The organism is Cereibacter changlensis JA139, from assembly GCF_003034985.1.
Lineage (GTDB): Bacteria > Pseudomonadota > Alphaproteobacteria > Rhodobacterales > Rhodobacteraceae > Cereibacter > Cereibacter changlensis.
On sequence record NZ_PZKG01000013.1, the window covers coordinates 1 to 55,220 of the forward strand.

55 protein-coding genes (1 of these 55 running past the window's edge) are annotated in these 55,220 nt (G+C 68.2%); 28 read left to right on the top strand and 27 right to left on the bottom strand.

Going from position 1 to position 55,220, the window contains the following annotated elements:
- Positions 1-18 precede the first annotated feature (18 nt).
- Together C5F48_RS04690 and C5F48_RS04695 are read right to left on the bottom strand one after the other, a co-directional pair.
- On the bottom strand, positions 19-1,371 hold the full coding sequence (locus C5F48_RS04690) for an MATE family efflux transporter (protein ID WP_107662753.1): 1,353 nt from the start codon (positions 1,369-1,371) through the stop codon (positions 19-21).
- 591 nt (positions 1,372-1,962) lie between these two features.
- Positions 1,963-3,675: a bifunctional helix-turn-helix transcriptional regulator/alpha/beta hydrolase gene (locus C5F48_RS04695; protein ID WP_107662754.1), complete on the bottom strand. Its 1,713-nt coding sequence runs from the start codon at positions 3,673-3,675 to the stop codon at positions 1,963-1,965.
- A gap of 178 nt (positions 3,676-3,853) precedes the next feature.
- Here C5F48_RS04695 and C5F48_RS04700 point away from each other — a divergent pair, with 178 nt between their 5' ends.
- The 6 genes from C5F48_RS04700 to C5F48_RS04725 all read left to right on the top strand — a co-directional run bounded on the left by C5F48_RS04700 (position 3,854) and on the right by C5F48_RS04725 (position 7,946).
- The gene (locus C5F48_RS04700; RefSeq protein ID WP_107662755.1) at positions 3,854-4,513 is read left to right on the top strand and encodes a glutathione S-transferase family protein; all 660 of its coding nucleotides are present in this window, start codon (positions 3,854-3,856) and stop codon (positions 4,511-4,513) included.
- An 88-nt stretch (positions 4,514-4,601) separates the two neighbouring features.
- Positions 4,602-4,850 (top strand): hypothetical protein, encoded by a 249-nt coding sequence (locus C5F48_RS04705; protein WP_107662756.1) that lies wholly within the window; start codon positions 4,602-4,604, stop codon positions 4,848-4,850.
- 46 nt (positions 4,851-4,896) lie between these two features.
- On the top strand, positions 4,897-5,271 hold the full coding sequence (locus C5F48_RS04710) for a type II toxin-antitoxin system death-on-curing family toxin (RefSeq protein WP_107662757.1): 375 nt from the start codon (positions 4,897-4,899) through the stop codon (positions 5,269-5,271).
- 76 nt (positions 5,272-5,347) lie between these two features.
- Positions 5,348-7,303, top strand: coding sequence for a DNA topoisomerase IV subunit B (gene parE / locus C5F48_RS04715; protein ID WP_107662758.1), 1,956 nt, complete (start codon positions 5,348-5,350; stop codon positions 7,301-7,303).
- An 83-nt stretch (positions 7,304-7,386) separates the two neighbouring features.
- Positions 7,387-7,659 (top strand): BrnT family toxin, encoded by a 273-nt coding sequence (locus C5F48_RS04720; protein WP_107662759.1) that lies wholly within the window; start codon positions 7,387-7,389, stop codon positions 7,657-7,659.
- A complete protein-coding gene (locus C5F48_RS04725) occupies positions 7,635-7,946 on the top strand; it encodes a BrnA antitoxin family protein (protein WP_107662760.1) in 312 nt (103 codons plus the stop codon). The genes C5F48_RS04720 and C5F48_RS04725 overlap by 25 nt, the downstream gene beginning before the upstream one ends.
- 301 nt (positions 7,947-8,247) lie before the next feature.
- On the opposite strand, the gene C5F48_RS04730 is transcribed toward C5F48_RS04725, so the two are convergent.
- From C5F48_RS04730 to proS, 4 genes are all read right to left on the bottom strand, one after another.
- Positions 8,248-8,646 carry a c-type cytochrome gene (locus C5F48_RS04730; protein WP_107662761.1) on the bottom strand — a complete coding sequence of 133 codons (399 nt, stop codon included), beginning with the start codon at positions 8,644-8,646 and terminating at the stop codon, positions 8,248-8,250.
- Between the two features lie 151 nt (positions 8,647-8,797).
- The gene (locus C5F48_RS04735) at positions 8,798-9,475 is read right to left on the bottom strand and encodes an ABC transporter ATP-binding protein (protein WP_107662762.1); all 678 of its coding nucleotides are present in this window, start codon (positions 9,473-9,475) and stop codon (positions 8,798-8,800) included.
- A complete protein-coding gene (locus tag C5F48_RS04740) occupies positions 9,468-10,754 on the bottom strand; it encodes a lipoprotein-releasing ABC transporter permease subunit (protein WP_107662763.1) in 1,287 nt (428 codons plus the stop codon). The genes C5F48_RS04735 and C5F48_RS04740 overlap by 8 nt, the downstream gene beginning before the upstream one ends.
- Before the next feature lie 78 nt (positions 10,755-10,832).
- Positions 10,833-12,170, bottom strand: a complete 1,338-nt coding sequence (proS, locus tag C5F48_RS04745) for a proline--tRNA ligase (protein WP_107662764.1) — start codon at positions 12,168-12,170, stop codon at positions 10,833-10,835.
- A gap of 324 nt (positions 12,171-12,494) precedes the next feature.
- On the opposite strand from proS, the gene C5F48_RS04750 reads away from it, so the two are divergent.
- The 9 genes from C5F48_RS04750 to C5F48_RS04790 all read left to right on the top strand — a co-directional run bounded on the left by C5F48_RS04750 (position 12,495) and on the right by C5F48_RS04790 (position 21,359).
- Positions 12,495-13,574 carry an AI-2E family transporter gene (locus tag C5F48_RS04750; protein WP_107662765.1) on the top strand — a complete coding sequence of 360 codons (1,080 nt, stop codon included), beginning with the start codon at positions 12,495-12,497 and terminating at the stop codon, positions 13,572-13,574.
- On the top strand, positions 13,571-14,248 hold the full coding sequence (locus C5F48_RS04755; protein ID WP_107662766.1) for a P-loop NTPase family protein: 678 nt from the start codon (positions 13,571-13,573) through the stop codon (positions 14,246-14,248). The genes C5F48_RS04750 and C5F48_RS04755 overlap by 4 nt, the downstream gene beginning before the upstream one ends.
- A gap of 63 nt (positions 14,249-14,311) precedes the next feature.
- Positions 14,312-16,498: an RNA degradosome polyphosphate kinase gene (locus C5F48_RS04760; RefSeq protein WP_107662767.1), complete on the top strand. Its 2,187-nt coding sequence runs from the start codon at positions 14,312-14,314 to the stop codon at positions 16,496-16,498.
- Positions 16,499-16,563: 65 nt separating this feature from the next.
- Positions 16,564-18,120, top strand: coding sequence for a Ppx/GppA family phosphatase (locus C5F48_RS04765; RefSeq protein ID WP_107662768.1), 1,557 nt, complete (start codon positions 16,564-16,566; stop codon positions 18,118-18,120).
- Entirely contained in the window at positions 18,117-18,725 is a 609-nt protein-coding gene (locus tag C5F48_RS04770; protein ID WP_107662769.1) for a VOC family protein, read from the top strand. Before C5F48_RS04765 ends, C5F48_RS04770 begins: the two co-directional genes overlap by 4 nt.
- A complete protein-coding gene (locus C5F48_RS04775; protein ID WP_107662770.1) occupies positions 18,722-19,210 on the top strand; it encodes a GNAT family N-acetyltransferase in 489 nt (162 codons plus the stop codon). The genes C5F48_RS04770 and C5F48_RS04775 overlap by 4 nt, the downstream gene beginning before the upstream one ends.
- A gap of 32 nt (positions 19,211-19,242) precedes the next feature.
- Complete coding sequence (locus C5F48_RS04780) at positions 19,243-19,926, top strand: molecular chaperone DjiA (RefSeq protein WP_107662805.1); 684 nt, start codon at positions 19,243-19,245, stop codon at positions 19,924-19,926.
- Positions 19,923-20,933: an endonuclease/exonuclease/phosphatase family protein gene (locus C5F48_RS04785; RefSeq protein ID WP_107662771.1), complete on the top strand. Its 1,011-nt coding sequence runs from the start codon at positions 19,923-19,925 to the stop codon at positions 20,931-20,933. The genes C5F48_RS04780 and C5F48_RS04785 overlap by 4 nt, the downstream gene beginning before the upstream one ends.
- 36 nt (positions 20,934-20,969) lie before the next feature.
- A complete protein-coding gene (locus C5F48_RS04790; protein ID WP_107662772.1) occupies positions 20,970-21,359 on the top strand; it encodes an AAA+ family ATPase in 390 nt (129 codons plus the stop codon).
- A gap of 155 nt (positions 21,360-21,514) precedes the next feature.
- Here C5F48_RS04790 and scpA read toward each other — a convergent pair whose 3' ends face one another.
- Positions 21,515-23,644 carry a methylmalonyl-CoA mutase gene (gene scpA / locus C5F48_RS04795; protein ID WP_107662773.1) on the bottom strand — a complete coding sequence of 710 codons (2,130 nt, stop codon included), beginning with the start codon at positions 23,642-23,644 and terminating at the stop codon, positions 21,515-21,517.
- A 93-nt stretch (positions 23,645-23,737) separates the two neighbouring features.
- Between scpA and C5F48_RS04800 the strand changes: the two genes are divergently transcribed.
- The gene (locus tag C5F48_RS04800; RefSeq protein WP_107662774.1) at positions 23,738-24,175 is read left to right on the top strand and encodes a DUF4174 domain-containing protein; all 438 of its coding nucleotides are present in this window, start codon (positions 23,738-23,740) and stop codon (positions 24,173-24,175) included.
- Between the two features lies 1 nt (position 24,176).
- Here the strand turns inward: C5F48_RS04800 and C5F48_RS04805 are convergent, their stop codons facing one another.
- From C5F48_RS04805 to C5F48_RS04830, 6 genes are all read right to left on the bottom strand, one after another.
- Entirely contained in the window at positions 24,177-26,177 is a 2,001-nt protein-coding gene (locus C5F48_RS04805) for an acetyl-CoA carboxylase biotin carboxylase subunit (RefSeq protein ID WP_107662806.1), read from the bottom strand.
- 117 nt (positions 26,178-26,294) lie between these two features.
- Entirely contained in the window at positions 26,295-26,573 is a 279-nt protein-coding gene (locus C5F48_RS04810; protein ID WP_107662775.1) for a hypothetical protein, read from the bottom strand.
- Between the two features lie 328 nt (positions 26,574-26,901).
- On the bottom strand, positions 26,902-27,303 hold the full coding sequence (locus C5F48_RS04815; protein ID WP_107662776.1) for a hypothetical protein: 402 nt from the start codon (positions 27,301-27,303) through the stop codon (positions 26,902-26,904).
- An 81-nt stretch (positions 27,304-27,384) separates the two neighbouring features.
- Entirely contained in the window at positions 27,385-27,519 is a 135-nt protein-coding gene (locus C5F48_RS25980) for a hypothetical protein (protein WP_107662777.1), read from the bottom strand.
- A gap of 214 nt (positions 27,520-27,733) precedes the next feature.
- Positions 27,734-28,108 (bottom strand): DUF6497 family protein, encoded by a 375-nt coding sequence (locus C5F48_RS04825; RefSeq protein ID WP_107662778.1) that lies wholly within the window; start codon positions 28,106-28,108, stop codon positions 27,734-27,736.
- A gap of 84 nt (positions 28,109-28,192) precedes the next feature.
- A complete protein-coding gene (locus C5F48_RS04830; RefSeq protein WP_107662807.1) occupies positions 28,193-29,725 on the bottom strand; it encodes an acyl-CoA carboxylase subunit beta in 1,533 nt (510 codons plus the stop codon).
- Between the two features lie 131 nt (positions 29,726-29,856).
- Here C5F48_RS04830 and C5F48_RS04835 point away from each other — a divergent pair, with 131 nt between their 5' ends.
- The 3 genes from C5F48_RS04835 (at position 29,857) to C5F48_RS04845 (ending at position 32,937) form a co-directional block, all read left to right on the top strand.
- A complete protein-coding gene (locus tag C5F48_RS04835) occupies positions 29,857-30,207 on the top strand; it encodes a DMT family protein (protein ID WP_107662779.1) in 351 nt (116 codons plus the stop codon).
- 62 nt (positions 30,208-30,269) lie between these two features.
- A complete protein-coding gene (locus tag C5F48_RS04840; RefSeq protein ID WP_107662780.1) occupies positions 30,270-31,490 on the top strand; it encodes a multidrug effflux MFS transporter in 1,221 nt (406 codons plus the stop codon).
- A 49-nt stretch (positions 31,491-31,539) separates the two neighbouring features.
- Complete coding sequence (locus C5F48_RS04845; protein ID WP_107662781.1) at positions 31,540-32,937, top strand: helix-turn-helix domain-containing protein; 1,398 nt, start codon at positions 31,540-31,542, stop codon at positions 32,935-32,937.
- On the opposite strand, the gene C5F48_RS04850 is transcribed toward C5F48_RS04845, so the two are convergent.
- The 5 genes from C5F48_RS04850 to betI form a co-directional block, all read right to left on the bottom strand.
- Complete coding sequence (locus C5F48_RS04850; RefSeq protein WP_107662782.1) at positions 32,934-33,179, bottom strand: HP1242/YdcH family protein; 246 nt, start codon at positions 33,177-33,179, stop codon at positions 32,934-32,936. The genes C5F48_RS04845 and C5F48_RS04850 overlap by 4 nt on opposite strands.
- A gap of 74 nt (positions 33,180-33,253) precedes the next feature.
- Positions 33,254-33,910, bottom strand: a complete 657-nt coding sequence (locus C5F48_RS04855; protein WP_107662783.1) for a thermonuclease family protein — start codon at positions 33,908-33,910, stop codon at positions 33,254-33,256.
- 62 nt (positions 33,911-33,972) lie between these two features.
- The gene (gene betA / locus C5F48_RS04860; protein WP_107662784.1) at positions 33,973-35,619 is read right to left on the bottom strand and encodes a choline dehydrogenase; all 1,647 of its coding nucleotides are present in this window, start codon (positions 35,617-35,619) and stop codon (positions 33,973-33,975) included.
- A 9-nt stretch (positions 35,620-35,628) separates the two neighbouring features.
- Positions 35,629-37,080 carry a betaine-aldehyde dehydrogenase gene (gene betB / locus C5F48_RS04865; RefSeq protein ID WP_107662785.1) on the bottom strand — a complete coding sequence of 484 codons (1,452 nt, stop codon included), beginning with the start codon at positions 37,078-37,080 and terminating at the stop codon, positions 35,629-35,631.
- The gene (gene betI / locus C5F48_RS04870; RefSeq protein WP_107662786.1) at positions 37,077-37,661 is read right to left on the bottom strand and encodes a choline-binding transcriptional repressor BetI; all 585 of its coding nucleotides are present in this window, start codon (positions 37,659-37,661) and stop codon (positions 37,077-37,079) included. The genes betB and betI overlap by 4 nt, the downstream gene beginning before the upstream one ends.
- Positions 37,662-37,743: 82 nt before the next feature.
- On the opposite strand from betI, the gene choX reads away from it, so the two are divergent.
- From choX to choV, 3 genes are all read left to right on the top strand, one after another.
- Complete coding sequence (gene choX / locus C5F48_RS04875) at positions 37,744-38,670, top strand: choline ABC transporter substrate-binding protein (protein ID WP_107662787.1); 927 nt, start codon at positions 37,744-37,746, stop codon at positions 38,668-38,670.
- Positions 38,671-38,750: 80 nt separating this feature from the next.
- Entirely contained in the window at positions 38,751-39,587 is an 837-nt protein-coding gene (gene choW / locus C5F48_RS04880; protein WP_107662788.1) for a choline ABC transporter permease subunit, read from the top strand.
- Positions 39,584-40,612 carry a choline ABC transporter ATP-binding protein gene (gene choV, locus C5F48_RS04885; RefSeq protein WP_107662789.1) on the top strand — a complete coding sequence of 343 codons (1,029 nt, stop codon included), beginning with the start codon at positions 39,584-39,586 and terminating at the stop codon, positions 40,610-40,612. Before choW ends, choV begins: the two co-directional genes overlap by 4 nt.
- Positions 40,613-40,616: 4 nt before the next feature.
- Here choV and topA read toward each other — a convergent pair whose 3' ends face one another.
- Complete coding sequence (gene topA, locus C5F48_RS04890; RefSeq protein WP_107662790.1) at positions 40,617-43,304, bottom strand: type I DNA topoisomerase; 2,688 nt, start codon at positions 43,302-43,304, stop codon at positions 40,617-40,619.
- 112 nt (positions 43,305-43,416) lie between these two features.
- Positions 43,417-44,562: a DNA-processing protein DprA gene (dprA, locus tag C5F48_RS04895; protein WP_107662791.1), complete on the bottom strand. Its 1,146-nt coding sequence runs from the start codon at positions 44,560-44,562 to the stop codon at positions 43,417-43,419.
- A gap of 201 nt (positions 44,563-44,763) precedes the next feature.
- On the opposite strand from dprA, the gene C5F48_RS04900 reads away from it, so the two are divergent.
- The 4 genes from C5F48_RS04900 (at position 44,764) to C5F48_RS04915 (ending at position 48,031) form a co-directional block, all read left to right on the top strand.
- Entirely contained in the window at positions 44,764-46,041 is a 1,278-nt protein-coding gene (locus tag C5F48_RS04900; RefSeq protein WP_107662792.1) for a 4-aminobutyrate--2-oxoglutarate transaminase, read from the top strand.
- Positions 46,042-46,151: 110 nt separating this feature from the next.
- A complete protein-coding gene (locus C5F48_RS04905; protein WP_107662793.1) occupies positions 46,152-46,895 on the top strand; it encodes an energy-coupling factor ABC transporter ATP-binding protein in 744 nt (247 codons plus the stop codon).
- Complete coding sequence (locus C5F48_RS04910) at positions 46,870-47,463, top strand: CbiQ family ECF transporter T component (protein WP_107662794.1); 594 nt, start codon at positions 46,870-46,872, stop codon at positions 47,461-47,463. Before C5F48_RS04905 ends, C5F48_RS04910 begins: the two co-directional genes overlap by 26 nt.
- Before the next feature lie 25 nt (positions 47,464-47,488).
- Positions 47,489-48,031: a biotin transporter BioY gene (locus C5F48_RS04915; protein ID WP_107662795.1), complete on the top strand. Its 543-nt coding sequence runs from the start codon at positions 47,489-47,491 to the stop codon at positions 48,029-48,031.
- A 13-nt stretch (positions 48,032-48,044) separates the two neighbouring features.
- Here the strand turns inward: C5F48_RS04915 and C5F48_RS04920 are convergent, their stop codons facing one another.
- Entirely contained in the window at positions 48,045-48,806 is a 762-nt protein-coding gene (locus C5F48_RS04920; protein WP_107662796.1) for an HpcH/HpaI aldolase family protein, read from the bottom strand.
- A 60-nt stretch (positions 48,807-48,866) separates the two neighbouring features.
- Entirely contained in the window at positions 48,867-49,733 is an 867-nt protein-coding gene (gene metF, locus C5F48_RS04925; RefSeq protein ID WP_107662797.1) for a methylenetetrahydrofolate reductase [NAD(P)H], read from the bottom strand.
- A gap of 91 nt (positions 49,734-49,824) precedes the next feature.
- Between metF and C5F48_RS04930 the strand changes: the two genes are divergently transcribed.
- Positions 49,825-50,730, top strand: coding sequence for a LysR family transcriptional regulator (locus tag C5F48_RS04930; RefSeq protein ID WP_107662798.1), 906 nt, complete (start codon positions 49,825-49,827; stop codon positions 50,728-50,730).
- Positions 50,731-50,813: 83 nt separating this feature from the next.
- Here C5F48_RS04930 and map read toward each other — a convergent pair whose 3' ends face one another.
- Complete coding sequence (gene map, locus C5F48_RS04935) at positions 50,814-51,575, bottom strand: type I methionyl aminopeptidase (RefSeq protein WP_107662799.1); 762 nt, start codon at positions 51,573-51,575, stop codon at positions 50,814-50,816.
- 41 nt (positions 51,576-51,616) lie between these two features.
- Positions 51,617-52,921, bottom strand: a complete 1,305-nt coding sequence (locus C5F48_RS04940; protein WP_107662800.1) for a DUF2254 domain-containing protein — start codon at positions 52,919-52,921, stop codon at positions 51,617-51,619.
- 177 nt (positions 52,922-53,098) lie between these two features.
- Between C5F48_RS04940 and C5F48_RS04945 the strand changes: the two genes are divergently transcribed.
- Positions 53,099-53,884 carry an inositol monophosphatase family protein gene (locus tag C5F48_RS04945; protein WP_107662801.1) on the top strand — a complete coding sequence of 262 codons (786 nt, stop codon included), beginning with the start codon at positions 53,099-53,101 and terminating at the stop codon, positions 53,882-53,884.
- 53 nt (positions 53,885-53,937) lie between these two features.
- On the opposite strand, the gene C5F48_RS04950 is transcribed toward C5F48_RS04945, so the two are convergent.
- The 3 genes from C5F48_RS04950 to putA form a co-directional block, all read right to left on the bottom strand.
- Complete coding sequence (locus tag C5F48_RS04950; protein WP_107662802.1) at positions 53,938-54,294, bottom strand: GFA family protein; 357 nt, start codon at positions 54,292-54,294, stop codon at positions 53,938-53,940.
- Complete coding sequence (locus tag C5F48_RS04955; protein WP_107662803.1) at positions 54,291-55,037, bottom strand: rhomboid family intramembrane serine protease; 747 nt, start codon at positions 55,035-55,037, stop codon at positions 54,291-54,293. The genes C5F48_RS04950 and C5F48_RS04955 overlap by 4 nt, the downstream gene beginning before the upstream one ends.
- A 31-nt stretch (positions 55,038-55,068) precedes the next feature.
- The coding region annotated (putA, locus tag C5F48_RS04960) for a bifunctional proline dehydrogenase/L-glutamate gamma-semialdehyde dehydrogenase PutA (protein ID WP_107662804.1) crosses the window boundary (this coding region is incomplete at its 5' end): on the bottom strand, positions 55,069-55,220 show 152 of its 3,115 nt. The annotated region continues 2,963 nt past the right edge of the window.

The following is a 55,220-nucleotide window of genomic DNA, read 5'->3' on the forward strand; positions in this document are numbered from 1 at the left end:
TTGCGCAAGGTGAGGGGATCAGGGTTTCGGCGCGCGGCGCCAGAACCGGGTCATCAGCAGGACGGCGGCGACGGTGAGGCCGATGACGAGGCCCATCCAGAGGCCGGCCCCGCCGAGGCCCAGCGGAAAGGCGAGGATGTAGCTCGCCGGGATGCCGATCAGCCAGTAGCTTATGGTGGCGAGCAGCATCGGCACCCGCGTGTCGCGCAGGCCGCGCAGCAGGCCCAGCGCCATGACCTGCAGCGCGTCGGCGATCTGGAACAGCGCCGCCAGCGCCAGGAGCACCGAGCCGAAGGCGATGATCGCGGCGGAATCCGGGTTGGCGCGGTCGAGGAACAGCGCCACGATCGGCCCCGGCAGCGTCAGGAACAGCGCCACCATGCTCAGGCCGAAGCCGAGCGACAGGCCGATGGCCACTTTCGCCCCGTCACGCAGGCCCTTCGCGTCGCCCCTGCCCTGGGCGCGGCCGGCGCGGACCGTGGCGGCGTTCGACAGGCCGAGGTGGACCATGAAGGCCAGGGCCGCGATCTCCAGCGCGATGCCATGGGCGGCGAGCTCCACCGTGCCGATCCAGCCCATCATCAGCGCCGAGGCCTGGAAGATGCTGCCCTCGGCGAGGCCGGTGAGGCCGATCGGCCAGCCCAGCGCGAAGACCTGGCGCAGCGCCTGCCAGTCGGGCCGCCAGAAGCGCTGGAACAGGTGGAAGCGGCGCAGCGCCGGCAGGAGCGCGGCATAGGCGCCGAGCACCGCCAGCGTCAGCAGCTGCACCGCCACCGAGGCGATGGCCGCGCCGCGCACGCCGAGCTCCGGCGCGCCGGCATTGCCGAAGATCAGCAGCCAGTTCAGCGCGACATTCAGCCCGACCGCCGCCAGCGTGGCCCAGAGCACCACCTGGGCGCGCTCCAGCGCCGCGAGGTAGCTCTTCAGCACCATGACCAGCAGCGCCGGGATCATGCCGAGACCGGCGATGCGCAGGTAATCCTCGGCCAGCTGCGCCACCTCGGGGTCCTGCCCGGCGGCGCGCAGGATCGGGCCGGCGTGCCAGAACAGCGGGTAGCAGATCAGCCCGAAGCCGATCGAGAGCCAAAGCCCCATCCGGGTGTCGCGCCGCACCTGGGCCTCGTCGCCGCGGCCGAGCGCCTGTGCCACCATCGGCATCACCGCCTGGGCGAAGCCCGAGCCGAGGATGAAGACGATGAAGAACAGCGAGGCCCCCAGCACCACCGAGGCGAGCTCGGTGACGCCGTACCAGCCCAGCATCACCGTGTCGGCGACATGCAGCGACATCTGCGCCAGGTGGCTGCCGATCAGCGGCAGCCCCAGCGCCAGCGTCGCGCGGGCATGGCCGGTGAGGGTGAGGGGACGGGTCATGACGATCCCCTATCCTGTGCCGGCCCTCCCGGCAATATGCCGCGAAATCGGGCGGTTTCGAAAGCTCATCCCCGCGGCTTCCGGGCAAGGAGATCGACCGGCGCCGAGCGTCCGACAGGGGCGCGGCCCTCGGCGATCTCGGCGTCGCGGTTTCCGGTCCTGCGCCTGCAAAGGACTGCGTCATGGGGCTGCGCGCAGTCCCGTTCCTTCATTGCTCCAGCCGCTGCTCGACCAGGACATCCCGGCCTTCGGCCAGCGCTGGGGGCCTTGAGCTCTGCCAAGCCCAGGCGGCGGGTGCAGGGACAGTGGCCGGATGTGCAGGACTGCGGATCGCACGGGGCCGACCGCGAGGCTATAGCCGGGCCTGCGCAGCAAGCCCCGGCAGCCAAGCCTCGAAACTGCAAAGGCCTTGCAGCAATGGAAAAAGGGGCGACGGCCGTCCTTCGCGCCGTCGCCCCCCTTGGTACAAAGGTCTTGTTCACAAAGCTGAATTGGAAAAGGTCTTCGGCACAGGACCGTGGTAGCGCTCGGCGCGTTTCCGCGCATACCCCATCTGCGGTAGGTCGGGCCTCGAGGGGCGGTTAACTTCACTCAGCGGGGCAGAATTTCGCCCAGCCGGTCCAGCGCCTGCAACCAGCGCGAGACGAACAGCAACTGGCCGCTGTGCGACACCATCTCCACTTCAACCTCCGGAAAGTCCCGGGCGAGATCGCGAATCGTCGGCGCCGGCGCACCGGGGTCGGCGTCGCCCTGCAGCAGCAGGATCGGAACCCGGCAGGCGCGCAGCAGGCCCGACCAGTCCTTCTGCGCCCCGATCATGTCGCGAGCGAAGGCGTCATGCGCCGAGGCGCGCGCCCCGAGGCAGATCTCAGAGCCCTGCAGCAGCGCGTCGCGCAGCTCCGGATCGGCCAGCACGGCGAGATCGGCAGCGGAGCCGGCCAGCGCCTGGGTCAGCAGCGCCTGCTTGCCCCGCCGCCGGCCCAGCGCGAAGGCGGCCTGGATCAGGAAACCGAGCATCCGCGGGGCGGAGCGGGCGTTCACCGCGACGAAGCGCTGCCAGGGGCCCAGCCGGTCGCGCTGCGCCGGGCTGCGCAGCGGCAGTCGGGCGGCGCAGCCGAGGATGCCGGTCACCCGCCCCGGGTGCAGCAGCGCCAGATTGGCGGCAAAGCGCAGATCCGCCCCCAGCGCCAGCACCGCCACCCGCTCCAGCCCCAGATGGTCCAGCACCGCCGCGTAATCCAGCGTCACCGCGGTCAGCGGGTCGCTGCCGCGGGAGGGCGGGTCGCTGCGGCCGTAGCCGGCGCGGATCGGCGCGATGACCCGGATCCCGCGCGCCGCCGCCTCGCGCTCGGCGGCGGCCGGCCAGCGGCTGAAGCCGAATTCGGAGGGCATGTAGAGACAGGCGGCGCCTTGGGGATCGCCGAACTCGATCCAGTCCAGCCGCCGGCCGTCCGGCAGCACCAGCGTCCGTGGCGGCGCCGTCTCCGGCAGCGCGCCCAGCGCCGGCGGCTCCAGCGGGCCGAGCGGGGTCAGCGCGAGGTCCATCAGCCCCAGCACCACCCGCACCAGCTCGGCCTGGGAATGGGTCTCGGTCTTGGCGAGGATCGAGCGCATCTGGGTCCGCACCGTGTCGACCGAGCGGGCGCGAACCTCGGCGATGTCGCGGATCGGCAGGCCCAGCGTCACGCCGCGCACGATGTCCACCTCGGCCGCGGTCAGGCTGAAGGCCTGCTGCACGGTCTCGGCGAAACCCTCGGGCCAGACCAGCTCGGTCGACAGCACCAGCGCCAGCGGCCTGAGCTCGGCGCTGTCGGCCGGGCTGACCCGCAGGATCACAGGCCCGCCGGTCAGCGTCGAGCGCAGGCGCAGCGTGATCAGCCGCTCGGCCCGGCGCGAGGCCACCCGGCGGATCGCCGCGGTCAGCGCCGCCCCGTCGGCGGGGTCGAAGGGCAGCGCGCTCAGCGGCGCGCCCTCGGTGATGCGGAAGGCCAGCGCCGCCGCCCGGTTGCAGGCGGCGATCCGCAGCACCCCATCGCTGACGAAGGCGGCCAGCCGGGGAATGCCGTCGAGCAGCGCGCGGATCCCGGTCTCGGCCCGGGCCGCCGCCAGCCGGCCGAGGAACTGCGAGGCGCGGCGCAGATGCGCCTCGATCTGCGGATCGTCGAGGGAGCCATGCGGCAGCGCCGCGGCATGGCGTTGCCAGGCCTGGGCCAGCGCGCCGAGTCGGCTCGGGTCCAGCGCAACCTCGTAGAGCAGGCCGATGATCTCCGCCCGGCGCTCGCGGACGGGATCCTCCTCCGTCATGGTTTCCTCGCGCTCCCCCATGACCGGAATGCTACGTTACGTCACCTAAAATCCCAATGAAATAAACGCTCTACCGGAAGTTGCGCCTTCCTGTCGCAGCACCACCGCAAGAGAGGCGCAGCCCCCTTTTCCTTCCCCCGCGGCAGGTCTAGGGTCACGCTGTCCCACGGAGGTTCCCATGCTCACGATCTACGGCGTCTACCGCTCGCGCGCGTCGCGCCCGCTCTGGCTTCTGGCCGAACTCGGCCTGCCGTTCCGCCACGTCCCGGTGATCCAGGCCTACCGGCTCAGCGACGCCACCGGCCCCGACGCGCCGCTGAACACCGCCTCCCCCGAATTCCTCAAGGTGAACCCGCTGGGCCAGATCCCCTGCATGGACGCCGACGGGCTGGTGCTCACCGAGTCTCTGGCGATCACGCTCTACATCGCCCGCAACCACGGCGGCCTGTTCGGGCCGCAGACACCGGCGGAAGGCGCGCTGATGACGCAATGGGCGCTCTTCGCCGCCACCTCGCTGGAGGGACCGTCGCTGGAAATCCTGTTCATCCAGCAGGACGGCGGCGACGCCACCCGCGAGGGTCAGGCCGGTCTCGCCATCGCCGCGCAGAAGCTGCGCCGCCCGCTGAAGCGGCTGGAGGATCATCTCGCGGCGCATGACTACCTGATGGGCGACCGCTTCACCGTGGCCGACATCAACACCGCCGAATGCCTGCGCTACGCCCAAGGCCATGCGGCGCTGATGGAGGAGCACCCCAAGGTGAAGGCCTGGCTGGAACGCTGCCAGTCCCGCCCCGGCTTCCAGAGCATGATGCAGAAGCGGCTCGAAGAGCCTGCATGAGCCCTGCGCGCCCGCCCTCCCGGCGGGCGCAGCTTGCCTTTTGTGTATTTCAGTGTATATTCCACCGCACAATGCACAGGAGGTCCGCATGACCCGTCTTCTGACGCCGCATATCGCCACGATGACCGAATTGCGTGAACCGCATAAGGTGCTGGAACGCTCGGGCGGCAAGCCGGTGGCGATCCTCAAGAACTCGGCGCTGGTCGGCTACCTCGTTCCCGCCGATGCGGTCGCCAGCGAAGAGCCGCGTGCTGCCACCCGCGAAGAGGTGATGGAAAGCCTCGCGCGCCGCCGGGCGGTCAACCAGCCCGTCCTCGACTACCTCAAGGACAAGTGAGTTTCCCGTTTTGAGCCCGTTTTGAGCCCGTTTTGAGTCTGTGCAGATGTTCCAGGTGCTGACCCTCGATCTGGTCGAAGCGATTCACGATGCCGTTCTGAACCCCGGGGAACTCACCGGGCGCGCCGGCGGCGCCTCTCTCGAAGGGGCGCTCGCACGCGTGGACAACCGGCTGGCCTACGGTCTCGTGGTCGATGTCTTCGACCTCGCCGCCGCCTATGCCGTCGCCATCGCCCGCGGCCATTGCTTCAACGACGCCAACAAGCGCACCGCCCATCAGTCCATGGACGTCTGTCTTGACCTCAACGGTGTCCAGATCGCATGGCAGGCAGAGGATGTCGGCCCCGTCATCATCCGCGTGGCGCAGGGTCACATGGATGAATCCGCCCTCGCCGACTGGCTGCGTGCGAAATCCCGCTGACCCCAGATCTTGCGAACCCCTCGCTTGGGATGCTCTACTGCTACCCCAACAAGACTTAAAGAGAATCGAGCACCCAATGGCCAACGATCTCCTCTCCGGCCAGCCGGAAACCTATGACGCCTCCTCCATCGAGGTGCTGGAAGGGCTGGAGCCCGTCCGCAAACGCCCCGGCATGTATATCGGCGGCACGGACGAGCGCGCCCTGCACCACCTCGTCGCCGAGGTGCTCGACAACTCGATGGATGAGGCCGTCGCCGGTCACGCCACACGGATCGAGGTGGAGCTGCACGCCGATTACTCCATCACCATCCGCGACAACGGCCGCGGCATCCCGATCGACCCGCATCCGAAATTCCCCAACAAATCCGCGCTGGAGGTCATCCTCTGCACGCTGCACTCAGGCGGGAAATTCTCCGGCAAGGCCTACCAGACCTCCGGCGGCCTGCACGGCGTCGGCGCCTCGGTGGTCAACGCCCTCTCCGACACCATGCGGGTCGAGGTCGCCCGCAACCGCGAGCTCTACGCCCAGAGCTTCTCCCGCGGCATCCCGCAGGGCCCGGTCAAGATGATCGGCCCCGCTCCGAACCGCCGCGGCACCTCGGTCACCTTCCACCCCGATCCCGAGATCTTCGGCCACCTCCAGTTCAAGCCCGCCCGCCTGCTGAAGATGGTCCGCTCCAAGGCCTATCTCTTCTCCGGCGTCGAGATCCGCTGGAAATCCGCCATTGCCGACGGCGATACCCCGCAGGAGGCCGTGTTCCACTTCCCCGGCGGCCTCGCCGACTACCTCGCCGAACAGCTCAGCAGCGCCACCACCTATGCCGAGAAGCCCTTCGCCGGGAAGATCGGCTTCCAGGAGAAGTTCAACATCCCCGGCTCGGTCGAATGGGCGATCAACTGGACGCCTGCGCGCGACGGCTTCATCCAGTCCTACTGCAACACCGTCCCCACCCCCGAAGGCGGCACGCATGAAAGCGGCTTCTGGTCAGCCATCCTCAAGGGCATCCGCGCCTATGGCGAGCTGGTCAAGAACCGCAAGGCCGACCAGATCACCCGCGACGACATGCTCGCCGGCGGCTGCGCGCTGATCTCGGTCTTCATCCGCGAGCCGCAATTCGTCGGCCAGACCAAGGACCGCCTCGCCACCGAAGAGGCCGCGCGCCTGGTGGAAAACGCCGTGCGCGACCATTTCGACAACTGGCTCGCCGCCAACACGAAATCCGCCGGGGCCATCCTCGATTTCCTCGTGCTGCGCGCCGAGGAACGCCTGCGCCGCCGCCAGGAAAAGGAAACCGCCCGCAAGACCGCCACCAAGAAGCTGCGCCTGCCCGGCAAGCTGACCGACTGCACCTCGAAGACCCGCGAGGGCACCGAGCTCTTCATCGTCGAGGGCGACTCGGCCGGCGGTTCCGCCAAGGGCGCGCGCGACCGCGAGACCCAGGCCCTCCTGCCGCTGAAGGGCAAGATCCTCAACGTCCTCGGCGCCGCCTCGGCGAAACTGAACGACAATTCGGAAATCCGCGACATCTGCGAGGCGCTCGGCGTCTCGATGGGCACCCGCTTCAAGGTCGACGACCTGCGCTACGACAAGATCATCATCATGACCGACGCCGATGTCGACGGCGCCCATATCGCCTCGCTGCTGATGACCTTCTTCTACACCCAGATGCGCCCGATGATCGACAAGGGCCACCTCTACCTCGCCTGCCCGCCGCTCTACCGCCTGACCCAGGGCGCGCGGCGGATGTATGTGGCCGACGACGTGGAGAAGGAGCTGTGGCTCGCCAAGGGCCTCGGCGGCAAGGGCAAGATCGACGTGCAGCGCTTCAAGGGTCTGGGCGAGATGGACGCCAAGGACCTCAAGGACACCACGATGAACCCCCTCACCCGCAAGCTGATCCGGGTGAGCATCGACGAGGACGAACCGGGCGAGACCGGCGATCTGGTGGAGCGGCTGATGGGCAAGAAACCCGAGCTGCGCTTCCAGTACATCCAGGAGAACGCGCGCTTCGTGGAGGAGCTCGACGTCTGATCTCCCCCGGGGCTTAACCTCCCTGTAACCACCGCTGCGACAGGATGGGCGTCACGCTTGACGCCTTAATGTATGCATATTAAATGTGGGACTGGGACGAGGAGAAGCGCCGCAGCAACCTCGCCAAGCATGGCGTGGATTTCGCGGCTATCGAAGATTTCGAATGGTCTTCGGCGCTGATCCGAACCGACGCGCGGCGCGACTACAGTGAACTCCGCGAGGCGGCTCTCGGGCTGATCGGACCGAGAGTGCACTTCGTCGCCTTCACGCGCCGAAGCGGGCGCATTCGGATTATCTGCCTGCGCAAGGCGAATGGCCGGGAGGAAAAGCTATGGATCGCAGAACGAGGAAGCTAGCGCCGATCTCCCCCGAGGAAGACGCCGCGATCACCGCCGCCGCCGAGTCGGACCCGGACACCTGGATCTGGACCGAAGAGGATTTCGCCCGCGCCCGCCCGGTCACCGATTTTCCCGAACTGGTGGAGATCCTGCGCCGCCACGGCCGCCCGGTGCTGCCCGAGGAAGAGCGCAAGCAGCGCGTCACCATGTATCTCGACCGCGACGTGCTTGCCCGGCTGAAGGCCGGCGGCAAAGGCTGGCAGACCCGCGCCAATGCCAAGCTGCGCGAGGCGCTGGGGCTCTGACGGCCCCAAGAGGCCCGCCGCAGGAGACGGGTGGGTGAAACTCCACCCTACGCCTCACTGACGGCGTCCTGCCGAGTGGCAGCACGCATGGTGGGGTGAAACCCGCCCTACGCGTCACTCAAGACATCCGTCCCCTTGGCGCCTCCATCGGCGCGGCATCCACCACGCCTCGTAGGGTGAGGTTCCACCCCACCCCTCCCCAACGCCCATAAGGGGCGAATTCATTGCGCAAGCCCCGTAGGGTGCGCATTCATTGCGCACCCTTGTAGGGTGGGGTTCCACCCCGCCCCCACCCGGCGCTTCACTTCTCCTGCAACCCCCGCACATATTGCTCCAACTGCACCAACCGGATCGGCGTCGGCGTCAATATCCCGTCGCCGCTGTCGAAGGGCACCAGATCGCCTTCCAGAAGCGGCCCGAACTCCGGCATCACCCGGCCCTGCGGCTTCGCATAGCCCCAGATCTGCGCCATGATCTCGGTGCCCGGGTAATGGCCGTTGTTCTTCGCCGACAGCGTCGTCAGGTCCGCCGGCTTCTGGTCGAGCATCGCCGCCATGTCGCCGTCGCCCTTGCCGCCGAGCCCGTGGCAACCGGCGCAGAGCGCATCGAAATCGGATTTCCCCGTCGGGGTCTCGGGCGGAACGCAGGCCGCAAGCGTCGCGGCGGCGAGGGCAAGGATGAGGCGGGATGGCAGGCGCATGATGTCCTCCTGAGGCTCGGCCCAGCACAACAGAAGCCGGGCGCCCGCTCCATGACGCAGATCATGGCGGGGCAAATGGTTTAAAATTCGTTAAGCGAAATCGGCTTTTCCCGTGAAATCAGGCATTTGCCGCCCGTTTCACGCGTGAAAATCACACGACCCGCCCCGCCTCCAGCCGCACCACCCGGTCCATCCGCGCCGCCAGCTCCAGATTATGCGTGGCGATCAGCGCCGAAAGCCCGGTCTCGCGCACCAGATCCATCAACACGCCGAAGACCTGATCCGAGGTGCCGGGATCGAGGTTCCCGGTGGGCTCATCCGCCAGCAACAGCCGCGGGCCGTTCGCCATGGCCCGGCAGAAGGCCACCCGCTGCTGCTCGCCCCCCGACAGCGCCGCCGGCCGATGCCCCGCCCGCGCCGCGATCCCGACCCGTTCCAAGAGCTCCCCGGCCCGCGCCGCCGCCGCCGCCCGCGGCACCCCGTTCGCCAGCTGCGGCAACACGATGTTCTCCAGCGCCGAGAACTCGGGCAGGAGGTGGTGGAACTGGTAGATGAACCCCACATCCGCCCGCCGCGCCTCGGTCCGGGCCCGGTCCGACAGGCCCGCCATGTCTTCCCCGCCGATCTCCACCACTCCCTCGTCGGCGGTATCGAGCAGCCCCGCGATATGCAGCAGCGTCGACTTCCCCGCCCCCGAGGGCGCGACCAGCGCCACCACCTCGCCCCGCGCGACCGAGATCGTCGCCCCGCGCAGCACCGTCACCTCGCCGGGCTTGCCCTTGTTGTAGGCCTTGCGGAGCCCCTCCAGCCGCAGCATCGTCTCACTCATAGCGCAGCGCCTCCACCGGGTTCATCCGCGCCGCCCGCCGCGCCGGAAACAGCGTGACGATGAAGGACAGGCCCAGCGACAGCGAGACCGCCGAGAGCACGTCCACCGGCTGCAGCTTGGCCGGCAGGGCATAGATGCCGCGGATCGACGGATCCCAGACCCCGCCCCCGGCGACGTAGTTCACGAGGGAAAAGATCGGGTCGATGTAGATCGCGAAGAGACAGCCGAGAAGCACCCCCATCGCCGTGCCGATCAGCCCGGTCGAGGCGCCGCAGATGAAGAACACCCGCAGGATCGAGCCCTCGGTCAGCCCCATCGTCCGCAGGATGCCGATGTCGCGGCCCTTGTTCTTCACCAGCATGATCAGCCCCGAGATGATGTTCATCGCCGCGATCAGCACGAGGATCGACAGGATGATGAACATCACGTTGTCCTCGATATCCAGCGCCCTGAGGAAGCTCCCCGCCGAATCCCGCCAGGTCCAGAGCATCGACCCCTCGCCCGCCGCCTGCATCAGGGGCAGCGCCAGCGCGTCGACCTCTTCGGGCTCGGTCACCATCACCTCGATCTCGTCGGCGACGCCCTCGCGGTTGAAATAGCTCTGCGCCTCGGCGAAGGGCAGGTAGATCCGTGTCCGGTCGATGTCGTAGCGCCCGGCGGTGAAGACATAGACCACCTCATAGGCCGAGACCCGCGGCGAGGTGCCGAAGGCGGTCTTCACCCCGTTGGGCGAGATCAGCCGGATCCGGTCGCCGACCGTCACCCCCAGCTCGCGCGCGATGCCGGAGCCGATGGCGATGCCCTCGTCGTAGCGCCCGATATCGCCGAAGGCGTCGGCGCCGATCCCGACCCGGGGGATCGACTTCAGATCCTCGGCCCGCATGCCGAAGACCTCGGCGCCGAGGTTGGTCTCGCCCGCCGTCACCATCACTTGCCCCTTCACGAGGGGGGCGGCGCGGGTGACACCCGGCACCGCCGCCACCCGCTCGGACACGGCGTCATAATCCTCGAAGCCGCGGATCATCTGCCCGGTCTCGGTGACGCGCCCCGCCGAATAGACGGTGACATGGGCATTGGCGCCGAGGATCGTGTCGACGAATTCGGCGCGGAAGCCGGCGCGGACGGCCAGCGTGGCGATCAGCGCGAAGACGGCGAGGGTGATGCCGATCAGGCTGATCCAGGTCATCACCGACACGCCGCCCTCGGCGCGCCGGGCGCGCAGGTAGCGCCAGGCGATCATCCACTCGAATCCGGCGAAAGGCGCGGTGCGCTTGGCCATGGGTCGCTCCTGTTGAAGACCGGGACCCAAGATCCTTCAGAAGGATCTTGGGAAAAATCTTCTGAAGATTTTTCCGGCTCAGATCCCGGCGTAGATCTGGACCAGCCGCTCGATCGCGTCGCCGGCAGACATCTCCTCGCTGACGCCGGTGCGGCGCGAGGTCAGTTCCACCTTGCCATTGGCGATGCCGCGCGGGCCGACGGTGATGCGCCAGGGCAGGCCGATCAGGTCCATCGTGGCGAATTTCGCCCCGGCCCGCTCGTCGCGGTCGTCGTAGAGCGGGTCGAGGCCCTTGGCCTTGAGATCGCGGTAGAGCCCCTCGCAGGCCAGATCGGTCGAGCTGTCGCCCTGCTTGAGGTTGACGATGCCGACGCCGAACGGGGTGACGCCCTCGGGCCAGATGATGCCCTTGTCGTCATGGCTGGCCTCGATGATCGCGCCAAGCAGGCGCGAGACGCCGATGCCATGCGAGCCCATGTGGACCGGCACGCGGCTGCCGTCGGGGGTGACGACGGTCGCGCCCATCGGCTCGGAATATTTGGTGCCGAAGTAGAAGATCTGCCCGACCTCGATGCCGCGCGCCGACTTGCGGCGCTCTTCCGGGATCGCGTCGAACAGGGCCGCGTCATGGGTCTCGTCGGTGCGGGCGTAGAGCGAGGTGAACTCCTCCATCACCGCCTGGCACTGCGCCTTGTCGTCATAGTCGATCTCGCGCTGGCCCAGACGGATGTCGGTCACGGCGCTGTCGTAGAACACTTCGGATTCGCCGGTCGCGGCCAGCACGAGGAATTCATGCGTGTCATCGCCGCCGATCGGGCCCGAATCCGCGCGCATCGGGATCGCCTGCAGGCCCATGCGCTCGTAGGTGCGCAGGTAGCTCACCAGATGGCGGTTGTAGGCGTGCAGCGCGTCTTCCTTGGTCAGGTCGAAGTTGTAGCCGTCCTTCATCAGGAACTCGCGACCGCGCATCACGCCGAAGCGCGGGCGCATCTCGTCGCGGAACTTCCACTGGATGTGGTAGAGCGTCAGCGGCAGGTCCTTGTAGCTGCCCACATGGCTGCGGAAGATGTCGGTGATCATCTCCTCGTTGGTGGGCCCGTAGAGCATCTCGCGCTCCTGCCGGTCCTTGATGCGCAGCATCTCCTGACCGTAATCGTCGTAGCGCCCGCTCTCGCGCCAGAGATCGGCCGGCTGCAGCGTCGGCATCAGCAGCGGGATGTGCCCGGCGCGGGCCTGTTCCTCATGCACGATCTGCTCGATCCGGCGCAGCACCTTGAAGCCGAGCGGCAGCCAGGAATAGATGCCCGCCGCCTGCTGCTTGATCATCCCGGCGCGCAGCATGTAGCGGTGCGACACGATCTGCGCCTCGGCGGGGTTCTCTTTCAGGACGGGCAGGAAGTAACGGCTGAGACGCATGAGGAAGCCCCTGTGAACTGGCGTGGTTGGGAAGGGGTTTAGGCGAGCGGCGAAGGGCAGGCAAGCGCTGCCGGCGCCGAGGGGCCCGGGGATCGGCGGGCGGGAGCCTGCCGGGGCCGGGGGGAGGCGATCTTTCTGCGAAAGATCCGGCCGGCGTTTTCGCAGAAAACGCGCCCTGCGGATTTTCGCAGAAAATCCGTGGCCCCCGCGCCGTGTGTCCCGGACGGGGCCCCCGGTCGGGCGAAAACCGGCGGGCGGGGTGCTGCGCCCTTGCATGGGGCGGGGGCTTGGGCCATCTGTCACAAGCAACAACGGGGTGTCGCGATGGTCCTTTCGGTCAATCACCAAGCCAGGTACTGGGGCCTCGCCGCAGTGCTGTTCCTCCTCGTGCTCTGGCTCCTCGGCGACACGATCCTGCCCTTCCTCGTCGGCGGGGCCATCGCCTATTTCCTCGACCCGCTGGCCGACCGGCTGCAGCGCGCCGGGCTGAGCCGGGTGATGGCGACCACGGTGATCTCGGTCGCCATGCTGCTGGTCGCGGTGCTGCTGGTGCTCGCGGTGATCCCGACGCTGATCTCGCAGCTCACCGCACTGATCGACCAGGCGCCCGAGATCTTCCGCCAGCTGCAGAGCTTCCTCACCGAGCGCTTCCCCGACCTGAACGACGAGACGAGCACGATCCGCCAGACGCTGCTCTCGATCGGCGACACGATCAAGGAGCGCGGCGGCGAACTGGCCAACACCCTGCTGCTCTCGGCCTACAGCGTGATCAACGCCATCGTCTTCATGGTGGTGGTGCCGGTGGTGGCCTTCTACCTGCTGCTCGACTGGGACAAGATGGTGGCCAAGGTCGACAGCTGGCTGCCGCGCGACCATGCGCCGACCCTGCGCCAGCTGGCGCGCGACATCGACCGGGTGCTGGCGGGCTTCGTGCGCGGCCAGATCTCGGTCTGTCTGGCGCTCGGCACCTTCTACTCGGTGGCGCTGATGGCGGCGGGGCTGCAGTTCGGGCTGATCGTCGGGGCCATCGCTGGGGCGATCACCTTCATTCCCTACGTCGGCGCGCTGATCGGCGGGGCGTTGGCGCTGGGGCTCGCGCTCTTCCAGTTCTGGGGCGACTGGTTCTCGATCGGGCTGATCGCCGGGATCTTCGCGCTGGGGCAGTTCCTCGAGGGCAATGTCATCACCCCGCGGCTGGTCGGCGGCTCGGTCGGGCTGCATCCGTTGTGGCTTCTGTTCGCGCTCTCGGCCTTCGGCACGCTCTTCGGCTTCGTCGGCATGCTGGTGGCGGTGCCGGTGGCGGCGGCGATCGGGGTGCTGATGCGCTTCGGCCTGTCGCAATACACCGGCAGCCGGCTTTATCGCGGCAAGGAGAGCATCGTCCTTCTCGAGGAAGATCGGTGAAGGGACAGCTTGCCTTCGACCTGCCGGTGCGGCCCGCGCTGCGGCGCGAGGATTTCTTCGTCTCGCCCGCCAACGCGCTGGCGCTGGCCGCGCTGGACGGCTGGCGCGACTGGCCGCGTGGCAAGATGGTGCTGGTCGGCCCGACCGGCGCCGGCAAGACCCATCTGGTGCATGTCTGGGCGGCGATGACCACGGCCGAGATCATCCCCGCGGCCGAGCTCGCCGCCGCGGCGATTCCGGCGCTGGCCGCCGCCGGGGCGGTGGCGGTGGAGGATGCCGACGCCCTGCCCGACCGCGCGGCGGAGGAGGCGCTGTTCCATCTGCACAACCTGCTGGCGGCGCAGGGAGGCGTGCTCCTGATGACCGCGGACAGCCCGCCGCGCGACTGGCGGCTGGGGCTGCCGGATCTCGCCAGCCGGGTGCAGGCGGCGGCGGTGACCCGGCTGGAGCCGCCGGACGACGCGCTTCTGTCGGCGGTGCTGATCAAGCTCTTCGCAGACCGGCAGATCGCGGTGCAACCGGCGCTGATCCCCTATCTGGTGCAGCGGATGGACCGGTCCTTCGAAGCGGCGCGCGGGCTGGTGACGGCGCTCGATGCGCGGTCGCTGGCCGAGGGGCGCCCCGTGACCCGCGCGCTGGCGGCGGCGGTTCTGGACAGGCTGGAAACCGGATGATCTGATGTCACAAAAGCTTCACGCTGCACACCGATAAGCAGGCGAAAATTCGAAAGCAGGCGGATGACACAGGCAGATTTTCTCAAGGCGCCCTTCATGACCCCCGTGAAGCTGAGCGAGGCCGAGACCACCGGGCCACGCAGATTCTTCAATCGGGAACTCAGCTGGCTGGCCTTCAACTGGCGGGTGCTGGACGAGGCGTCGAACACCAAGGTGCCTCTGCTGGAGCGGCTGCGCTTCCTGTCGATCTCGGCCACCAATCTCGACGAATTCTACACCGTCCGCGTCGCCGGGCTGCGGGCGCTGGCGCGCAGCGGCAACCCGACCCATTCCGAGGATGGCCGCAGCCCCGCCGACCAGCTGGTGCTGATCAACGCCGATGCGCGGCGGCTGATGCAGACCCAGCAGAGCGTGTGGAACAAGCTCAAGCGCGAGATGGAGGCCGAGGGCATCTCGATCCTGACGCGCTCCAAGCTGACGGCGCGCGATCTGAAGCATCTGGAGGATCACTTCCTCAACAAGGTCTTCCCGGTGCTGTCGCCGCTGGCGATCGACCCGGCGCATCCCTTTCCCTTCATCCCCAACACCGGCTTCTGTCTGGGGCTGGAGCTGGAGCGCGGTTCGGACCGGCGCAGCCTGCAGGCGCTGCTGCCGATCCCGCAGCAGATCGCCCGCTTCGTGGCCCTGCCGGCTAAGCCGGGCGAGCACCGTTTCCTGCCACTGGAAGAGCTGCTTCTCCTGCATCTGAACATGCTGTTCCCCGGCTATACCGACCGCGGCCATTGCGCCTTCCGGGTGCTGCGCGACAGCGATCTGGAGGTGGAGGACGAGGCCGAGGATCTGGTGCGCGAGTTCGAGACCGCGCTGAAGCGCCGCCGCCGCGGCGAGGTGATCCGCATGAAGATCTCGGCCGGCGCGCCGCATGACCTGCATGCGCTCATCATGGAAGAGCTGGGCGTCACCCCCGACGAGGTGGTGGAGGTGCGCGGGCTGCTGGGGGTCGCGGATCTGAAGGAGCTGGTGATCTCGTCGCGGCCCGACCTGCTGTGGCCCGCCTTCACCCCCCGCGTGCCGGAGCGGGTGACGGATCACGAGGGCGACATGTTCGCGGCGATCCGGCAGAAGGACATGCTGCTGCATCACCCCTATGAGACCTTCGACATGGTGATCCGCTTCCTGCAGCAGGCGGCGACCGACCCGGACGTGCTGGCGATCAAGCAGACGCTCTACCGCACGTCGCATGACAGCCCGATCGTCTCGGCGCTCTGCGAAGCGGCGGAGGCGGGGAAATCGGTGACGGCGCTGGTGGAGCTGAAGGCCCGCTTCGACGAGGCCGCCAACATCCGCCAGTCGCGCCGGCTGGAGCGGGCGGGGGCGCATGTCGTCTACGGCTTCATCCATTACAAGACCCATGCCAAGATCTCGACGGTCGTGCGGCGCGAGGGCGACAACCTCGTGACCTACACCCATTACGGGACCGGCAACTACCACCCGATCACGGCGCGGATCTACACGGATCTCTCGTTCTTCACCTGCGACGCGGCGCTGGGGCGCGATGCGACCAAGGTGTTCAACTACCTCTCCGGCTACGTCCAGCCCGAGGGGCTGGAGAACCTCGCCATCTCGCCGATCAGCCTGCGCCCGCGGCTGCACGAGCTGATCGCCGCCGAGGCGGCGCATGCCAAGGCTGGGCGGCCGGCGGAGATCTGGCTGAAGGTGAACTCGATCATCGACCCCGAGCTGATCGACGCGCTCTATGCCGCCAGTCAGGCCGGGGTGAAGATCAGCCTGATCATCCGCGGCATCTGCGGGCTGCGACCCGGGGTGCAGGGCCTGTCGGAAAACATTCGGGTGAAATCCATCGTCGGCCGCTTCCTCGAACACAGCCGGATCGTCTGTTTCGGCAATGGCTATGGGCTGCCCTCGAAGAAGGCGCGGGTGTTCTTCTCCTCCGCCGACTGGATGGGCCGCAACCTGAACCGCCGGGTCGAGACGCTGGTCGAGGCGCACAACCCGACGGTGAAATCGCAGATCGTCGGGCAGATCATGGCCGCCAACCTCGCCGACGAGGCGCAGAGCTGGGTGCTGCAGCCGGATGGGCGCTATCTGCGCCACCTGCCGGGAGAGGATGGCGCGCTGTTCAACTGCCACCGGTTCTTCATGGAAAACCCGTCACTTTCGGGCCGTGGCACCGCCGGGGCGAAGGACGTGCCGCGGCTCGCCGCGCATCGGGATGACGCCCCGGCGTGAGCTTCGGGATTGACCGGAGCCTCATGCCGGTTACTTATCCGCGCAAGCCGATGGAGAATCCGTGCATGACCGACGTCGACCCCGCCCTCGCCGACGCCGCCCCTGATGACTTCGGCCCCTTCGGCCGCCCGCTGTTCGAAGACCCCTCGGCCCGCGCCCTGTCGCGGGTCGGCGTGGTCGATGTGGGGTCGAACTCGGTGCGGATGGTGGTGTTCGACGGCGCGGCGCGCAGCCCGGCCTATTTCTTCAACGAGAAAATCATGTGCGGTCTGGGACAGGGTCTGGCCGAGACCAACCGGCTGAACCCGCGCGGGCGCGAGCGGGCGCTGGTGGCGCTGAAGCGTTTCGCCCTGCTGGCCAAGGGGATGGAGGTCTCGCCGATGACCGTCGTCGCCACCGCGGCGGTGCGCGAGGCCGAGGACGGGCCGGAGTTCCAGGAAGAGGTGCTGCGCGAGACCGGGTTGAAGCTCTTCGTCATCGATGGCGACGAGGAGGCCCGGCTTTCGGCGCAGGGCGTGCTGCTGGGCTGGCCCGACGCGCGCGGCATCGTCTGCGACATCGGCGGCAACTCGATGGAGCTCGCCCGGATCGGCGGCGGCAAGGTCGGGGTGCGCGCCACCTCGCCGCTGGGCCCGTTCCGGCTGCAGCAGGTCTCCTCCGACCCTGCGGTGCGGCAGAAGCACATCGTCAACGTGTTGCGCGGGCTGAAGGACATCATCCGGCCCGACGGCGACCGGATCTACCTCGTCGGCGGATCGTGGCGGGTGATCGGCCGGCTCGACATGGAGCGGCGCGGCTATCCGCTGACCGTGCTGCACGAATACCGCATGCAGCCGAAGTCGCTGATGGAGACGCTGGACTGGATCGCCTCCAGCGACCTGACCGCGCTGCGCGTCCGCACCGGCACCTCGACCGACCGGATGGAGCTGGTGCCGCTGGCCTGCGAGGTGCTGCGTGAGTTGATGCGCATCTTCAAGCCGAAGGAGATCGACGTCTCGGCCTATGGCATCCGCGAGGGGCTGCTCTATGAGCAGATGCCGGCCAAGCTGCGCGCCCGCGACCCGCTGATCGAGGCGGCGCGGGTGGCCGAGGCGACCTCGGCCCGGATCCCCGGCTTCGGCAAGAAGCTCTACACCTTCCTCTCGCCGCTGTTCAAGAACGCCCCGCCCGAGCGGCAGCGGTTGATCAAGGCGGCCTGCCTGCTGCATGACACGACATGGCGGGCGCATCCCGATTACCGCGCCGAGGTCTGTTTCGACAACGCCACCCGGGCCAACCTCGGCGGGCTGGACCATCCGGGGCGGGTGTTCCTCGGGCTGGCGCTCTTGCACCGCTACAAGAACTCGCGTTCCGGGTCGCGGCTGGAGCCGCTGTTCCGCCTGCTCAGCGACCAGGAGATCCAGCATGCCGAGGTGCTGGGCAAGGCGATGCGCTTCGGCGCGATGTTCTCGGTCGCCGACCCGACCGCCGCCGGCTCGTTGCGCTGGCTGCCGAAGCTGAAGGTGCTGGAGCTGACCCTGACCGAGGATGGCGCCTCGCTTTATGGCGAGGTGGCCGAGGCGCGGTTCAAGTCGCTGGCCTCGGCGCTGCACGGCCGGCCGGAAGTTATCCTGCCGCGATGATCCGGCTCGACCACCTCGCCGTCGCCGCCGAAACCCTCGACGAGGGCGTCGCCGCCGTCGAGGCCGCGCTCGGCGTGACGCTGGCGGGGGGCGGGCGGCATGGCCATATGGGAACGCACAACCGGCTCTTGGGGCTGGGCGACCTCTATCTCGAGGTGATCGCCGTCGATCCTGCGGCCCCTGCCCCGGCTTGGCCGCGCTGGTTCGACCTCGATCATTTCTCCGGCCCGCCGCGGCTCGCCAACTGGGTGGCCCGTTGCGACGATCTCGACGCCGAGATCGCCGCCAGCCCCGCGGGCGTCGGCGCGCCGGTGGCGCTGTCGCGCGGCGACCTGCGCTGGCGGATGGCGGTGCCCGCCGATGGCCGCCTGCCCTTCGGCGGCGGCTTCCCGGCGCTGATCCAGTGGGACGGGCCGCATCCCGCCGACCGCCTGCCCGACTCCGGCCTGCGGCTGACCCGGCTGGAGATCGCCCATCCCGAGGCCGGGGCGCTGAGGCAAGCGCTGGACGGACGCATCGACGAGCCGCGGCTGGTGATCGTGCCGGGCGCATTCGCGATGCAGGCCAGCTTCGACGGCCCGCAGGGGACGCGGCTGCTGCGATGATCCGCCCCGCCACAAACCGCGATGCCGCCGCCATCCTGGCGATCTGGAACCCGATGATCCGCGACACGCTGGTAACCTTCAATGCGGCCGAGAAGACCGAGGCCGAGCTCTGCGCGCTGATCGCCGAACGCAACGCGGCCGGGCACCGCTTCCTCGTGGCGGAGGAGGCGGGGGAGATCCTCGGCTTCGCCAGCTACAGCCAGTTCCGCGGCGGCATCGGCTATCGCCGGACCATGGAGCACACCATCCTCCTCGGCCCCGCCGCCCGGGGTCGGGGCATCGGCCGGGCGCTGATGACGGCGGTGGAGGACCATGCCCGCGCCGCAGGGGCGCATTCGATCTTCGCCGGGGTCAGCGGCGGCAACCCCGAGGGCCGGGCCTTCCATGCGGCGATGGGCTACCGCGAGGTGGCGGTGCTGCCCGAGGTCGGCTTCAAGTTCGGCCGGATCCATGACCTCGTGCTGATGCAGAAAATCCTCTCCTGACAGCGCCGCGCGCGCGGGATATGCTGGCGCCCATGTCGATCTGGACCCGCATCACCGAAGCCCTTGCTGCCCTCGCCGCCGGCGAAGGGCTCTCCGCCGTGCTCGACCGGCTGCGCAGCCCGCCGGAACGCTCTGTGGCCTTCACCATCGCGGTGATCGCGCTGGGGGCCAAGATCGCCAAGGCCGATGGCGAGGTGACCCGCGGCGAGGTCACGGCCTTCCGCCAGGTCTTCGCCATCCCCGAGGGCGAGGAGGAGAACGCCGGCCGCGTCTTCAACCTCGCCCGGCAGGACGTGGCCGGATTCGACGCCTATGCCCGCAAGATCAAGGCGATGTTCCGCGACGACGACCGCATCCTGATCGACCTGATGGAGGGGCTGTTCCACATCTCGATGGCGGATGGCGACTACCACCCGCAGGAGGAGGCCTTCCTGACCGAGGTGGCCCGGATCTTCGGGCTCAGCGACCGCTGCTTCCGCGCGCTGCGCGCCCGTTTCGTGACCGACGCGCCGCGCGACCCCTATGACGTGCTGGGCGTCGAGCCCGACGCGCCGATGGCCGAGATCCGCGCGGCCTGGAAACGCGCGGTGCGCGACAGCCACCCCGACCGGATGATCGCCCGCGGCGTGCCGGAAGAGGCGGTGGCGCTGGCCGGCCGGCGGATGATCGACATCAACCGGGCCTGGGAAGAGATCAGCGCGAAACAGGCGGCATGACCCGGCTGCGCATCGCCAGCTACAATGTCGAATGGTTCAACGCCCTGTTCGACAACCGGGACCGGCTTTGCGCCGACAACGAGCCTTCCGCCCGCTACCGGATCACCCGGCGCGAGCAGGCCGAGGCTCTGGGAATCGTCTTCACCGCGCTGGACGCCGATGCGGTGATGGTGATCGAGGCGCCCGATCACGGCAGCCGCCGCAGCACGGTGAAGGCGCTGGAGAGCTTCGCCAAGACCTTCGGGCTGCGCGCCTCCAAGGCGATCCACGGCTTCACCAGCGGCACCGAGCAGGAGATCGCCCTGCTCTACGATCCCACGCGGATCACGGCGCGGCACGACCCGCAGGAGGATCCGAAGGCGCCGCGCTTCGACCGGGTCTTCCCCTTCGACATCGACGTCGATGCCAAGCCGGAGCCGATCCGCTTCTCCAAGCCGCCGCTGGAGCTGGCGCTGACCGCCGACGGCAGGCCGCTTCGGATGATCGGCGTGCATGCCAAGTCGAAGGCACCGCACCGGACGCGCAACCCGGCCGAGTTCAGCCGGATCTCGATCGACAACCGCCGCAAGCAGCTGGCGCAATGCGTCTGGATCCGCCGGCGGGTGGTCGGGCATCTGGAACGCGGCGACAGCCTGATCGTGCTGGGCGATTTCAACGACGGGCCGGGGCTCGACGAATACGAGAAGCTCTTCGGCCAGTCCGGCATCGAGATCGTGCTGGGGCCGGAGGCCGAGCCGCCGCTGCAACTGACCGACCCGCATGCGCGGATGGCGCTGGGGCAGCGCGTCGGCGTCAGCCCGACCACCGCCCGCTTCTGGCTCGCGCCACAGGAGCGCTATTTCGAGGCGCTGCTCGACTTCATCATGGTCTCGCCCGACCTCGCCGCCGCGGGGCCGTCCTGGCGGATCTGGCACCCGTTCAATGACCCCGGCTGCTTCAAGGTCCCCGAGCTGCGCGACGCGCTGCTGGCGGCCTCCGACCATTTCCCGGTGACGCTGGATCTCTGATCTTTATTTCCGCCGATCCGCGCCTATATGCGGAGGATGAAGCAGCTGATCGCCCCTCTCGCCCTGTGTCTCTCGCTGACCGCGGTCCAGGCGCAGGAGCCGCTGCCCGAGGCGCCGCCGGTGCCCGAGGCCTCCGGCGATGTCGAGGATGGCTTCAGCCTGCTCGGCGAGGGCGCGCGGCTTTTGTTCCGCGGCCTGATGGACGAGGCCGAGCCGATGATGGACGACATGGGCCAGGCCCTGAAGGAGATGCAGCCCGCCGCGCGCGAGCTGCTGGCGATGATCGGCGACCTGCGGCATTACGAGGCCCCGGAGCGGCTGCCGAACGGCGACATCCTGATCCGCCGCAAGGCCGACGCGCCGCCGCTGGAGCCGCTGCCTGAAAAGGCGGAGCCGGAAGCGCCGAGCGGCGAGATCGAGCTGTAGCGCGATCCTTCTGCGAAGGATCGTATTCCTCCCGGAGTGACGACGCGGATGATCCTTCGCAGAAGGATCGTTCCCGCATCCTGATCCTTCTGCGAAGGATCAGGCCCAGAACCCCGCCGTCAGGCGCCGATCCTTCGCAGAAGGAACGCCCCGGCTCAGCCCCGCGCCTGGCGGATCAGCGTCAGGATGTCCTTCGCCGCCGCCGGGATGTTCGTCCCCGGCCCGAAGATCGCCTTCACCCCGGCCTTGTAGAGATAGTCGTAATCCTGCTGCGGGATCACCCCGCCACAGATCACGAGGATATCCCCCGCCCCATTGGCCTTCAGCGCCTCGATCAGCTTCGGCGCCAGCGTCTTGTGCCCCGCCGCCAGCGACGAGATGCCGATGACATGCACGTCGTTGTCGATTGCGTCCTGCGCCGCTTCCTCGGGGGTCTGGAACAGCGTGCCCACATCGACGTCGAAGCCGATGTCGGCGAAGGCCGTGGCGATCACCTTGGCGCCGCGGTCGTGGCCGTCCTGGCCCATCTTCACCACCAGCATGCGCGGGCGGCGGCCCTCCTCCTCGGCGAAGGCCTCGACATCCTTCTGGATCGCGGCGAAGCCCGCGTCGCCCTCGTAGGCCGCGCCATAGACGCCGGAGAGGGTTTTCACTTCCGCGCGGTGGCGGCCGAAGATCTTTTCCATGGCCATGCTGATCTCTCCGACGGTGGCGCGGGCGCGCGAGGCGGTGACGGCGGCTTCGAGGAGGTTGCCGCCTTCGGCGGCGCGGCGGGTAAGCTCGGCCAGCGCCGCGTCGCAGGCGGCCTGGTCGCGGCTGGCGCGGATGCGGGCGAGGCCCGCCACCTGCGCCTCGCGCACCTTGTCATTGTCGATGTCGAGGATCTCGATCGGGTCTTCCTTGGCGAGCCGATACTTGTTGACCCCGACGATCACATCCTGGCCCCGGTCGATGGCCGCCTGCCGGCGGGCGGCGCTTTCCTCGATGCGGAGCTTGGGCATGCCCGAGGCCACGGCCTTGGTCATGCCGCCCATCGCCTCGACCTCCTCGATCAGCGCCCAGGCCTTCTCTGCCAGCTCCGCCGTCAGGCTCTCGACATAGTAGCTGCCCGCCAGCGGATCGACGACATGGGTGATGCCGGTCTCTTCCTGCAGGATCAGCTGGGTGTTGCGGGCGATGCGGGCGCTGAATTCGGTCGGCAGGGCGATGGCCTCGTCGAGCGCGTTGGTGTGTAGCGACTGCGTGCCGCCGAGCGCCGCCGCCATCGCCTCGTAGGCGGTGCGGATCACGTTGTTGTAGGGGTCCTGCTCCTGCAGGCTGACCCCGGAGGTCTGACAATGGGTGCGCAGCATCAGGCTCTCGGTCTTCTGCGCGCCGAATTCGGTCATGATCCGGTGCCAGAGCAGCCGAGCCGCGCGCAGCTTCGCCGCCTCCATGAAGAAGTTCATGCCGATGGCGAAGAAGAACGACAGCCGCCCGGCGAAGGCGTCGACATCCATGCCGCGGGCAATGGCGGTGCGGACATATTCGCGGCCGTCGGCCAGGGTGAAGGCCAGCTCCTGCACCAGGTTCGCGCCGGCCTCCTGCATGTGATAGCCGGAGATCGAGATCGAGTTGAACTTCGGCATCTCGGCCGAGGTGTATTCGATGATGTCCGCGATGATCCGCATCGAGGGTTCGGGCGGATAGACATAGGTGTTGCGGACCATGAACTCCTTGAGGATGTCGTTCTGGATGGTGCCCGACAGCAGGCGCCGGTCCACGCCCTGTTCTTCGCCCGTGACGATGAAACTGGCGAGGATCGGGATGACCGCGCCGTTCATCGTCATGGAAACGCTGACCTTTTCCAGCGGGATGCCGTCGAACAGCACCTTCATGTCCTCGACCGAGTCGATGGCGACACCCGCCTTGCCGACGTCGCCCACCACGCGCGGATGGTCGCTGTCGTAGCCGCGATGCGTCGCCAGGTCGAAGGCGACCGAGACGCCCTGCTGGCCCGCGGCCAATGCGCGGCGGTAGAAGGCGTTCGACTCCTCGGCGGTGGAGAAGCCGGCGTATTGCCGGATCGTCCAGGGGCGGCCCGCATACATCGTCGCCCGCACCCCCCGGGTGAAGGGCGCGAGGCCGGGGACGCTGCCCATATGCGCCAGCCCCGCGGTATCGTCGGCGGTGTAGAGCGGCTTGACCGGGATGCCCTCCAGCGTGTTCCAGGTCAGCGCCTCGGGGCTGCGGCCCTTCAGCTCCTTCTCCGCGAGCTTGCGCCAGCCGTCCAGATCGTCGGTCATATCCTCGTCCTCTTGAACCGCCCCGATAACAACCGGGATACATGCTTTGGTTTCCGGCCTCCGGCCCCTATATGCAGACAAGACGGAGGACGTATGAAACCCCTTTATATTCTAGCCCTTGCAGCCTTCCTGCCCTTGGCCGCCCCGGCGCAGGAGCCGATCACCTCGGGGCCGGTCGACGCGGCGGGGCTCAGCCTCGACGACTTCCTCTGGAAGAAGCGCCCGCTGGTCATCTTCGCCGACTCGCCGGCCGACCCGTCCTTCGACGCGCAGATGCGCAACCTGGCCGAGAATTTCGGCGATCTGGAGCAGCGCGACGTGATCGTCATCACCGACACCGATCCCGCCAACCCCAGCGAGATCCGCAAGGCGCTGCGCCCCCGCGGCTTCTCGCTGGTGATCCTCGACAAGGACGGCCGGGTCACGCTGCGCAAGCCCCTGCCCTGGTCGGTGCGCGAGATCAGCCGCGCCATCGACAAGTTCCCGATCCGCCGGGAAGAGATGCTGCAGCGCAGGCCGGCGGGGCGGTAGCTCATTCGAACTCCATGATGACTTCGTCGACCCGCAGGCTGGCGCCGGGGCTGGCGGAGATCTTCTTCACCACGCCGCGGCGCTCGGCCTTGAGGATGTTCTCCATCTTCATCGCCTCGACCGTCGCCAGCGGCTGCCCCTCCTGCACCTCGTCGCCCTCGGCCACGTTGATCTTCACCACCAGACCCGGCATCGGGCACAGCAGATAACGCGAGGTGTCGGGCGCCAGTTTCTCCGGCATCAGCAGCGCCAGTTCGGCCTGACGGGGGGTGCGGACATGCACCTTGAGGTCGGCTCCGCGCAGCCGCAGGTGGAAGCCCGAGGGGATCTTGCCGACCTTCATCACCAGAGGCGCGCCGTTGACGCTGACCCGCGCCAGGGGTTGCCCCGGCGTCCAGTCGGAGGCGACGCGCAGCGCCTCGCCATCGGCGAAGCAGACGGTGGAGCCCTCGCGGTCGGCGGCGATGGTGACGGGGAAGGACTGGCCCTGCAACGTCACCACCCAGTCGACGCCCACCTTGCGCTCGTGGTTGTCCATCGTGCCGGTGATCCGGGTGCGGCGGATCTCGGCGACGCGGTTCATTGCGGCGGCGGCGGCGGCGGCGCGGCGCAGCGTGGGCTCGTCCAGCGTCGCGCCCTGGAAGCCATCGGGATATTCCTCGGCGATGAAGGCGGTGGTGATGTCGCCGCTGACGAAGCGGGGATGGTCCATCACGGCGGCGACGAAGGGCAGGTTGTGGCCGATACCCTCCACCTCGAAGGTGTCGAGCGCCAGCCGCATCTCCTCGATGGCCCCTGCCCGGGTCGGCGCCCAGGTGCAGAGCTTGGCGATCATCGGGTCATAATACATGCTGATCTCGCCGCCCTCGAAGACGCCGGTATCGTTGCGCACCACGGCCGTCGTCGTGGCGCTCTCCACCGGGGGGCGGTAACGGGTCAGACGGCCGATGGAGGGCAGGAAGTTGCGGTAGGGGTCTTCGGCGTAGAGGCGGCTCTCCATCGCCCAGCCGTTGATCCTGAGGTCGGACTGCGCGAAGGGCAGCGCCTCGCCGGCAGCGACGCGGATCATCTGCTCGACGAGGTCGATGCCGGTGATCAGCTCGGTCACCGGATGCTCGACCTGCAGCCGCGTGTTCATCTCGAGGAAGTAGAAGTTGCGGTTGCCGTCGACGATGAACTCCACCGTCCCGGCGCTTGTGTAGCCGACGGCGCGGGCCAGGGCGCAGGCCTGTTCGCCCATCGCGCGGCGCGTCGCCTCGTCGAGGAAGGGCGACGGAGCCTCCTCGATGACCTTCTGGTTGCGGCGCTGGATCGAGCATTCGCGCTCGTGCAGGTAGACGCAGTTGCCGTGCTTGTCGGCCAGCACCTGGATCTCGATATGGCGCGGCTGGGTCACGAATTTCTCGATGAAGATGCGGTCGTCACCGAAGCTGCTCGCCGCCTCGTTCTTGGAGGATTCGAAGCCCTCTTTCACCTCGCTCTCGCTCCAGGCGATGCGCATGCCCTTGCCGCCGCCGCCGGCGCTCGCCTTGATCATCACCGGATAGCCGATCTCGCCCGAGATCTTCACCGCCTCGTCGCCATCGGCGATCAGCCCCATGTAGCCGGGCACGGTGGAGACGCCCGCCTCCTGCGCCAGCTTCTTCGAGGTGATCTTGTCGCCCATCGCCTCGATCGCCGGGGACGGCGGGCCGACGAAGACGACGCCCGCCGCTTCCAGCGCGGCGGCGAAGTTCATGTTCTCGCTGAGAAAGCCGTAGCCCGGATGCACCGCCTCGGCGCCGGACTGGCGCACGGCCTCCATGATCTTGTCGATCACGATATAGGACTGGTTCGCCGGCGAGGGGCCGATGTGGATCGCCTCGTCGGCCATCTTGACGTGCAGCGCGTTGCGGTCGGCATCGGAATAGACGGCGACCGTGGCGATGCCCATCTTGCGGGCGGTCTTGATGACGCGGCAGGCGATTTCGCCCCGGTTCGCGATCAGGATCTTCTTGAACATCATCGTCCCTTCGTCAGCGGCGCCCACATGGCGCGAAAATGAAAAGGACCACCCGGGCGCTCTGCCCGGATGGTCCTCGGAAACCTGTCTGCGCCGCGCGGAGCGGCGTTGGTCAGCTCAGCGGCAGGGCGGCAGGCCCTGGATGCCGCAGGACACGCCACCGGCAACCGCGCCGATGAGAGCGCCCTTGGTCTTGCTGCCGCCCGTGGCGTCGGCGATGACCGCACCGGCGACAGCGCCGCCAAGCGTGCGCACAGCGGCGCTTTCCTGGTAGTTGCCGGAGGGCGCGCCGTAGCCGCCGCCATAGCCGCCACCGTAGCCATAGCCCTGCTGCTCGGCGCAGCCGGCAAGGGCGCCGGCGACGACCGCCATGATGATAAAGGGTTTGCGAAGCATGCTGCTCGATCTCCGTTCAGGATTGTTATCGCGCCAGACAATATCGCAAATCGCTTGGGGGAAAAGCGGATTCCGCGACCCGCCACCGGGGCCGCCGCAAGATCGGCGGGAGTGCGCGCAGCCGTCCGAAGGCCCGGCCCGACCTCTGCAAGGTCGGGCCGGCAGTCGAGGGAAGGGTCGCAATCACTGAAAGCGGCGGCGGGAAGTTGATCCGCCGCGCCACCGCAAGGATGGGCCGCAGCCGCCGGCAAGGCAAAGCGAAAGCCGCGCGCCGCAGAGCGATGCGCGAAGATCTGCCCGATGCACGGAGACGGCTGCGGAAACATGCCTAGTCGTCTCCCTCGTCGTCATCGTCCCAATCGTCGTCGGAAACCGGCGGCGCGTCGGGAGCGAAGATCTCGGGGAAGGCAGCCTCGGCCCGCTTGCGGTCGACGCGCAGCAGCGCCTCGTAGCTTTCGGGATCGAAGGGGTCCTCGGCGGCCACCACCTCGCGGCCGAACAGCCAGGAGATCCGCCCGGCGTCGAGATTGCCGCGCTCGAACGGCTCTTCGCCGAAATGGTGCCAGAGGGCTGCGAGAAAGCCCGCGTCAGCGGCGCGGTCCATCGCCTTGCGGTCGCGGTAACGCTCGCGCTTGATGATCTTGGTCGGACCCGCCTTGCTGGCGCGCCGGATCACATATTGGAAATCGGTGCCGGTGAGACGGCCAGGGAAGCCGCGGTGCTTGATCATCGCACGCCCTCCCCGGAACGGAGGGCGGCAACCGGGGCGGGCCGGACCCTGAGGGTCGCAGCAGCCCGCCCCAGAAGATAATTACTTGTACTTGCCCGTGTAGACCGGCTCGGTCGTGACGGCCGGCTGGTCAACGTAGACAACTTCTTCTTTTTTCGCGCAAGCGGCAACAAAAGCCACCATGCACAGTGCGAATACGACAGTGCTCTTCGACATCCTCTACTCCATTTTTCATTGAGGGCACCCGCAAACGAACATTCGTCAGCGCGGGCTCTCTGCGAGGTCAAGACCGCTTGGGTTCGGTCTCGGATGATCGTATCTGATCCTCCAGGCATTTGACACAGGGATGTCGCCAAGATCACCACCTGTGACTCAGAAACATCAGCCCCTTCAGGGCGCGCGGCGTGGACCGCAAGATTTTGTGGTTCCATCAAAATGGCTCCCATATGCAGATGCCATCGCGGATCGTGAAGGCTTCGAAATACTGTGTGGCCTCGGGGGCCGGCTCGCCGAACGGAAGGGGTACATCCGCCATCGAAATCACCACTTGAGCAGGCATCGGACCCTGTTCGGCGATGCGCGGCAGGGCATAGCTTTCGCAGAGCGCCTGGATGTCGGCGGAGGCGGTCTCGAAGCCGATCGAGCCGCCCGCCCCGATCTCCGGCGCGACGAAGCGGAAGCGCACCGTCAGCCCGGCCGGGCCCGGCTCGTTCCAGATCACCTCCTGCAGGGTGAGCGGCTGGCCCGAGGGTGCCGCCACCGATTCGCCTGCCGCGGCGGAAGGGTCGGGATCGGGCTGCGTCACGCACGGGGCCCTGCCCGGTGCGCGAGGGCCGGCAGGCCCATGAATGCTGGGGGTCGTGACATCTCTGTTTCCCTGAAAGTTGCGTTACAGGGGAATGTTATCGTGTTTCTTCCACGGGTTCGTCAGTTTCTTGGTGCGCAGGCTGGCAAAAGCGCGCGCCACGCGGCGACGGGTGGACTGCGGCATGATCACCTCGTCGATGAAACCCTTTTCCGCCGCCACGAAGGGGTTGGCGAAACGGTCCTCGTATTCCTTGGTCCGCTGGGCGATCTTGTCCTTGTCGGCCAGTTCGGCGCGGTAGAGGATCTCGGTCGCGCCCTTGGCCCCCATCACCGCGATCTGCGCCGTGGGCCAGGCATAGTTGAAGTCGCCGCGCAGATGTTTCGACGCCATCACGTCATAGGCCCCGCCATAGGCCTTGCGGGTGATGACCGTGACCTTCGGCACCGTCGCCTCGCCATAGGCGAAAAGCAGTTTCGCGCCGTGCTTGATGACGCCGCCATATTCCTGCCCGGTGCCCGGCAGGAAGCCCGGCACGTCGACCAGCGTCAGGATCGGGATCTCGAAAGCGTCGCAGAAGCGCACGAAACGCGCGGCCTTGCGGCTGCTGTCGATGTCGAGACAGCCGGCCAGCACCATCGGCTGGTTCGCCACCACGCCGACCGACTGACCCTCGATCCGGATGAAGCCGGTGATGATGTTGGCGGCGAAATCCTTCTGGATCTCGAAGAAATCCGCCTCGTCGGCGATCTTCCGGATCAGCTCGTGCATGTCATAGGGCTGGTTCGGATTGTCCGGCACCAGCGTGTCAAGGCTCGGCTCCACCCGGCTCACGTCGTCGAAGAACGGCCGGGTCGGCGCGCGGTCGCGGTTCGACAGCGGCAGGAAATCGAACAGCCGGCGCGTCTCGGCCAGCGCCTCGACGTCGTTATCGAAGGCGCCGTCGGCGACCGAGGACTTCTTGGTATGGGTCGCGGCCCCGCCCAGCTCCTCCGCCGTCACCACCTCGTTGGTCACGGTCTTCACCACATCGGGGCCGGTGACGAACATGTAGGAAGTGTCCTTCACCATGAAGATGAAGTCGGTCATCGCCGGGGAATAGACCGCCCCGCCGGCGCAGGGCCCCATGATCAGGCTGATCTGCGGCACCACGCCCGAGGCCATGATGTTGCGCTGGAACACCTCGGCATAGCCGGCCAGCGAGGCCACGCCCTCCTGGATGCGCGCGCCGCCGGAATCGTTCATCCCGATCACAGGCGCGCCATTCTGCAGCGCCATGTCCATGATCTTGCAGATCTTCTGCGCATGGGTCTCGGACAGCGAGCCGCCGAAGACGGTGAAGTCCTGGCTGAAGACATAGACCATGCGGCCGTTGATCGTGCCCCAGCCGGTCACCACGCCGTCGCCGGCGGGGCGGTCCTCGTCCATGCCGAAGTCGGTGCAGCGGTGGCGCACGAACATGTCGAATTCCTCGAACGAGCCCTCGTCGAGCAGCAGCTCGATCCGCTCGCGCGCCGTCAGCTTGCCCTTGGCATGCTGCGCCGCGACCCGGCGGGCACCGCCGCCCGCGCGGGCCAGATCGCGCCGATCCTCAAGCTGCCGAAGAATGTCCGTCATGGCCTTGCCCCCCGAAATTTGCCGCACCATAGTGACGCCGGCCGCGGTCAGAAAGCAATTTTCAGTAAATTTGCAAACTCTCCGCAGCCAACCATCCGCAAATTGCAAATCCGCTAACCCGCGAGCCCTCCATGCCCAGCCTGCCCGTCCCCCTCCTCACCATCGGCCTCCTGCTCGCCTCGAACATCTTCATGACCTTCGCCTGGTACGGGCATCTGAAGTTCAAGGCGGCCCCGCTCTATGCGGTGATCCTGATCAGCTGGGGCATCGCCTTCTTCGAATACCTGCTGCAGGTGCCGGCCAACCGGATCGGCCACAGCCATTTCTCCGCGGCCGAGCTGAAGACCATCCAGGAGGTGATCACCCTCCTCGTCTTCGCCGTCTTCTCGGTGTTCTTCCTGAAGGAACCGCTGAGCTGGAACCACCTCGTCGGCTTCGCCTTCATCGCCTGCGGCGCCTTCTTCATCTTCCACAAATGGTAGCGCACAACCGCCTGTGCATTCCTGCGATGGACTTGGCGCCCACCCCGGACTAGCTCAGCCTGATGTCGGATCTTCCAGCCCCCCGTTTCCTGCACCGCGCCTCGCCGCCGCATATCATGACGCTGGTGCTGCTGACCGGCCTCGCCGCGCTGAGCATGAACATCTTCCTGCCCTCGCTGCCCGGCATGGCCGCCTGGTTCGGGGTGGAGTACGGGCTGATGCAGCTCTCGGTCTCGCTCTATCTCGGGCTGAGCGCGGTGCTGCAGGTGATGATCGGCCCGATCTCCGACCGCTATGGCCGGCGCAACGTCATCCTCGGCTCGCTGGCGCTGTTCCTCTTGGCCACCATCGGCACGCTGACCGCGCCGAACGCCACCGTCTTCCTCATGTTCCGCATGGCCCAGGCCGTCATCGCCTCCGGCATGGTGCTGAGCCGGGCCGTGGTGCGCGACATGGTCCCCGACGCGCAGGCCGCCTCGATGATCGGCTATGTCACCATGGGCATGTCGCTGGTGCCGATGATCGGCCCGGTGGTCGGGGGCATGCTGGACGAGATCTGGGGCTGGCAGGCGAATTTCACGCTGCTGCTGATCCTCGGCGTCGTGGTGACAGCGCTGGTCTGGGCCGACCTCGGCGAGACGGCGGCGATGCAGCCGGTCAGCTTCGGCGACCAGCTGAGGCAGTACCCCGAGCTGCTCACCTCGCCGCGCTTCTGGGGCTACGTGCTCTGCGCCGCCTTCGTCTCGGGCTGCTTCTTCGCCTATCTCGGCGGCGCGCCCTTCGTCGGGACCGAGGTCTTCGGCCTCTCCTCCTCCGAGGTTGGCCTCTATTTTGCCTTCCCCGCCGTGGGCTACGCCTTCGGCAGCTTCCTGTCGGGCCGGTTCTCGGTGCGGATCGGCATGAACCGGATGGTGCTCTGGGGGGTAATCGTCACCACCGGCGGGCTGCTGTTGCTGTTGCTGCTCACCTTGGCCGGGCTGCATCACCCGGCGATCTTCTTCGGCATGACCACCTTCGTCGGCATCGGCAACGGCATGTCGCTGCCCAATGCCAATGCCGGGATGCTGTCGATCCGGCCGCATCTCGCCGGCACCGCCTCGGGCCTCGGCGGGGCGATCATGATCGGCGGCGGCGCGGCGCTGGCCGCGGCGGCGGGGGCGATGCTGAGGCCGGGCAGCGACGAGATGCCGTTGATCCTGCTGATGCTCGGCTCGGCCTTCGCGGCGGTGCTGTCCATCCTCGGGGTGATCCGCCGCAGCCGCAGGCTCGGCCTCGCCGGTTGACAGCCGGCTTTGCAACCGTCTAGCTGACTTTGCAAAGAGGGGGCCGCCGGTGACCGCGCAGAAACTCTATGCCGGGGCCAAGCTGCGCGAGCTGCGCACCCGGCTCGGCCTGACCCAGAAGGTCTTCGCCGAGAAGCTCGGGGCCTCGCTGCCCTATCTGAACCAGATGGAAAACAACCACCGCCCGGTCTCGGCCACCGTGGTGCTGGCGCTGGCGCAGGAGTTCGGGCTGGACGTGACGGTGCTGACCACCGGCGAGGCCGAGCGCATGGTCACCGACATGCGCGAGGCGCTGGCCGACCCGGTCTTCGCCGCGGGCGCACCGCCGCTGGCCGACCTGCGGCTGGCGGCCTCCAACGCCCCGGCGCTGGCCCGGGCCTTCCTCGACCTGCATCGCGCCTATCGCCAGAGCCATGAGCGGCTCGCCTCGCTCGACGAGGTGCTGGGCCGCGACGACACGGTGCTGCGCCCCTCGCCCTGGGAGGAGGTGCGCGACTTCTTTCACTATTGCGACAATTACCTCGACGCCATCGACCGGGCCGCCGAACATTACTCTGCTCCCGGAGGCATCCGGAAAGACGTGGTTCTCATCGCCTCCGAAACCTTGGCCAAGGCCGGCGTCAGCTTGCAACTATCCGACATGACGACCATCCGCCGCTTCGACCCCGGGCAGAGGGCGCTGGAGCTGTCGGCCCGGGCCAACGGGGCGACGCAGCGTTTCCAGCTGCTGCATCAGGTGGCGCTGCTGACCCAGAACGACCTTCTGGAGGCGACGCTCGATCTCGCCCGGTTCCAAAGCGCCGAGGCGCGCGACATCGCCAAGATCGGGCTGGCCAACTATTTCGCTGGGGCGGCGCTGCTGCCCTACCGCCCGTTCCAGCAGGCGGCGCTGGAGACGCGGCACGATCTGGAGCGGCTGGCCGACATCTTCGGCGCCTCGATCGAGCAGGTGGCGCACAGGCTCTCCACGCTGCAGCGGCCCGGGGCCAAGGGCGTGCCCTTCTTCTTCGTGCGGGTCGATCAGGCGGGCACCATCACCAAGCGCCACTCCGCCACGCGCTTCCAGTTCGCGCGCTATGGCGGCGCCTGCCCCTTGTGGAACGTGCATCGCGCCTTCGAGACGCCCGGGCATTTCCTGCGCCAACTGGCGCAGACCCCGGACGGGGTGCGCTATCTGCTGCTGGCGCGCGACGTGTCGAAATCGGGCGGGTCGTTCCATGCGCCGGTCCGGCGCTTCGCCATCGGCCTCGGCTGCGAGGTGCAGCATGCGGGGGCGCTGGTCTATGCCGACGGGCTGGATCTGAAGGGCCAGTTCGAGCCCATCGGCATCTCCTGCCGGATCTGTGACCGGCAGGAGTGTCATCAGCGGTCGGTGCCGCCGATCGAGAGGCAGCTGCGGGTCGATCCCGACCGGCGCGGCCTGTTGCCCTACGAGATCGTGGGCTAGGGTTCGGAGACGATCAGCCGGCTGCGGATCTCGTCCTTCAAATGCACGCGCTGCTTTCTCAGCTGTTCCTCCTGCAGCGTGTCCATCGGATCCATCCGCGTCTCGGCCCGGTGAACCTGCTTGTTCACCGCGTAATACTCTTCCACGAGCCGGGCGAAATGCGGATCCGAGATCCTGAGGTCGCGTATCCGCTCCGCCTCTGCCGGGAAATCCTCGGCAAGCTCGTGTGGCGTGTGGGTCATGCGGTTCTCCCTCTTCGTTGCCGTTGAGGGAAGCCTAGGCGGCGGCCGTGAAGGAAACCTTGACGCCGATCAAGTCAGTTGCGGATCGGGCGGAAGCCGGCGGCGCGGGCCTCGGCCTCGGTGCAGAACCAGCCCTCCTCCGGGCCGCTGATCCTTGTCCTCGCATAGTCACGGCTGCCCGGCAGGTGGTAGATCCGGCCGTTCTTCGACACATTGCCCTTGATGGCGCAGCCGGAGGTCGGCGCGGCGGCCGAAGGCGCGTCGGCGCCGCGACGATGCGCCTCGGGCGTCACCATCTCGCCCGACCAGAGCCCGAGCCGGCTCCGCTGCGCCTCGCCCTCCTGATCGACGTAGCGCCCGGAATACCTGCGATAGGCAAGCGCGGCGCCGCTGCGCACCAGCGCGGCGTTGATGTCCTCGCCATCCGCGCGGCAGACGGCGAGCAGCCGGCCGTAGCGGTCCTCCTCCGCGCCCTCGCAGACCACCCGCCGGCCTTCGACCCGGGCGGCAAGCTCGGCCGTGGCCCAGCTGCCGCAATCCCAGCGCGCGCCCTCGGCGCCGCAGGACTGGTCGCGCTCCGGCGCGTCGATGCCGAAGAGCCGCACCCTCTGCCCCGCGACATGCAGCGTGTCGCCGTCGATCACCCGCACCTCCCCGGTGACCGAGGCGGCGAGGGATGGCAGGGCTGCGAGGCCCAGCATCAGAACAAGGAGCGAACGAAAGATTAACATCCGGCCGATGTCCCGGCTTTTCAGCCGGAGATCAAGCCAAATCTTAACACGAGGTTAACGGATCAGCGCTGGCTGACCCGCCAACCCGAGGCGATCACCGGCTCCAGGTTCAGGGGCGCCAGCGGCGTCTTGCCCAGCACGTGATCCGCCGCCTTCTCGCCCACCATGATTGACGGGCCGTTCAGGTTGCCATTGGTCACGCGCGGGAAGATCGAGCTGTCGGCGACCCGCAGCCCCTCGACGCCGATCACCCGGCACTCCGGATCGACCACCGCGCCGGGATCGTCGCGCCGCCCCATCCGCGCCGTCCCGCAGGGGTGATAGGCGCTTTCGGCATGGTCGCGGATGAAGCTGTCCAGTTCGTCATCGGTCTCGAAGCCCGGCCCCGGCTGGATCTCGTGCTTCACATGCGGCTTGAACGCCTCCTGCCCGAAGATCTCGCGCGTGAGGCGGATGCAGCGGCGGAAGTCGTCCCAATCGTCGGGATGCGACATGTAGTTGAAACGGATGACCGGCGCCGCCTCGGGATCGGCGGAGCGCAGCGTGACCGCCCCGCGCGACTTCGACCGCATCGGCCCGACATGGGCCTGGAAACCATGCCCGCCCGCCGCCGCCTTGCCGTCGTAGCGCACGGCGATCGGCAGGAAGTGATACTGGATGTCGGGGTAATCGACACCGGGCTTCGAGCGGATGAAGGCGCAGGCCTCGAACTGGTTCGAGGCGCCGAGCCCCCGCCCGGTAAACAGCCACTGCGCCCCGACCATCGCCTTGCCGCGCAGGTTCCAGTGCCGGAACAGCGTGATCGGCTGCAGGCTGGCATATTGCATGTAGATCTCGAGGTGATCCTGCAGGTTGGCCCCCACCCCCGGACGATCCGCGATCACCGGGATGCCATGCTCGGCCAGATGCGCGCCGGGGCCGATGCCCGAAAGCATCAAGAGCTTCGGCGTGTTGATCGACGAGGCGGCGAGGATCACCTCGCGCCCGGCCCGGATCACCTCGCGCTGGCCGTTGCGCGACACCTCGACGCCCACGGCGCGGCCATTCTCGACCACCACCCGCAGCGCCAGCGCGCGGGTGAGCTTCACGCCGAACTTCTTCATCGCCGGGCGCAGATAGGCATTGGCCGCCGACCAGCGCCGCCCCTTCCAGATCGTCGCCTCCATCGGGCCGAAGCCCTCCTGTTGCGCGCCGTTGTAGTCATCCGTCACCGGATAGCCCGCCTGCCGCCCCGCCTCGATGAAGGCGTTGAACAGCGGGTTCGAGCGCGGGCCGCGCGTGACGTGCAGCGGCCCGTCATGGCCGCGCCAGTCCACATCGCCCGGCACCTGCCAGTTCTCCATCCGCTTGAAATAGGGCAGCACATCGGCAAAGCCCCAGCCCTGCGCGCCCTGCTCGGCCCAATGGTCGAAGTCATGCGCATGGCCGCGCACATAGACCATGCCGTTGATCGAGGAGGACCCGCCGATCACCTTGCCGCGCGGCGTGGCCAGCACCCGATTGCCCAGATTGGGCTCGGGCTCCGTTTTCAGCCCCCAGTCGTAGACCGGCATGTTCATCGGATAGGACAGGGCGGCGGGCATCTGGATGAACGGGCCGGCGTCGCTGCCGCCATGCTCGATCACCAGCACGGATTTCCCGGCCTCGCCCAGACGGTAAGCCATGGCGCATCCGGCGGACCCGGCGCCCACGATCACATAATCGGTCATCACTATACCTCAGTAGGGCGCATCGACCGGGCCCATTCCCACATAGACCGACTTCACCTGCGTGTAGTGCTCGATGGCGGCCTTGCCGTTCTCGCGGCCCACGCCCGACATCTTCGAGCCGCCGAAGGGGCTCTCGACCGGGGTGAGGTTGTAGGCGTTGATCCAGCAGGTCCCGGCCTGCAGCTGCGCCACGACCCGGTGGCCGCGCGCCAGATCGGCGGTGAACACCCCCGCCGCCAGACCGAAGTCGGTGCCATTTGCCCGCGCGATCACCTCTTCCTCGGTGTCGAAGTCGAGCACCGCCATCACCGGGCCGAAGACCTCCTCGCAGGCCAGCGTCATCCCGTCGGTCACATCGGCGAAGACGGTGGGCTGCACATAGCAGCCGGGGCTGACCGAGGCCTCGCCGCCGCAGACCAGCCGCGCGCCTTCGGCCTTGGCCTTGCCGATATAGCCCAGCACCTTGTCGAGCTGCGCCTGCGACACCAGCGGACCCATCTGCGTCTCGGGGTCGAGCGGGTCGCCCATGCGGATCGCCTCCGACCGTTCGGCCAGCCGCTTCAGGAAACGGTCCTTCAGCCCGCGCTGCACGAAGACCCGCGTGCCGTTGGAACAGACCTGCCCCGCCGAGTAGAAGTTGCCCAGCATGGCCGCGCCCACGGCGCTTTCCAGATCGGCATCGTCGAAGATCACCAGCGGCGACTTGCCGCCAAGCTCCATCGTCACATGCCGCACGCCCTCCGCCGCCGCCGCATAGACCTTGCGCCCGGTCGGCACCGAGCCGGTGAGCGAGACCTTGGCGACCCGCGGATCGGTGACGAGCGCGCCGCCCACGGCGCCACGGCCCTGCACCACGTTGAAGAGGCCCGCGGGCAGCCCGGCCTCGATCAGGATCTCGGCCAGCTTCAAGGCGCCCAGCGGCGTCACCTCGGAGGGCTTGAACACCATCGCGTTGCCCAGGGCGAGCGCGGGGGCCGCCTTCCAGCAGGCGATCTGGCTGGGGTAGTTCCAGGCGCCGATGCCGACGCAGACGCCCAGCGGCTCGCGCAGCGTGTAGACGAAATCCTGCCCCAGCGGGATCGTCTCGCCGGTGACCGAGGGGGCGAGCCCCGCGAAGAACTCCAGCGCGTCGGCGCCCGAGGGCCAGTCGGCCACGGTGGTTTCCTGCAAGGGCTTGCCGGTATCGAGTGTCTCGAGAAGGCTCAGCGCCTCGTTGCGGTCGCGGATCATGTCGGCGGCGCGGCGCAGGATGCGCGAGCGCTCCACCGGGCGCATCCGGCCCCATTCGGCTTGCGCGCGCGCAGCCGAGGCAAGCGCCGCCTCGATGACGGCGGGGGTCGCTTCGTGCAGCCGCGCGATCACCTCGCCGGTCGCGGGGAAGATCACCTCGATCTCGGCGCCCGCGGCATCCTCAAGGTAACGGCCATCGACGAAATGGCTGGCTTCGGGTTGCGCTTTCATTGACGGTTGCCTTTCAGTTCTGCATCGAGATAGGCGAGCAGCATCGACACTGCCGCCGCGCCGTCGGGAGGGCCGGCCTTGAGCACTTCGCGCAGGTAGACCCCGTCGATCATCGCGCCCAACCCGTCGGCCAGCGCATCCGCCTCGCGGCCCACCAGCGGGCGCAGGCAGATGAGCAGGTTCGACCTGAGCCGCCGCTGATAGATCGCCAGCAGCCGCCGCGCCTCGGGCACGGTCTGCGCCAGCACGTAGAAATTCAGCCACGCCCCCACCACCTCCCGGCGGAAGTTGGTCGGCGAGAACGAGGCCCGCAGGATCGCCACCAGCCGCGCCTCCGGCCCCTCGGCCGACAAGAGCGCGCCGCGCACTTCGGCCCCGTAGAGCGACAGGACATGGCGCATCGCGGCGAGGAACATCGCCTCCTTGCCGCCGAAGTAGTGATGCGCCAAAGCCGAGGACATGCCGGCCCGCTTGGCGATCTGGCTCACGGTCACGTCCAGACTGCCGGTGCGGCCGATCTCCACAATCGTCGCTTTGACAAGCGCCGCCTTTCTAATAGGCTCCATCCCAAGTTTCGGCATCGGCCCACCCAATAATCCTTGCCAAGCCGAGCTATCGTGAAGTTTATTGACTCGTCAATCAACAAAAAACGGGGAGACCTACATGACGTCCTTCAGATCGGCGCTGCTCGCTTCGGCAGCCGCCTTCGCCCTTGCAACCCCTGCTCTGGCGCAATCCGACTGCACCGCGGTCAGCTTTTCCGATGTCGGCTGGACCGATATCACCGTGACCACCTCGGCGACCAAGCAGGTGCTCGAAGCGCTCGGCTACGAGGTCGAGGTCGACATCCTCGGCGTGCCGGTGACCTATGCCTCGATGGACAAGGGCGATATCGACGTCTTCCTCGGCAACTGGATGCCCGCGCAGGAAGGGGCGATCAAACCCTACCTCGACTCCGGCACGATCGAGACGCTGACCACCAACCTGACCGGCACGAAATACACCCTCGCCGTTCCGGGCTATCTCTACGACAAGGGCGTCAAGTCCTACGCCGACCTCGCCAAGTTCAAGGATGACCTCGACGGCAAGGTCTACGGCATCGAGGCCGGCAACGAGGGCAACGGCTATCTGATCAGCCTGACCGAGCCGGGCGGGCCGCTGGAAGGCTTCCAGATCGTCGAAAGTTCGGAACAGGGCATGCTGGCGCAGGTGGCGCGGATCTACCCGACCGAGAAGGGCGTGGCCTTCCTCGGCTGGGAGCCCCATCCGATGAACGCCAATTTCGATCTGAAATACCTCACCGGCGGCGAGGATTTCTTCGGTTCCGAAGGCGTGGTGAACACCGTCGTGCGCAAGGGCTTCGCCGAGGCCTGCCCGAACGTCGCCAAGATGCTGGGCCAGCAGACCTTCACCCTGCCGATGGAAAACGAGATCATGGGCAAGATCCTCGACGACGGCCAGGAAGCCGACGAAGCCGTGCTGGAATGGCTGAAGGCCAATCCCGCCACCATCGAGCCCTGGCTGGCCGGGGTGACCACCGTCGACGGCAAGGAAGGCCTGCCGGTCGTGAAAGAGGCGCTGGGTCTCTGATCCGCCCCCTGCCCCGCGGTCGCTGACCGCGGGGCCACCGGGACAACCCGGACCCAATTTCCACATCATCAGGGGGCCGCATGATCGACTGGCTGACCGATTACAAGATACCCGTCGGCCGATGGTCGAAGCTGGCGTTCGACTGGCTGAACGCGCATGGCGGACCCGTCTTCGAATTCATCCGCAGCACGATGCAGACGGTGATCGACGCCTGTCTCGTGGTGATGGAGGGCGCGCATCCGCTCATCATCATCGCCGTGCTCACCGCGCTGACCTGGTATCTGCAACGCAACTGGCGGGTCTGCCTGCTGGTGGTGGTCGGCTTCGCCTTCATCCTCAACCAGGGCTACTGGGAAGAGACGATGCAGAGCATGACGCTGATCCTGATGTCCTGCATCACCTGCATGGCCATCGGCGTGCCGATCGGCATCCTCGCGGCGCACAGCCCCAAGCTGCAACGCGGCATCAGCCCGCTCCTCGACCTGATGCAGACGCTGCCCACCTTCGTCTACCTGATCCCCGCCATCGTCTTCTTCGGTCTCGGCATGGTGCCCGGCCTGATCGCCACGGTGATCTTCGTGCTGCCCGCGCCGATCCGCCTGACCTGGCTCGGCGTCGCCTCCACCCCGCCCGCGCTGATGGAGGCCGCGGAAGCCTTCGGCGCCACTCCGAGCCAGCGGCTCTGGAAGGTGGAATTGCCCTATGCCCTGCCGCAGATCATGGCCGGGCTCACCCAATCCATCATGCTGTCGCTGTCGATGGTCGTGATCGCGGCTCTGGTCGGCGCCAACGGGCTCGGCGTGCCGGTGGTGCGGGCGCTGAACTCGGTCAACACCTCGCTCGGCTTCGAATCGGGCTTCATCATCGTCGTCGTGGCGATCATTCTGGACCGCATGCTGAGGGTGACGCGCAAATGACGGCTGTCGAATTCGACAAGGTTTCCATCGTCTTCGGCGATCACCCCGAACGCGCCCTGCCCTTGATGGACAAGGGCCAGAGCCGGTCCGAGATCCAGGCCGCCACGGGTCAGGTGCTGGGCGTGCACGACTGCTCGCTGACCGTGGCCGAGGGCGAGATCCTCGTGCTGATGGGTCTCTCCGGCTCCGGAAAATCCACCCTCCTGCGCGGCGTCAACGGGCTGAACCCGGTGGTGCGCGGCGAGGTGCGGGTGAATGACGGCGACAAGATGGTCTCGGTCACCCATGCCGGCAAGGACGACCTGCGCAGCCTGCGGCTCAGCCGCATCGCCATGGTGTTCCAGGCCTTCGGCCTGCTGCCCTGGCGCACGGTGCGCGACAACGTCGGCCTCGGGCTGGAGATGGCGGGCCTGAAGCCCGCGCAGCGCCGCGCCCGGGTGGACGAGCAGTTGAAGCTGGTGAACCTCAGCCAATGGGCCGACCGCAAGGTGGGCGAGCTCTCGGGCGGGATGCAGCAGCGCGTCGGCCTCGCCCGCGCCTTCGTCACCAATGCGCCGATCCTCCTGATGGACGAGCCCTTCTCGGCGCTCGACCCGCTGATCCGGGCCAGGCTGCAGGACGAGCTCCTGGAGCTGCAATCCTCGCTGAAGCGCACCATCATCTTCGTCAGCCACGATCTCGACGAGGCCTTCAAGATCGGCAACCGGATCGCGCTGATGGAGGGCGGGCGGATCGTCCAATGCGGCACCGCGCGCGAGATCATCGCCAATCCGGTGTCGGATTACGTGGCCGATTTCGTCGCCCACATGAACCCGCTCGGGGTGCTGACGGCGCGCGACGTGATGCTGGCGGGGCCGTCTTCCGGGCTGCACAGCGTCGCCTGCACCACGCCGGTGCGGCAGGTGATGGAGATGCTGCGCGACGGCGCGTCGGAGATCGCCGTGACCGACGAGACCGGGGTCTGCGGCACGATCCGCTCCGAGGCGGTGATGGCGCGGCTCATCGACCCGCGCGGCACGGTCTGAGCCCTCAGGCCGCGTCGGGCTCCGACGCGGTCTTCTTGGCGGCGGGCTTCTTCGCCGCCGGCTTCTTGGCGGCAGGCTTCTTCGCCGCCGCCTCGCCCGCCTTGGCCGCGGGTTTCTTGGCGGCGGTCTTCTTCGCCGCCGTGCCGTCCGCAGCCTTGGCCGCCGGCTTCTTCGCCGCCGGTTTGGCCGCCGCCTTCTTGGCCGGGGCCTTCTTCTTGCCCGACTTGCCGGCCTTCTCGGCCACCAGCGCCAGCGCCTCGTCCAGCGTCACCGCCTCGGGCGCCAGATCCTTGGGCAGCGTCGCGTTCACCTTGCCCCATTTGACATAAGGCCCGTAGCGCCCCGGCATGACCTGCACGAGCCCGCCATCCGGATGCTCGCCCAGCTCCTTGATCGGCGTGGCGGGGGCAGCGGCACCCCTACCGCGCGTCGCCTTCTGCGCCAGCACCTCCATCGCGCGGTTCATGCCGATGGTGAAAACCTCCTCGGCATCCGCGAGGTTGGCGTAGGTGCTGTTGTGCTTGACGTAGGGCCCGTAGCGCCCCAGCGCCGCCTCGATCATCGCCCCGTCCTCGGGATGCGGGCCGATCTGGCGCGGCAGGTTCAGAAGCATCAGCGCCCGTTCCAGATCGATGCTGTCCGGCGCCCAACCCTTCGGCAGGCTGGACCGCGGCGGCTTGGGCTCCGCCTCCGAGGCCTCGCCGCGCTGGACATAGGGCCCGAAGCGTCCCGAACGCAGGCTGATCGGCAGGCCGTTCTCGTCATTGCCGAGCACCTTGCCATCGGGCGAGATCCCCGACTCCTCGCCGCCGACCGAGATCGGCCTCGTGTAGCGGCATTCCGGATAGTTGCCGCAGCCGATGAAGGCCCCGCCCGACCGCGCCGTCTTCAGATGCAGCCGCCCGGTGCCGCAGACCTGACAAACCCGCGGGTCGGACCCGTCGGCGCGCAGGGGATAGAGATGCGGCGCGAGGAACTCATCGATCCGGGTCAGCACCTCGCCGATGCGCAGGTCGGCTGTCTCGGCCACGGCGGCAGAGAAGTCGCGCCAGAACCGGGCCAGCACGTCCTTGTAGTTCCGCTCGCCCGCCGAAACGTCGTCGAGCTCGCCTTCCAGATCGGCGGTGAAATCGTATTCCACGTATTTGCGGAAGTAGTTGGTGAGGAAGGCCGTCACCAGCCGGCCCTTGTCCTCGGGGAACAGCCGGTTCTTGTCCTTGCGGACATATTCCCGGTCGACGATGGTCGTCAGGATGCTGGCATAGGTCGAAGGCCGGCCGATCCCCAGCTCTTCCATCCGCTTGACCAGCGTCGCCTCGGTGTAGCGCGGCGGCGGCTGGGTGAAATGCTGCTCCGGCGTCACCGACTTCTTCTCGGCGGCCTCGCCCTGCATGATCTGCGGCAGACGACCCTCGTCATCGCCCTCCTCGTCGCGGCCCTCCTCGTAGATCCTGAGGAAGCCGTCGAACAGCACCACCTGCCCGGTGGCGCGCAGCACCACCTGGCCGTCGCTGCTGCCGACATCCACCGTCGTCCGCTCCAGCCGCGCTGCCGCCATCTGGCTGGCGATGGTGCGCTTCCAGATCAGCTCGTAGAGCTTGCGCTGGTCAGCCTCGGTCAGTCGCAGGCTGTCGGGCGCCGCCGACATGTCGGTGGGCCGGATGCACTCGTGGGCTTCCTGCGCATTCTTGGCCTTGTTCTTGTACATGCGCGGGCTGTCCGGCACGTAATTCGCACCGAAGCGCCGCTTGATCTCGTCGCGCGCCGCCATCACCGCCTCGGGCGCCATGTCGATGCCGTCGGTCCGCATATAGGTGATGTAGCCCGCCTCGTAGAGCCGCTGCGCCGCGTTCATGCATTGCTTGGCGCCCATGCCGAACTTGCGGCTGGCCTCCTGCTGCAGGGTCGAGGTCATGAAGGGGGCCGAGGGGTTGCGGGCGGCGGGCTTGGCCTCCACCGACTGCACGCTCAGGCTGCGCGAGGTGACGGCATGCACCGCAAGCTCCGCCGCCTCGGCGGTCGGGATGTCGAACTTGTCGAGCTTCTTGCCGCCGAGCACCGTCAGCCGCGCCTCGAACTCCTGCCCGCGCGGGGTGGCGAGCACGGCGCCGACGGTCCAGAATTCCTTGGCGCGGAAGGCCTCGATCTCCATCTCGCGCTCGACGATCAGCCTGAGGCAGACCGACTGCACCCGCCCGGCGGATTTCGCGCCGGGCAGCTTGCGCCAGAGCACCGGCGACAGGGTGAAGCCCACCAGATAGTCCAGCGCCCGCCGCGCCAGATAAGCGTCGACCAGCGCCGCATCGACCTCGCGCGGCGATTTCATCGCCTGCGTCACCGCTTCCTTGGTGATGGCGTTGAAGGTGACGCGGCTGACGGTCACGCCCTTCTTGATGCTGGAGGCCAGCGCCTCCTTGAGGTGCCAGGAAATCGCCTCGCCCTCGCGATCGGGGTCGGTGGCGAGGATCAGCTCATTGTCGGTCTTCAGCGCGTCGGTGATGGCGCGAATGTGTTTCTTGCTGTCGCTCGCGACCTCCCATTTCATAGCGAAGTCATGCTCGGTATCGACCGATCCGTCTTTCGGCGGCAGGTCGCGGACATGGCCGTAGGAGGCGAGAACCGTGTAGTCGGAGCCCAGATACTTGTTGATTGTCTTGGCCTTGGCCGGGGACTCGACGACGACGACTGCCATGAAAACCTCTTCTGCGACCAAGCCCTGCGATAGCGCGGCAAGATGTGGGGGATTGGTCGCGATTGTCAATGGACCCGCGGTCGCGCCGGATTGCCGCCCCGTGGGGCTGCCGTCAGTCGAGCCGCGACAGCAGCCCGCCCGCTTGCCGCTGGATCCGCCCCTCCAGCTCCAGCGCCAGAAGCTCCGGCGCGACATGCGCGGCGGGCAGCGCCAGATCGCGGATCAGCTGGTCCTCGGCCAGGGGGCTCGGCCCCAGCCGGTCGAGGATCCGGCCATGCAGCAGCGCCACCTCGCGCAGCGGTCGCCGCTCCGGCACCGGGCCGGGCAAGGGCGGCGGGGCGGGCGGCAGCGGCGGCGCCACCGGCAACACCGCGTCGGGATTCGCCTTGCCGATCGCCTCGATCACGTCGGCGGCGTGGCGGATCAGCGTGGCGCCGTCGCGCAACAGCATGTTGCAGCCCGCCGCCCGCGCATCGAACGGATGGCCCGGCACGGCGAAGACCTCGCGCCCCTGATCCAGCGCATCCTTGGCGGTGATCAGGCTGCCCGAACGCGCCGCCGCCTCCACCACGATCACCGCGCGGGCCAGCCCCGAGATGATCCGGTTGCGCAGCGGGAAATGCCGCGCCTGCGGCTCCAGCCCCATCGGCTGCTCCGAGATCCGGCAGCCGCGCGCCGCGACCTCGGCGGCGAGGCCGGCATTCTCCGCCGGGTAGATCATCTCGACCCCGCCGGCCTGCACCGCCACCGTGCCGCCGGCCAGCGCCGCCCGATGCGCCTCGGCGTCGATGCCGCGGGCGAGGCCCGAGACCACGACATAGCCCGCCTCCGCCAGCTGCTCCGCCAGCCGCCGCGCCATGCGCAACCCGAGGCTGGAGGCGTTGCGCGCCCCCACCAGCGCCACCATCGGCCGCGCCAGCAGCCCGACATCGCCCTGCGCCCAGAGCACCGGCGGCGCGTCGGGCAGGTCCATTAGCGCCGGCGGATAGGCCGGCCCGCCATGGCGCAGCAGCCGCGCCCCGGCCAGGCGGCCCCGCGACAGCTCGTCGCGCGCCACCTCCTCCGGACAGGGGGCATAGCGCTCCACCCCCGCCGCCCGGGCGATTTCCGGCAGGACGGCCAGCGCCGCCTCGGCCGAACCGTGATCCAGGAGCAGCCGGTGGAAGGTCACCGCCCCCACCCGCCGCGACCGGATCAGCCGCAGCCAGGCGACCGGGTCGGGCGCGGCCGGGGACGGATCATCGGGAGCAGCAGCCATCGCACCTCGCCTCTCTGACGAGTCGCAGCATGGCCAGCGCAGGGTTAATCCCGGGTGAATCCGTTCGCGCCAACCGGCCGATGCCCGCTTTTCTCCGGCAGGCGACGGCCTTGTGAGAGGGATCACGATTGAACTTGCAGCAAAACAAGAGCAAAGAAGGCCAAACCTGCGCCCGGAGCGGCGCATCCAACGGAGCCTGACATGCTGAATGCCGATGTAAGCCGCCGCCGTGATGACGCGATCTCGCGCGGGGTGGGGATGCAGACCCAGATCTACGCCGACCGGGCGCTGAATTCCGAGATCTGGGATATCGAGGGCAACCGCTACATCGATTTCGCCGCCGGCATCGCCGTGGTCAACACCGGCCACTGCCACCCCAAGGTGATGGCCGCCGTGGCCGAGCAGATGGGCCGCTTCACCCACACCTGCCATCAGGTTCTGCCCTACGAATCCTACATCCGCCTCGCCGAGCGGCTGAACGCCGCCGCCCCGGGCGATTTCGCCAAGAAGTCGATCTTCGTCACCACCGGCGCGGAATCGGTCGAGAACGCGATCAAGATCGCCCGCATCCACACCGGGCGTTCGGCGGTCATCGCCTTTGGCGGCGCCTTCCACGGCCGGACCTTCATGACCATGACGATGACCGGCAAGGTCGAGCCCTACAAGAAGGGCTTCGGCGCGATGATGCCCGATGTCTACCACGTCCCCTTCCCGCAGGAGGTGCATGGCGTCTCGACCGCCGATGCGATGGCGGGGCTGACCAAGCTCTTCAAGGCCGATCTCGATCCGGGCCGCGTCGCCGCGATCATCTTCGAGCCGGTGCAGGGCGAAGGCGGCTTCTACCCGGCCCCCGCCGATCTGGTGCGCGGCATCCGCAAGCTCTGCGACGAGCATGGCATCGTGATGATCGCCGACGAGGTTCAGACCGGCTTCGCCCGCACCGGCACGCTCTTCGCGATGCATGGCTATGACGTGGCCCCCGACCTCATCACCATGGCCAAGGGTCTGGGCGGCGGCCTGCCGATCGCCGCAGTGACCGGCCGGGCCGAGATGATGGATGCGGCGCATCCCGGCGGTCTGGGCGGCACCTATGGCGGCAACCCCTTGGGCGTGGCCGCGGCCCATGCCGTGCTCGACGTGATCGAGGAGGAGGACCTCTGCGCCCGCGCCAACGAGCTCGGCAGCCGGTTGAAGCAGCGGCTGGAGCAGATCCGCTCCACCACCCCGGAGATCTCCGACATCCGCGGCCCGGGCTTCATGGTCGCGGTCGAGTTCGCCGACCCGGGCAGCAAGGAGCCCGACGCGGGCTTCACCAACCGCGTGCGTCTCGAAGCGCAGAAGCGCGGGCTGATCCTCTTGACCTGCGGCGTCTACGGCAATGTGGTGCGCTTCCTCGCCCCGATCACCATCCCCGACGCGCATTTTGCCGAGGCGATGGACATCCTCGAAGCCTCCGTCGCGGCGGCCCGGCAGGGCTGATCCCGCAGATACCGGCACGCGGGGGCGCAACGCCCCCGCCGCTCTCCGATTATTCCTTCGGCAGCAGCGCCGCGCAGTCCTTGATTTTTGAAGTTGTTGGAAGGTTTGTCATGAACACCACCGCCCCTGCCGCATCGCCCGGCATCGCCCTGATGAATGCCGGCTACTCCGTCGATGGCCGGGTGATCCTGTCGGAGCTCTCCACCACGCTGGTCGAGCAGCGCATCGGCATCCTCGGCCGCAACGGGTCGGGCAAGACCTCGCTCCTGCGGCTGATCGCCGGGCTGATCGCGCCGACCACCGGCGCCGTGACCGTCGACGGGCTGCGCCCCGAAAAGGACCGGCGCGAGATGCTCTCGGCGCTCGGCATCCTCTTCCAGAACCCCGACCACCAGATCATCTTCCCAACGGTGGAGGAGGAGCTGGCCTTCGGTCTGCGCCAGCAGGGCCGCAGCGCGGCCGAGGCGCAGGCGGCGGCGCTGGCCGCCCTCGCCCAGCACGGCCGCTCGCATTGGGCCAAGGCCTCGGTGGCCACGCTGTCGCAGGGCCAGCGGCATTTCCTCTGCCTTCTCTCGATCCTGGTGATGGAGCCGCGCACCATCCTGCTCGACGAGCCCTTCACCGCGCTGGACCTGCCGACACAGATCCGCCTGACGCGCCAGCTCGCCGCCCTGCCGCAGCGGCTCATCACCATCACCCATGATCCGGCGCTGCTCGCCGGCTACGACCGGGTGATCTGGCTGGAGAACGGCCGCATCCTGCGCGACGGCCCGGCAAAGCCGGTGATCGCCGAGTACAAATCCGACATGACGCGACTGGGGGCCTCCGATGCTGACGCTGACCTCCCCCGTTGAGACCCGCCTGCACCGCCTGCCCGCCGGGCTGAAGCTGGCGCTGCTGGCGCTGGCCGCCATCGGACTGGCCCTGCTGCCGCTCGGCGGGCTGGTGCTGGCGGCGGCGGCGGTTGTCGCGCTCTATCTGGCGCAGGGCACGGTCTTCGCAGCACACGGGCTGCGGATGCTGCGGCCGCTCTGGCCCTTCCTGCTGGTGCTGCTGGTCTGGCATGTCTTTACCGCCGACCTGCCGCGCGGGCTGGAGGTGGCGCTGCGGCTGCTCACCGCGGTGGCGCTGGCCAATCTGGTGACCATGACCACCCGGCTCGAAGACCTGATCTCGGTCGTGGAGCGCCTTGCCGCCCCCCTCGCCCGCTTCGGCCTGTCGCCGCGGGTGCTGGCGGTCTCCATCGCTTTGGTGATCCGCTTCGTCCCGGTGTTCCTGCTCCGGGTCAATCAACTGGCCGAGGCATGGCGGGCCCGGTCGCGCGGCCGGGCGAACTGGCGCATCGTCGTGCCGGTGGCGCTGACGGCGCTTGACGATGCCGACCACGTCGCCGAAGCATTGCGCGCCCGCGGCGGGCTCTGACTCGCCGCCCCTTCGAGGAGAAGACATGGAACGTTCCGTCACCCAGATCGCGCTCTTCGCCGCGCTGATCGCCGTCCTCGGCCTCGTGCCGCAGATCACCCTGATCAGCGGCGTGCCGATCACCGCGCAATCGCTGGGCGTGATGCTCTGCGGCACCGTGCTGGGCGCCCGCAAGGGCGCGCTGGCGGTGCTGCTGTTCCTGCTCCTCGTCATGCTCGGCCTGCCGCTCTTGTCGGGCGGGCGCGGCGGCATCGGCGTGCTGGCCGGGCCGACGGTCGGCTTCATCGTCGGCTTCCCGGTGGCGGCCTTCCTCGCCGGGCTGGTGGTGGAGAAGTGGCGCGCCCCGGTCGGCGTCGCCGCCTTCGCCGGCTCGGTGCTGGGCGGCATCGTGGCGATGTATGCCTGCGGCACCGTCGGCATGGCGCTGGTGCTGGACAAGACCCTGCCCGAGGCGGCGCTGCTGAACACGCCCTTCCTCGCCGGCGACCTGATCAAGACCGTGCTCGCCGGCCTCATCACCAACGGTCTGGCCCGGGTGCGGCCCGGGGCGCTGCTGTCGCGCCCCTGACCACGGCCCAAAGCTACCTGAACGCCGCCGACAGCTGTCGCGCGGCGTTCACCATGAGCGAGAGATCCATCCCCACCGCCGTGAAGCGCGTACCCCAGCCCATGCACTGCCGCGCGAAGCCGGCATCCCCGGTCAGGATGCCCGGCGGCTTGCCAGCGGCGGCGATGCGGCGGATGCCGTCCTCGATCGCCGCCACCACCTCGGGATGCATCAACTCACCCGGATGGCCCATGCTCGCCGCCAGATCGGCCGGGCCGATGAACATCCCGTCCACCCCGTCGACCGCCGCGATCTCCTCGATCCGGGTCAGCGCCTCGGCCGTCTCAACCTGCACGATCAGGCAAAGCTCCTCCTCGGCGCGCTGGGTGTAATCCGGGATCGCGCCGAAGCGTCCGGCCCGGGTCATGCCCGCGACACCCCGGATGCCGCGCGGTGCATAGCGCATCGCCGCCACCGCCGCCCGCGCCTCCTCGGCATCCTGCACATAGGGCACGATCAGCGTCTGCGCCCCCAGATCCAGAAGCCGCTTGATCAGCACCACGTCGTTGGAGGCAGGCCGCACCACCGGGCTCACCGGATAGGGCGCCATCGCCTGCATCATCGCCAGCGTGTCGGGCACATCGGTCAGCGCATGTTCGGTATCGATGACAATCCAGTCGAAGCCGCAGCCGGCCAGCGCCTCGGCGACCAGCGGGCCGGGCAGCGAGTTCCACAGCCCGATCTGCTGCCTCCCGTCCAGAAGGGCTTGCTTGAAAGCGTTTTTCGGCAGGGTCATGCGGTTCTCCTCGGCTCCCGGAGGGCCGAGGCTAGCCGATCCTGCGCCCGCCGCAAGCGGTCAGGCGACGTTCTGCAGCGCCACCTCTGGCACCACGCCCAGCGCGTGACAGACCTCGCGGGTCAGGTGCGGGCGGTTCAGCGTGTAGAAATGCAGATCCTCCACACCCTCCGACAGCAACGTGTCGCAAAGCTCGGTGCAGAGCGCCACCGACAGCAGGTCCTCGCGCCCGTCGCGCTTGGCGTGGTCGAAGGCGTCGTCCAGCCATTGCGGCACCGCCGTCCCGCAGCGCTGCGCGAATTTCTTCACCCCGCCCCAGTTCTCGATCGGCAGGATGCCGGGGATGATCGGCGCGGTGATGCCCTCGGCGACGCAGGCGTCGCGGAAGCGCAGGAAGGTCTCGGCCTCGAAGAAGAATTGGGTGATGGCGCTGCTCGCCCCCGCGTCGATCTTGCGCTTCAGCCAGCGCACATCGGCCAGAGGATCGGCCGCCTCGGGATGCGGCTCGGGATAGGCGCCGACGCGCAGGGTGAACTTGCCGGTCGCGGCCAGCGCCTCGATCAGCTCGATGGAATTGGCGAAGCCCTCGGGATGGGCGGTGAAGCGCTCCGCCCCCTTCGGCGCATCGCCGCGCAGCGCCACGATCTCGGTCACGCCGGCCTCGGCATAGGCGGCGGCGATCTCCAGCGTCTCGGCTCGGGTGGCGTCGACGCAGGTCAGATGCGCCGCTACGTTCAGCCCGTAGTTCTTGCCGATGGTCGTCACCGCCTCATGCGTCAGCTTGCGCGTGGTCCCGCCCGCGCCATAGGTCACCGAGGCGAAGCTCGGCTTCAGCGGCGCCAGCATCTGCACCGTCTCCCACAGCCGGAAGGACGCGTCGAGCGTCTGCGGCGGGAAGAACTCGAACGAGATGCGCGGCTGGGTCATGGGACTCTCCTGTTTCTGCTCCCCTTGTCGCAGCTTCGCGGATGTGAGACAAATTCATAATACTCAAGATCAATATGAGGTTCATGCTAGGATGCACTTGGAGTTCCGCCACCTCCGCACCATCCGCGCCATCCATCAGGCCGGGGGGCTGGCCCGCGCCGCCGACATGCTCAACATGACCCAGTCGGCGCTGTCGCATCAGGTGAAGGGGCTGGAGGATCAGGCGGGGATCGAGCTTTTCGTCCGTCGGTCCAAGCCGTTGAAGCTTTCGGCGGCGGGCTTGCGGATGCTGCGGCTGGCCGAGCGGATCCTGCCGGAGATCGACGCGCTGGAGGAGGAATTCCGCGGGCTCAAGTCGGGGAAGACCGGGCGGCTGCATATCGCGATCGAGTGTCACGCCTGTTTCGAATGGCTTTTCCCGGTGCTGGAACTGTTCCGCCGGGCCTGGCCGGAGGTGGACGTGGATATCCGGGCGGGGCTGGCTTTCGGGGCCTTGCCGGCCTTGATGCGGGAGGAAGTGGATCTGGTGATCTCTTCCGATCCGGTGAAGCTCGATGGGGTGATCTTCAACCCGCTGTTCGATTACCACCCGGTTTTCGTCGGGGCGGCGGGCAACCCGCTGGCGGCGAAGGAGGTGGTGGAGGCGGAGGATTTCCGCGACCAGATGCTGATCACCTACCCGGTTTCGCGGGACAAGCTGGACGTGTTCACCGAACTGCTGACCCCGGCCAAGGTGGAGCCGCGGGGGACGCGGCAGGTGGAGTTGACGGCGGTGATCCTGATGCTGGTGGCCTCGGACCGGGGGGTGTCGGTGCTGCCGGACTGGGTGTTGCGGGACATCAAGTCGAACGCCGATTACATCACCCGGCCGCTGGGGCCGGGGGTGATCACCAAGCGGCTCTATGCGGCCACGAGGGACGAGGACGCGACCAAGCCCTTCATGGCGCATTTCCTGAAACTGGGGCGGAGCGAGCCGGTGAAGCTGCAGCGGGGGTGATTTCACACGTGAAAATCTGGGCACGGCATTGAAAATACAGGGAAACCCTCAGCGCGTTAACCTTTTCGCAGGGATTTCGCGGCTCAGCCCGGCAGGGTGACGATGATCGGACCGCGGTCCGTTGCGACCACCGTGTGCTCGTATTGCACCACCGGGGCGCGGGGGTGGCTGTAGAGCGTCCAGTCGTCGTCGCCGTCGGTGGCGAGCACGCCGCCGCGCGACAGGAAGGGCTCCACCGTCAGCACGAGGCCCTTGTGGATCTGGCGCCGGTCGCGGCTCGGCCAGGTGGCGATTTCCTCGGGGTATTCGTGCAGCGCCCGGCCGACGCCGTGGCTGGCGAGGTTCTGGATCAGGGTGTAGCCGCGTTTCGAGGCGAAGCGGCCGATGGCCTTGCCGATCCCGGCCAGGGGCTTGCCGCTGCCGACCTCGGCGATGCCGATCTGCATGGCGCGCCGACCGTCGCGGCAAAGCTGGTCGAGTTCCGGCGGGACGCGGGCGGGGGCCGGGGGTGCGAGGCGGAAGCTGGCGCCGGTGTCGGCGAAGTAGCCGTTCTTCGAGGCGGACACGTCTATGTTCACCAGATCGCCCGCGGCCAGAACCCGGTCGCCGGGGATGCCATGCGCGATTTCCTCGTTGACGCTGATGCAGGTGGCGCCGGGAAAGTCGTAGGTCGCCTCGGGGGCGGAGGCGGCGCCCTCGCGCTCCATCAGGCTGCGGCCGATCTCGTCCAGCTCGCGCGTGGTCATGCCGGGCTCCATCGCCTTGGCCATGGCCTGCATGGTGTTGGCGACGATGTGGCCGATGTGCTTCAGCCCCTCGAGCTCGTCCTGATGGGTGATCGTCATTCCCGGCCCTCTCGCTGCGGCAATGGGGCCTCCTAGCACCGTCAGCCGCGCTTGTCCCGCGGCTCCTCGGCCCCCGCCGGGTCGATCGCCGCCTGCAGCCGGCGCAGGTCGTCGCCGTCGGGCAGGTTGGCCTTGGCGCGGGACAAGGCGACCAGCAGTTGCTGGCGCGCCGCCGCCCGCGCGCCCTCCGGGCCGATGCGGGTCAGCGCCTGCAGGCCCTTCACCAGCCGCAGCATCACGTCGACCTGCCCGGCGCCATCGCGGGCGATCAGGTTGAAGGCATCCTCGAACAGGTCGTGATAGACCAGCGCCGGCACCCGGACGCGCGGATAGTCGGGCTGGCTGCGCTCCGCCTCCTGCCAGGCCTCGCCCCAGAAGCTGAGCAGCCGGATCTGCCGGCCGATCACGTCGATCGCCGTGCCCGGGTCGTTCACCGCCGGCGAGAGCGCGCGCTGCGCCACCTCGCTCAGCACCACGAGGCCGAAGCGCGGGTCCTGGTCCATGGTGCGGGCGGTGCCGATGGTGAAGGCGGCGCAGATCGCCGTCACCGCCTCGGCCGGCAGGGCCGCCGCCTCGGCCGCCGTGCCGGCGCCGGGCGCGGGCCGCACATGGGCGAGGTCGGAGCCGGTATAGACGAAGCTGCCCGGCAGCACATGCACGTCGATGTCGAAATCCTGCGCCTCGCAGATCTTTGACAGGGCGGCGGTGTCGATGAACTGCACATAGCCCACCGCCTGCGACCGCACCGGCCGGCCCTCGTCGTCGCGGTCGGGCAGGCCGCGCCCGCCGAGGAAGGGCAAGGCGATCCGCGCCCGCATCGAGGCGCTGGTGGCCTCCTCGATCCGCGAGATCGTGTCGGCGACCCGGCCGAGCTTGGTCAGCTGGTTGATCCAGCGCAGCAGCGCCAGCACGATCAGCAGGATGACGACCAGCGTCACGAGGAACAGCACGGCGCGGCCCTCGGGGCCATAGAAGCTGACCTTCAGCGCGATCAGCCCGACGATGCTGAAGAGGAAGGAGCCGACGAAGGTGGCGAGCGAGTTCTGCACCACCTGATCCTCGGTCAGAAGCGGCGTGGCGCGCGGCGTGGCGTTGGAGGTGGCCGAGCCATAGGCCGAGGTCAGCGCGCCGACCGAGAAGGTGGTGACGGCCAGCATGCTGGAGGCGATGATGGTCAGGAGGCTGTCGATCGCCTCGGAGCTGATATCCAGCGGGGCCTCGCCCTTCAGGAAGCGGCTGGCGAGCCAGGCGGCCGCTGCGGCGGCCACGCCGAGGAGGGCGAACAGCGACACCCGGACCCACAGCTTCTTCAGCGTGCGCGACAAGAGCCATCTCAGCTTCGACATTCGCCGCTCCGCTTCGGGTCAGGTAGGTCAGGCTTAGCCGATCCGGGCGGCGGTTTCGAGATGTCTTCGGCCTTGCGGCCGCCGTGGAAAGCCTTTCCGGCAAGGCTGCGCGCGATCCCCTTCCCTTCCGCGCCCGTCATGGCTATAGACACGCCCTTGAACGGATGGAGCCCCCGGATGCAAGGCAGCGCGAACCTCAACCTGATGATCAAGGCGGCCCGCAAGGCTGGCCGCGCCCTTGTGAAGGACTTCCGCGAGGTCGAGAACCTCCAGGTCTCGGCCAAGGGTCCGGGCGACTTCGTGTCGAAGGCCGACCGCGAGGCCGAGCGGATCATCAAGACGGATCTGATGGAAGCGCGCCCGACCTACGGCTGGGTCGGCGAGGAGACCGGCGAGAGCGAGGGCGCCGACCCGACGCGGCGCTGGATCGTCGATCCGCTGGACGGCACCACCAACTTCCTGCACGGCCTGCCGCATTGGGCGGTGTCGATCGCGCTGGAGCACAAGGGCGAGATCGTCGCCGGCGTGGTGTTCGACGCCGCCAAGGACGAGATGTACTGGGCCGAGAAGGGCGCCGGCGCCTGGATGAACGAGAGCCGGCTGCGGGTTTCCGGGCGGCGGTCGATGATCGAGTCGATCTTCGCCACCGGGGTGCCCTTCGGCGGGCGCGGCACGCTGCCGGCGACGCTGCAGGATCTGGCCCGGCTGATGCCGACCTGCGCCGGGGTGCGGCGCTGGGGGGCGGCCTCGCTCGACCTCGCCTATGTCGCGGCCGGCCGCTTCGACGGCTACTGGGAGCGCGGCGTCTATCCGTGGGACGTGGCGGCGGGGATGATCCTGGTGCGCGAGGCCGGCGGCCTTGTGTCCGGCATCCGCGAGGGCGACGACCCGCTGGAAAAAGGCGCGCTGATCTGCGGCAACGCCAACCTGTTCGAGGAATTCCGCAAGGTGATCCGCGGCTGAGGCCGCAGCCTTGTTGCCGACGTGAGGGAGGGCTTCGGCCCTCCCTTTCCGTTTCAGCGGTCGGAAGGGTGGTTGACCCCGTCCGACCACGGAACCTCGCCCAGATCGCGGGGGTTCACGCCTTCGAGAATCCCGACGTTCACGCCGTATTCGTTCGGGTTCGAGCGGCGTTGGTGGTGGGTGTAGATGCCGCAGGTCTTGCAGAACCAGTGCTTCGCGACCTTCGTGTTCCACTGGTAGAGGGTCAGGTTGTCCTGCCCCTTCACCACGGTCAGATCGCCCATGTTCGCCGTCACCGCGATCGCGCCGCGGCGGCTGCAGAAGGAACAGTCGCAGCGGCGGGCGGTGGCGAGGCCGTCGGCGAGCGTCACCTCGATCTCGACGGCGCCGCAGTGGCAGGTTCCTTTCATCGTCTTCTCCTCACGACAGGGATGCGGCTGCGCTGCAGCGCGTAATCGGGATGCGGATGCGGCGGCTGGCCGTGGGTCACGCTCCAGAAGGCGGGGCCGCCCTTGCGGAGCCAGAACGGCAGGGTGAAGACCAGCCCGGCAAGGAAGCCGCCGGAATGCGCCCAATAGGCAACGCCGCCCATGTCGGAGGGGGCGGAGAGGCCGCTGATGAGCTGCAGACCGAACCAGAGGCCCAGCATGATCCAAGCGGGTATCGGGAAGATGCGGAAGAAGATCACGAAGATGATCAGCACATCGACCTTGGCGCGGGGAAAGAGCAGCAGATACCCGCCCATCACCCCGGCGATGGCGCCCGAGGCGCCGACCATCGGCAGCGGCGACCACGGGTCGGCCAGCACCTGCCCCGCCGCCGCCGCAAGGCCCGCGGCGAGGTAGAAGACGAGAAAGCCCACGTGGCCCATCAGGTCTTCGAGATTGTCGCCGAAGATGTAGAGAAACAGCATGTTGCCGAAGAGATGCATCCAGCCGCCGTGCAGGAACATCGAGGTCAGGAAGCCCGCCCAGCCCTGCCCCGAGGTCACGGCGGCGGGAACGAGGCCGAAGCGGAAGAAGAACCAATTCAGCGCCTCTTCCGAGGGCAGCACCAGCCAATAGCCGAGAAAGATCACCACATTCGCCGCGATCAGCGCGTAGGTGACATAGGGCGTGCGGCCGGAGGGGTTGTGATCGCGGATCGGGAACATCGCGGCAGCGTTCCCGATCCGCCTTGCAGCGTCAAGCCTTGGCGACCTGCGCCAGAAGCTGCGCGTTGCCGCCCGAGGCGGTGGTGTCGATGCAGAGGTGACGCTCCAGCGTGGCATGGGCCGCGTCGGGGCGGTCGCAGATCAGGGGCAGGATCGGCCCCTTGCGCGCGGCAAGCGCCTGCC

Excerpts from the sequence above, each read along its gene's own strand:
- C5F48_RS04690 (WP_107662753.1), bottom strand. The coding sequence starts at position 1,371 with ATGACCCGTCCCCTCACCCTCACCGGCCATGCCCGCGCGACGCTGGCG.
- C5F48_RS04695 (WP_107662754.1), bottom strand. The coding sequence starts at position 3,675 with ATGACGGAGGAGGATCCCGTCCGCGAGCGCCGGGCGGAGATCATCGGC.
- C5F48_RS04700 (WP_107662755.1), top strand. The coding sequence starts at position 3,854 with ATGCTCACGATCTACGGCGTCTACCGCTCGCGCGCGTCGCGCCCGCTC.
- C5F48_RS04705 (WP_107662756.1), top strand. The coding sequence starts at position 4,602 with ATGACCCGTCTTCTGACGCCGCATATCGCCACGATGACCGAATTGCGT.
- C5F48_RS04710 (WP_107662757.1), top strand. The coding sequence starts at position 4,897 with ATGTTCCAGGTGCTGACCCTCGATCTGGTCGAAGCGATTCACGATGCC.
- parE (WP_107662758.1), top strand. The coding sequence starts at position 5,348 with ATGGCCAACGATCTCCTCTCCGGCCAGCCGGAAACCTATGACGCCTCC.
- C5F48_RS04720 (WP_107662759.1), top strand. The coding sequence starts at position 7,387 with ATGTGGGACTGGGACGAGGAGAAGCGCCGCAGCAACCTCGCCAAGCAT.
- C5F48_RS04725 (WP_107662760.1), top strand. The coding sequence starts at position 7,635 with ATGGATCGCAGAACGAGGAAGCTAGCGCCGATCTCCCCCGAGGAAGAC.
- C5F48_RS04730 (WP_107662761.1), bottom strand. The coding sequence starts at position 8,646 with ATGCGCCTGCCATCCCGCCTCATCCTTGCCCTCGCCGCCGCGACGCTT.
- C5F48_RS04735 (WP_107662762.1), bottom strand. The coding sequence starts at position 9,475 with ATGAGTGAGACGATGCTGCGGCTGGAGGGGCTCCGCAAGGCCTACAAC.
- C5F48_RS04740 (WP_107662763.1), bottom strand. The coding sequence starts at position 10,754 with ATGGCCAAGCGCACCGCGCCTTTCGCCGGATTCGAGTGGATGATCGCC.
- proS (WP_107662764.1), bottom strand. The coding sequence starts at position 12,170 with ATGCGTCTCAGCCGTTACTTCCTGCCCGTCCTGAAAGAGAACCCCGCC.
- C5F48_RS04750 (WP_107662765.1), top strand. The coding sequence starts at position 12,495 with ATGGTCCTTTCGGTCAATCACCAAGCCAGGTACTGGGGCCTCGCCGCA.
- C5F48_RS04760 (WP_107662767.1), top strand. The coding sequence starts at position 14,312 with ATGACACAGGCAGATTTTCTCAAGGCGCCCTTCATGACCCCCGTGAAG.
- C5F48_RS04765 (WP_107662768.1), top strand. The coding sequence starts at position 16,564 with ATGACCGACGTCGACCCCGCCCTCGCCGACGCCGCCCCTGATGACTTC.
- C5F48_RS04770 (WP_107662769.1), top strand. The coding sequence starts at position 18,117 with ATGATCCGGCTCGACCACCTCGCCGTCGCCGCCGAAACCCTCGACGAG.
- C5F48_RS04775 (WP_107662770.1), top strand. The coding sequence starts at position 18,722 with ATGATCCGCCCCGCCACAAACCGCGATGCCGCCGCCATCCTGGCGATC.
- C5F48_RS04780 (WP_107662805.1), top strand. The coding sequence starts at position 19,243 with ATGTCGATCTGGACCCGCATCACCGAAGCCCTTGCTGCCCTCGCCGCC.
- C5F48_RS04785 (WP_107662771.1), top strand. The coding sequence starts at position 19,923 with ATGACCCGGCTGCGCATCGCCAGCTACAATGTCGAATGGTTCAACGCC.
- C5F48_RS04790 (WP_107662772.1), top strand. The coding sequence starts at position 20,970 with ATGAAGCAGCTGATCGCCCCTCTCGCCCTGTGTCTCTCGCTGACCGCG.
- scpA (WP_107662773.1), bottom strand. The coding sequence starts at position 23,644 with ATGACCGACGATCTGGACGGCTGGCGCAAGCTCGCGGAGAAGGAGCTG.
- C5F48_RS04800 (WP_107662774.1), top strand. The coding sequence starts at position 23,738 with ATGAAACCCCTTTATATTCTAGCCCTTGCAGCCTTCCTGCCCTTGGCC.
- C5F48_RS04805 (WP_107662806.1), bottom strand. The coding sequence starts at position 26,177 with ATGTTCAAGAAGATCCTGATCGCGAACCGGGGCGAAATCGCCTGCCGC.
- C5F48_RS04810 (WP_107662775.1), bottom strand. The coding sequence starts at position 26,573 with ATGCTTCGCAAACCCTTTATCATCATGGCGGTCGTCGCCGGCGCCCTT.
- C5F48_RS04815 (WP_107662776.1), bottom strand. The coding sequence starts at position 27,303 with ATGATCAAGCACCGCGGCTTCCCTGGCCGTCTCACCGGCACCGATTTC.
- C5F48_RS25980 (WP_107662777.1), bottom strand. The coding sequence starts at position 27,519 with ATGTCGAAGAGCACTGTCGTATTCGCACTGTGCATGGTGGCTTTTGTT.
- C5F48_RS04830 (WP_107662807.1), bottom strand. The coding sequence starts at position 29,725 with ATGACGGACATTCTTCGGCAGCTTGAGGATCGGCGCGATCTGGCCCGC.
- C5F48_RS04835 (WP_107662779.1), top strand. The coding sequence starts at position 29,857 with ATGCCCAGCCTGCCCGTCCCCCTCCTCACCATCGGCCTCCTGCTCGCC.
- C5F48_RS04840 (WP_107662780.1), top strand. The coding sequence starts at position 30,270 with ATGTCGGATCTTCCAGCCCCCCGTTTCCTGCACCGCGCCTCGCCGCCG.
- C5F48_RS04850 (WP_107662782.1), bottom strand. The coding sequence starts at position 33,179 with ATGACCCACACGCCACACGAGCTTGCCGAGGATTTCCCGGCAGAGGCG.
- C5F48_RS04855 (WP_107662783.1), bottom strand. The coding sequence starts at position 33,910 with ATGTTAATCTTTCGTTCGCTCCTTGTTCTGATGCTGGGCCTCGCAGCC.
- betA (WP_107662784.1), bottom strand. The coding sequence starts at position 35,619 with ATGACCGATTATGTGATCGTGGGCGCCGGGTCCGCCGGATGCGCCATG.
- betB (WP_107662785.1), bottom strand. The coding sequence starts at position 37,080 with ATGAAAGCGCAACCCGAAGCCAGCCATTTCGTCGATGGCCGTTACCTT.
- betI (WP_107662786.1), bottom strand. The coding sequence starts at position 37,661 with ATGCCGAAACTTGGGATGGAGCCTATTAGAAAGGCGGCGCTTGTCAAA.
- choX (WP_107662787.1), top strand. The coding sequence starts at position 37,744 with ATGACGTCCTTCAGATCGGCGCTGCTCGCTTCGGCAGCCGCCTTCGCC.
- choW (WP_107662788.1), top strand. The coding sequence starts at position 38,751 with ATGATCGACTGGCTGACCGATTACAAGATACCCGTCGGCCGATGGTCG.
- choV (WP_107662789.1), top strand. The coding sequence starts at position 39,584 with ATGACGGCTGTCGAATTCGACAAGGTTTCCATCGTCTTCGGCGATCAC.
- topA (WP_107662790.1), bottom strand. The coding sequence starts at position 43,304 with ATGGCAGTCGTCGTCGTCGAGTCCCCGGCCAAGGCCAAGACAATCAAC.
- dprA (WP_107662791.1), bottom strand. The coding sequence starts at position 44,562 with ATGGCTGCTGCTCCCGATGATCCGTCCCCGGCCGCGCCCGACCCGGTC.
- C5F48_RS04900 (WP_107662792.1), top strand. The coding sequence starts at position 44,764 with ATGCTGAATGCCGATGTAAGCCGCCGCCGTGATGACGCGATCTCGCGC.
- C5F48_RS04905 (WP_107662793.1), top strand. The coding sequence starts at position 46,152 with ATGAACACCACCGCCCCTGCCGCATCGCCCGGCATCGCCCTGATGAAT.
- C5F48_RS04910 (WP_107662794.1), top strand. The coding sequence starts at position 46,870 with ATGCTGACGCTGACCTCCCCCGTTGAGACCCGCCTGCACCGCCTGCCC.
- C5F48_RS04915 (WP_107662795.1), top strand. The coding sequence starts at position 47,489 with ATGGAACGTTCCGTCACCCAGATCGCGCTCTTCGCCGCGCTGATCGCC.
- C5F48_RS04920 (WP_107662796.1), bottom strand. The coding sequence starts at position 48,806 with ATGACCCTGCCGAAAAACGCTTTCAAGCAAGCCCTTCTGGACGGGAGG.
- metF (WP_107662797.1), bottom strand. The coding sequence starts at position 49,733 with ATGACCCAGCCGCGCATCTCGTTCGAGTTCTTCCCGCCGCAGACGCTC.
- C5F48_RS04930 (WP_107662798.1), top strand. The coding sequence starts at position 49,825 with ATGCACTTGGAGTTCCGCCACCTCCGCACCATCCGCGCCATCCATCAG.
- map (WP_107662799.1), bottom strand. The coding sequence starts at position 51,575 with ATGACGATCACCCATCAGGACGAGCTCGAGGGGCTGAAGCACATCGGC.
- C5F48_RS04940 (WP_107662800.1), bottom strand. The coding sequence starts at position 52,921 with ATGTCGAAGCTGAGATGGCTCTTGTCGCGCACGCTGAAGAAGCTGTGG.
- C5F48_RS04945 (WP_107662801.1), top strand. The coding sequence starts at position 53,099 with ATGCAAGGCAGCGCGAACCTCAACCTGATGATCAAGGCGGCCCGCAAG.
- C5F48_RS04950 (WP_107662802.1), bottom strand. The coding sequence starts at position 54,294 with ATGAAAGGAACCTGCCACTGCGGCGCCGTCGAGATCGAGGTGACGCTC.
- C5F48_RS04955 (WP_107662803.1), bottom strand. The coding sequence starts at position 55,037 with ATGTTCCCGATCCGCGATCACAACCCCTCCGGCCGCACGCCCTATGTC.